Source organism: Bacillus sp. FSL W7-1034 (assembly GCF_038593365.1).
GTDB classification, from domain to species: Bacteria; Bacillota; Bacilli; order Bacillales; family Bacillaceae; genus Bacillus; species Bacillus altitudinis.
Map to the genome: position 1 here is coordinate 3,167,752 of NZ_CP151989.1, position 57,671 is coordinate 3,225,422.

Sequence of the window (57,671 nt, forward strand, 5' to 3'; positions counted from 1 at the left end):
CACCATTCTTAAAATATAAATTTGTCCCTTTGACATCAAATGCAAGATATGGATCTGCTTCAAGTGCAGGGAATACTTGTCGAATTGGTTTTCCATCTATCATTAATTTTATGCTTTTTTTCTGATCTGCTGTTGCTTTTAAGTGAAATACGCCAGAAACCGTATCTCCTTCTTCTACATTCAATCGAAGGCCGTGAGCTTTGCTTACTTGTTCCACATCAATTGTTTTTTTCATTGTCATTGCTTGATTTTCGCCGTCAGACGCTTCAATCTGATATTCCAATCGATCTTTACCGATGAGCTCAGGTGAATAAATAATATAGTGAAACAGCCGATCATTATGATCCTTTTGAAGCAGCACCTCTTTAAAATCTTCATGACGATTGGTCCGATATCGCAATTTGACCGTTTTGACGGACTGATCATCCTGCACATCTGCCTTCATTTCAATGCCTTCAGTTGGTTTTATCGGTTGATTGTCTGTCATATCTTCGATCACAGGTTTATGAACATCTTGTGATATTTCTTTTTTTTCAGTTGGAATTTGTGCTTTTAACACTTTTCCGGGTGTTGGCTCTTCCTCCACTTTCGAGATCAGCTTCATTTGTGTCGTACCATCCATTGGATACTTGAACAGTAACGATCTGTGCTCGCTAAACAATGAAGGCTTTAAACGATAGGATGCCGACGATACCTCTTCTCCTATATTTGTTGTGATAGAAACAAGGCGGGATTTAGAATTGGACAATCCTTTACTCTCAATGAACGATAGATGCTTGCCCTCTTTTAAATGACTTTTGTACATCGCATTAAAGTCCGCTACCGTTAAATGCTCCTGCCCTTTTTTTCTAAGCCAAAATACGTATGGTTTTCCAGGAGAAATGGTGATAGGACTTGTGTGAAATGAATATATATCATCCATCTCTACGCCTTGCGCTGGATTGCGATAGCGAAGCTGGTAATGTCGAAGTGAAATGGGTGCATGAGTTGTGTTATACACCTCGATGAATTCAAAAGCATCCTTGCCTTTGCGGTTTTTTGAATTCACGACGATTTCTGTCATCAATAGCTCAGGAATTTGTGAGAGATCCTCTTCAAATCCGTTTAAGTGAACTGCTTGTTCGGTTGTTTTGATGACAGACTTCTGCGTCAGGAATTCTGTATAGTAATGAACTGTTGGATTCCACAATTGATCTGTCGGGATTTTCGCTGTGAATTCTGGTTTCATCCCCGGCAATCGTTCCATTGGGATCAATCGATATCCTAGTTCATCACTCTGTTTATAGTACAAGTTTGCAGACAAAATTTGCTCTGACTGACTAATAGATGCCCGAAATTGAAGATCACGTTTTTTTCCTTGAACCGGACGGACATCTACTTGAAATTGATCAAAGATAAAAGGTGAAAAGGGCTTTCGTATGTTCACTTGTGTTTGTGTCAAAGATCCTGCTGAAGCAGGCTGACTGAAACAAAAAAGAATGCTCAAAAAAAGGAAAAGAATGATTTGTCTGCTCACATTCACCATCGTGCACCGCCTCCCTTCGGATATTGTGTCTCCTGAAGACGGTTTTTATGACAGATGGAACGGGGAAACGATATAAATTCACACAAAAAAAAACCGTTAGCTTTTTTTCGCTAACGGTTCCACGATTCCTTTCTGTATGAGCAGATGGAAAATGGATAAAATGACAGCCATCCAAATGGCCGTTCCAAACCCATCAATGTTAAAACTATCTCCCATAAAGCTTGAGGTCATCATCAGTGTGATGGCATTAATGACAAAGAGGAACAATCCTAGTGAAAGTACTGTCACTGGCAGCGTTAAAATGATCAAAAACGGCTTCACTAAAATATTGAGCAAGGACAAAATAATACTTGCTACAATCGCTGCGCCAAAGCCTTCAATATACACACTACCAAGGCCTGGCAGAATGCCTGAATCAAAATATCCAGCAATGACGATTAAAAGTAATGCATTGACGAAAATACTAACGATCCATCTAAGCATTTAGTTAGTGCCTTCTTCCGGAACAACAAAATACCAGATGAAGTAGATCAAGAAGATCGGCATAAATGCTGTCATAAATCCGATGATCACCGTTAAAATACGAAGCAGGGATGCATCGACACTTAAGTATTCAGCAAGTCCACCGACAACACCCGCTATTTTTTTATCTGTCGCTGAACGATAAAGCTTCTTCATGTAGAATCACTCCTTGTCTGATTGGTGCTTTACTTGGATTGAGCCTGTTTTTGTTTCTGCAAAAATGGATATATTGTGCTCCGCCTGTTGATTGGCTTTGATCATTTTCTCTTTTTGCAACGTTTCATTTTTCTCTTTAATCATATTTGCATCAAGCAGCTCATGAGAGATCGATCCGAGATTGCTTTTCAGCTCCGCAGTCACTGCACAAGCACGCGGAATCTGAACGTCCACACTGCCTGTTGTCGTTTTTGCATAGATCGAACGGCATTTCTCATCTGACAGCTGAACAGCAATGTTCCCATTGAAGCTCTGTGCATCAATTGATTCACTTTTCCCACGCAGGTCAATGAGCCCATTAATGGTTTCTACTTCAATCATACCACACTCGTGATCAGCCAGTTTGATTTGTCCATTTGCTGTTTCAATTCCGACTTTTTCTGCTTGTAAAGAGGCAAAAGAGACGACGCCATTTGTTGTTTTTGCAGCCAGTTCTTTTGTCTTTAGCTTTTCCCCGCGAATCGGTCCATTAAACAGTTTGACTTTGATCTTATCGTATTGGATACGTGGTACATACAGAGTGACATTGACCTTCATGGTCTTCTTTTCAGTTCGGATAAAAAATTTGTCCCCTTCAAGTCCGCAATCCAGATGTTGAAGAAATTGATGTCTTGCCTGCTCTCCATCCTCTGCACGGTAAATTTTCGCATGACACTCTGCTCGAACATCCCCATCATCCCAAGGCATCAAATTGAGACTGCCGTTTGCCAATTGAATATCTAAATGGGACAGTGCCGCGTCTTTGAATTGAAAAATGTGTTCAACGTCGACGGACTGTCCAAAGTTCAAATCAAGATCTACATCTTTGACCTTTTTCACCGCCGAATCTAACCATCCAAACAGCTTTGCACCGAGGTTTTCAGTACCAGTTTCTTTATTCTCTGTGCCAGCTTTTTCTTCATGAAAGGTATGATCAGCCGTTGATTTTTCTAGTGAAATGGACTGATTTTCTTCTAGTTTTTCAATTAGCGTAATCGCTTCTTTTGCAGATAATGTCCCGTCTTCTACTAATTTTAAAATGCGCTCTTTTTCATTCATACAAAGCCCTCCTACGATTTGATGGATTGAAGCACTTTAATACCTTGAATGATATTCCAAATGACAGAGATCAAAAAGCCAATGGCGACTAAAAAGGACAAGATAAGTACGGTGAACACTGGAACGAGTGAGTCGCTTGCCTGTGTCGTCAATAAAAAGGGGATAGCTCCAAAAACCAGCAGCACACACGCTGCGACTGGCAAAACATGTGACCACAATGCACGCAGCGAATGCCGTTTCGTTTCCTTTTGATCCACTACAAAATATGCCACGATCGGTACAATAAACGGCATGAAAAATACACTGAAATAACAAATAGATGCAATGATCGACTGATCTCTGTTCATATATATTCGCTCCTTCATGATGAAAATTCCTTTCTAACTCATACGTTTATGGCGTATAAAAAGTTTCAAACTCATTCGATTTACATATGACCTTAGACACAAATTCTTTCTTTTTGCACCTAAGTGTAGATTCTTCATGGATTACCCTTTAAAATATGTTGAAAAGATGGTGATTATCATTATAGGGGGTAATTATTTTGACAGATCATCATAATGCTAACCACACGGCACAAACGCTTTTAGACCTTATACAGAAACAGAAAAGCATGAACAGCGATATGATCAAGGAGCTAGAGGCCATTCATCCGTCTCATCCGAAGTATGGTGATATCCGTTATTTAAAAGTACTGCTCGATAGTAGCAGCACTCATATTTTAAAGGATTTAACGCACCTCAGTAACTTAATGCCAAAGGAAGATGTGCAATAAAAGGAAAACCCCTCTTTCGGAGGGGTTTTTCTTTATGAGGATGTCACACTTTCTGTTTCTTTGACTAACTGTTTCATTCGCTCACGATCACGCTCTAAAATCGGTTTTAAGTATCGACCGGTGTAAGAAGCTTCTTCTTTAGCAATGTGTTCAGGTGTTCCTGAAGCAATAATCGTTCCTCCACCAGCACCGCCTTCTGGTCCTAGATCAACAAGGTAATCGGCTGCCTTAATAATATCAAGGTTGTGCTCAATGACCAATACCGTATCCCCGTTTTCGACCAAGCGCTGGAGCACTTTTAACAACCTAGCAATATCATCCACATGAAGACCCGTTGTCGGTTCGTCTAAAATATACAAGGATCTTCCGTTTGAACGGCGGTGAAGCTCGGATGCCAATTTCACGCGCTGCGCCTCTCCACCAGACAATGTCGTGGCAGGCTGCCCAAGTGTAATGTATCCTAATCCAACATCAAAGATCGTTTGCAGCTTCCGCTTAATTTTCGGGATATTCTCGAAAAATTGAAGTGCGTCCTCTACCGTCATTTCAAGCACATCGGAAATATTTTTCCCTTTATACGTGACCTCTAACGTCTCGCGGTTATAACGTTTCCCGTGACACACTTCACAAGGCACATATACATCAGGTAAAAAGTGCATTTCAATTTTAATAATGCCATCTCCACGACACGCTTCGCAGCGTCCACCTTTCACGTTAAAGCTGAATCGCCCTTTTTTATAGCCTCGTACCTTCGCTTCATTGGTTTGCGCAAAGACATCCCGCACGTCATCAAATACACCTGTATACGTAGCAGGATTGGATCTTGGTGTACGGCCAATTGGAGATTGATCAATATCAATGACTTTGTCTAAGTGATCCATTCCTTTGATTTCTTTGTGCTGTCCTGGCTTCGCTTTTGCTCTGTGCAGTTTTTGGGCAAGGGATTTCAATAAAATTTCATTCACAAGTGTACTTTTCCCTGATCCTGACACACCTGTCACAGCGGTAAAGACACCTAAAGGAAACTTCGCAGTCACGTTTTTAAGGTTGTTTTCTTTTGCCCCTTTAATTTCAATGAATCGGCCGTCAGGCTTTCGTCTCTCAATCGGAAGCGGGATGAATTTCTCACCAGATAAATATTGTCCAGTCAACGATTTTGGGTCTTTCATGACTTCTTCTGGTGTTCCAGCTGAAATCACTTCTCCTCCATGAACCCCTGCACCTGGTCCAATATCAATGAGATAATCAGCGGCAAGCATCGTATCTTCATCATGTTCTACGACAATCAGTGTGTTTCCGATATCACGCATGTTTTTCAATGTTCCAATCAATCGGTCATTATCCCGTTGATGCAGACCAATCGATGGTTCATCTAAAATATAAAGAACGCCTGTCAGTCTTGATCCAATTTGTGTCGCCAAACGAATCCGCTGCGCCTCCCCGCCTGATAATGTGCCAGCAGACCGGCTTAATGTCAAATAATCTAATCCGACATTATTTAAGAAGGATAAGCGCTCTTTGATTTCACGTAAAATGAGCTGGGCAATCTGCAAATCTTTCTCAGATAACTCAATTTTCTCATAGAAATCAAGGGCATCAGATACAGACAAATCGGTCATTTCTCCGATATGTTTGCCATTGATGAGAACCGCAAGTGTTTCTTTTTTCAGGCGATATCCTTTACAGGTCGGACATGGCTGATTGGCCATATATTTTTCCATCTGCTCCCGAATATAATCGGAGCTCGTTTCCTTGTAGCGCCGTTCAATGTTACGAAGCACACCTTCAAACTCGATTTCATTTTCACGGACCTGGCCAAAATCATTTTCATATTTAAAATAAATCAGCTCAGAGCCGCTGCCATATAAAATTTTATCAAATAAATGCGCCGGAATATCTTTTACTGGAATATCCATGTCAATTCCATAGTGTGTACATACCGCCTCAAGAAGCTGCGGGTAATATTGTGAGCTTTGAGGCTCCCATGGGGCAATGGCATGCTGACGTAAAGTCAAATCCTTATTCGGAATCACAAGCTCTGGATCTACTTCTAGTTTAGAACCAAGCCCATCACAGCTTGAGCAGGCACCGAAAGGGCTATTAAACGAGAACATTCTCGGCTCAAGTTCCCCAATAGAGAATCCGCAGTGCGGACAAGCATGATGCTCACTAAATAACAGCTCCTCTTGTCCAATCACATCGATCATCACACGACCTTCACCAAGTCGGAGTGCCGTTTCAAGAGAATCAGACAACCGTGCAGCCACGCCTTCTTTCACGACAATTCGATCAATCACCACTTCAATGGAATGCTTTTTATTCTTTTCAAGCTCGATCTCTTCTGACAGGTCCTCCATCTCGCCATCAACTCTGACTCGAACGTAGCCCTGCTTCCGAATTTGATCAAGTACTTTCACGTGTGTTCCCTTACGTCCAGATACGATCGGCGCAAGCACTTGTAGTTTCGTTCGTTCTGGATACTCTAAAATACGGTCTGTCATTTGCTCAATCGTCTGTGATGTAATTTCGATCCCATGAATAGGACAAATCGGTTTTCCGACTCGAGCATATAATAGACGCAAGTAATCATAAATTTCTGTAACAGTCCCAACGGTTGATCGAGGGTTTCTGCTTGTCGTTTTCTGGTCAATACTAATCGCTGGAGAAAGCCCTTCAATCGCATCTACATCTGGTTTGTCCATTTGACCGAGAAATTGACGTGCATAGGCTGACAGTGATTCAACATACCTGCGCTGACCTTCTGCATAAATGGTATCGAAGGCAAGCGACGATTTTCCCGAACCAGATAAACCCGTAATGACCACTAGCTGATCGCGCGGGATATTGACATCAATATTTTTAAGGTTGTGGGCTCTTGCCCCTTTCACCTCTATTCGTTCCATAGCCATCTGGCATTCATCCTTCCGCTTTTAGCTCTAGCAATAGATCTCTTAATTCTGCTGCTTTTTCAAAATCAAGCGCTTTTGCTGCATCTTTCATTTCCATCTCGACGTTTTCGATCACTTTTTCTCGTTCTTTTTTGCTCATTTTTGACAACTTTGGTGCTGCTTTTGTTTCGTATTCTTCCGAATCCTCATGTACTTTTGTTGCCTTGATCACATCTCGAATCTTCTTATGGATCGTTTGCGGAGTGATACCAAATTTCTCATTATACGCTTCTTGCTGCTCACGTCTCCGCTTTGTTTCTTGTATGGCAATATCCATTGATTTCGTCATATTGTCTGCATACATAATAACCCGGCCTTCTGCATTTCTTGCAGCACGGCCAATCGTCTGGATGAGGGATCTTTCTGAACGTAAAAAGCCTTCTTTATCCGCATCTAAAATCGCCACGAGCGACACCTCTGGAATATCCAAACCTTCTCGAAGAAGGTTGATCCCAACAAGCACATCATATTTTCCGAGACGTAAATCACGAATAATCTCAATCCGCTCTAGTGTCTTAATTTCTGAGTGCAGATAATTGACCTTGATTCCGATTTCTTTCAGATAATCTGTCAGATCCTCAGACATTTTCTTCGTTAAAGTCGTCACAAGCACACGCTCATTTTTCTCAACCCTTGCATGAATTTCCCCAATTAAGTCATCGATTTGTCCTTCAATCGGACGGACTTCAATGATTGGATCAAGCAAACCGGTTGGTCGAATAATTTGTTCCACAACCTCTGGCGTTTTCTCAAGCTCGTATGGGCCAGGTGTTGCGGATACATGCACAATATGGTTAATGTGTTTTTCAAACTCAGCAAATGTGAGTGGTCTATTATCAAGTGCTGACGGCAGACGGAATCCGTGATCAACAAGCACTTGTTTTCTTGCCTGGTCCCCATTGTACATGGCGCGAATTTGCGGGATGGTCACGTGTGACTCATCGACAACAATCATAAAATCATCCGGAAAATAATCAAGCAATGTGTAAGGTGTTGAACCGGGCGGACGTAAGGTGAGATGTCTTGAGTAGTTCTCAATCCCTGAACAAAAGCCCATCTCTCTCATCATCTCAAGGTCATACCTTGTCCGCTGCTCAAGACGCTGTGCTTCAAGTAGTTTTCCGTTTTCACGAAGCTTTTCCAACTGTTCCTCAAGCTCTTTTTCAATATTAATAATCGCTTTTTCCATCTTTTCTTCTCTTGTGACGAAGTGAGATGCTGGGAAAATAGCAACGTGGTCACGATCACCGAGAATTTCTCCAGTGAGAGCATCTACTTCACGAATACGTTCAATTTCATCACCGAAAAACTCCACTCTGATACAATGCTCATCTCGTGAAGCAGGAAAAATTTCAACGACGTCTCCTCGAACTCTGAAGGTTCCGCGCTGAAAATCTATATCATTACGAGAATACTGAATATCCACAAGCTTACGCAGCAGTTGATTGCGTTCAATTTCCATTTCAGTTCGTAAAGACAGCACAAGCTCTCTGTATTCTTCAGGAGAACCTAAGCCATAAATACAGGACACACTGGCAATGATGATGACATCTCTTCGCTCAAATAATGAGGATGTGGCGGAGTGTCTTAGCTTATCGATCTCATCATTAATACTGGCATCCTTTTCAATAAATGTATCAGTTTGAGGCACGTACGCCTCAGGCTGGTAATAATCATAATAACTCACAAAATATTCAACAGCATTATTCGGAAAGAATTCCTTAAACTCGCTGTATAATTGTCCGGCAAGTGTCTTATTATGCGCAATGACAAGTGTTGGTTTGTTCACTTCTTTGATCAGGTTAGATACAGTAAAGGTCTTTCCCGTACCTGTAGCACCTAACAGCGTTTGATGCTGTTTCCCCTGATGGATGCCCTCCACAAGCTTTTCAATGGCTTTTGGCTGATCTCCTTGGGGCTGATAGTTAGAAACTAATTCAAAGCGGTCACTCACATCAAAGCCTCCGTTTCGTTACGAAATCTATCTAATGAATATATTATCATAAAAGAACACAAAAATACGAACTAAAGTTCGTGTCTGACTTGATTTTTATTTCCAATACAACCATACCCTCTCTGCCGTGGCTCATAACCCTCTAAAGAAACCTTCCTTTCAGTATGGAACATTTTGGAGCGAGATATTCGATCAGCAGAAAAACCACAAAAAAGAAAGCTGCACTCACTAGAATCGTAAGCACAGCTCCTGCAATCAAAAATATTTTCTTTTCATCAAGAGGGATCACATCAATGATGTTTTTCAGCCTTCTCTCTTTTTTCGACTTCTTTCTTGGCCATAAACAATGCCCCGGCCACTAAAGAAATAATATCTAATCCTACGATAAAGTAGGTTTCTGTATAGCCTTTCATATACGAAGCAAATAAAAGCGCTGCTGTTAATGCAATGCCAACGTAATGATTATAAGTAACCTTTGAAAATAAAATAACGAGCAAGAAAGGAAAAACAAGTGCAAATATGGCTTTTGTAATCACAAAAACCCTCCCTCTACATGGTCTACTCCCTTGATTATAGTAAAGATTGGCATAATGAACAATTCACAGTTTTCAATTTCAGCTTTTTTCTTCTCGGTTGAAGACTTTTGATATAGATGAGGAGGAAAATTAGTGAAAACGTCCCCTTTCTAAAGATAGGTCTTTACGTCTTTGACAGTTACATCCAATAAATTCTATGATGAAAATGATAGTGCGCACTATCATTTTAAAAAACAAAAAGAGACAAATGAAACCATTGGCTATTTGGATAAGGGGGCATTCCCATGTATTCAGTATTATTTCATGCGGCTGAAGAATCCGCATCACTCGCAGGGGCAAAAGGCGTGAATTTAATTAAATTAAACAATCACGGACTGCCAGTTCCAGATGGATTTATTATTAAAACGAACAGCTTTGCAAGCTTTCTTTCATATCACAATTTCCATCCAACTGATCAAAATCTTGCCCGAAAAATCACAGAAGCTTCGTTTCCTTCACAAATGGAGACAGAATTACTTTCATCCTTTCAATCATTGTTGAAAACATATCCGTCCGTTGCAGTGCGATCCTCTTCTGTTGCGGAAGATCTCGAAGGCGCCTCCTTTGCAGGTCAATACGAGACCTATTTAAATATCAAAACAAATGAAGAATTCTTGCAAGCCGTCAAAGAATGTTGGTCGTCTTACTTCGCAGCAAGAGTCACAGAATATAAGGAAGAAATGATTGAGAACGAGGAAGAGATGCCGCTCATGGCTGTTGTTGTACAAGGCTTGATCCATTCTGACATCTCTGGTGTCATCTTTAGTGAGAATCCTGTATCAGGAAAAACAAACGAAGTCATGATGACTGCAAGCTATGGACTAGGAGAAGCCATCGTCTCCGGCCTTGTGACGCCAGATACATTTATTGTAAACAAAGAAACGTACTCTATTGAAAAATCACTAGGAACAAAAGAAGTGCAAATTGTCCCCTGTCAAGAGGGCGTCGTTGAACAACCCGTAGGTGAGGAGATGGCTGGCCAATTTTGTCTTCGAGATGATCAATTGATCCAAATCACGAAAATGACAAAACAAGTAGAAGAACTTTATGGACATGGAGTAGATATCGAATTCGGCATGTCAGATGGTACTTTTTATTTACTTCAAGCAAGACCGATTACTGCTTCTTTTTCCAATACAGCAAATGGCTCCTCAGGTGCAGCCTTTCAAATGAAACCTGAAGAGCTGCAAGACTTCTGGATCTCAATGGACGATCATATGCCTGGACCCACAAGTCCTCTTTTTTCAAGTTTGATCATACCTGCTTTAAAAAACGGGATGAAGAAAAACGGAGAGAAGTATCAAGTACCAGACCTTAATATTAAAGATATCAAGCTTTATAGAGGTCATTTGTATTCTTCACCGTCTATGCCAGAAGCGTCAGAGGAACCAGTTTTTGACGAGAGCCTATTCGAAATGTTTCCTCGTTTAAGCGAAAGAATGTATCGCATTTTAAAGCAAAACTTGTTCCCATTATACGAAAAACTTGATCAGCAAATCACTCAACCGCTAACAATTGAGGAAGCCATTAATGGCTTTCAAGAATTAAAGGAGATTTATCTAAGAGCGTATGACGACCATTTTGATATTGTCATACCTCAAGTCATTCTATCAGCGATCATTGAAGACATGCTTGTCACATATACTGGGGATCAAACACAAGTCGTTCTGCTGCATGAAATGATGATAGGTGTGATGAACAAGTCTCTTGAAACAGATCAAAAGCTATCTCACTTGGCAAAAGACGTTCTTCAAGATTCCGAGCTTCTTCAGGCATTTAAAGATCATTCAACGAATGCTGAACTATTATTTGCCCTCAATCACACAGATAAAGGAAAAAACTTCATTTCCGACGTAGAAGCTTTTCTCCAAGTCTATGGTTGGCGGTCTGTTAAAAGCCATGATTTCACAGAGGAAACATGGGTGGAAAATCCTGAATTTGTCTTGGACATCATTAGAAACAACATTCGGTATCAATCTGATTTTGATGAAGAATTTGCACAAGCCGTGATCAAAAGGCAAGAAACGTATGAACAGTTTATCAGTCAAGTGACAGATGAAGCGTTTAAAACAAAATTTGAGGAACTTTATCATTTTGCACTCCATGCAGCCAATATTCGAGATGATCATCACTTTTACATTGATGCCATGTTAGATGCAAAAGCGAGACTCTATCTCTTAAAAATTGGTGAACTTCTTGTTCAAAAAGGAGCGATCCCTCATCAAGAAGACCTTTGGCATCTTTACGATGATGAAGTACTCAATGCGCTCACAACTTCGACCACATACGATTCGATCATTCAGCAAAGAAAAATTGAAATGAAGGAAAATGAATCCATCCAACCACCAGCTTATACAGGAACGCCTTCTGAAGCTGAATTGCAGCAAGTAGAAAGAATGCTCGGTTCGCTAAGGGAAAATGAAAACAACACAGACGATGCAATCTATGGAATTGGTGCATCTAGCGGCATTACTTCCGGAAGAGTCAGAGTCATTACATCTGCTGATGAATTTTCACAATTTGAGAAAGATGACATTTTAGTTTGTAAAACAACGACACCTTTATGGACCAGCTTATTTAGAGACGCAAAAGCAGTCATCACCGATTCTGGCGGCATTTTGTCCCATTCCGCTATTATCGCTAGAGAATATATGATACCTGCTGTCTTAGGTACACGGATCGCAACTGAAAAACTAAAATCTGGTGACCTCGTGACAGTAGATGGAGCCAATGGGCGTATCCAGTTATTAAATCAGCATTCACGGGCATAGTCGTCACTGTTTGGATCATATTGGCGGTCACAGATTTTATCGGTATACTTACTTTGTTGCAAACACATTCATAACCTGAGGTGAGTATGCTTGTTAAAATCAACAAATCAGCGGATCATTCGCGCAACAATGGAATTATTGTCTGAAAAGGGCTATCAAAAAACAACGACAAAAGAAATTGCGACAAAAGCGAATGTAAGTGAAGCGACAATTTTTCGTAACTTTAAAAACAAACGCGGCGTGATTGCTGCCATTATGAAAATGAAATCAACACCGACCAAAACCCTTGAAGCTGAATTTAAAGACGATTTATACACCGATTTAAAATTTCTCGGTAGCTATTTCCTTGAAGATTTGACTTCAAAAAAAGAATTTATCTATATCAGCATAAGAGAACCCGCTATGTTTAAAGATTTAACAGACCATGAAAAAATTTATCCTCAAGAATTGAGAGACATGCTGATTCATTATTTCAAAAAAATGAGTGCTCAGCATCGTGTATTAGAAGGAAAAGAAGACATCTATGCTGATATATTTATTAGCACGTATTTTGGCTTTTTCATTCAACAGCTAGAGCAAGACATTCAGCTTGTTTTAACACAAAAAGAAGACTTTATTGAGACATGCACACACATTTTCATGAGAGGAATTTCCCCCACTTAATTGGGTGAAATTCTTCTTTTTTACAAAGGTGGTAAACACATTGAATCTTAAAAAAGAGAACTTGATCATTTATTCTTTGCTGCTTGGAGCTATTTTAGTTCCAGTCAATTCAACCATGATCGCAGTCGCTCTATCATCCATATCAACTTATTACGATCAATCCATATCAAACATTACTTGGGTGGTCACGATTTATCTAATTGTCATGGCAGTCACTCAACCTATTGCGGGTAAGCTGGGAGATATATACGGCCACCGCAGCATGTATTTAGCTGGTGTGATACTCTTTTTGATTGGCTCCATTGGATGTGCTTTCGCACCTAATCTTGCTTTTCTTATTAGCTTCCGATCAATTCAAGCGGCAGGCGGAGCTATATTAACACCGAACAGCATTGCTTTAATTCGAGCAACAGTATCACATGAAAAGCTTTCTAAAACTATGGGTTTTTTCGGTTTTGGAGCGGGAATTGGTGCCGCACTCGGACCTTTTATCGGCTCTATTCTCATTCAGAGCTTTGACTGGCATTCCATTTTCCTAGTGAATATACCATTTTTAATTCTCACACTTGTGACAGGCGTTTTTATGATTCCGAAGATGAAACATGCGCGTTTACAAGCCAATGTAGATATCATCGGTTCGTTATACTTAACAATCGGGATCGCCACACTCATTTTGTTTACTAAAAGCCAATTATTAAACGAATACATGATCTATGGCGTTCTAGCGGTCATTTCCATTCCTTTATTTTTCAAACACGTACGTAAAGTTACAAATCCCATCATTGATTTGACATTATTTAAAAACAGTACCTTTACGAACGCTAACCTTTCTATCATGCTTAGTAATTTTGTGATGTACGCGATTCTTCTCATTATGCCGCTGTTTATGGAGCAAAAACTCGCGCTTTCTCATACACAAAGCGGGATTTTCCTTTCGATCTTTTCACTCTGTATGTCGATTAGTGGATTACTCGGGGCAAAGCTCCATCCAATAAAAGGCGCCAAAAAAATGATTCGATTTTCATTTCTCTGTCTTACTTTATCAGGTGTTATGCTGATCACACTAAGCAGCTACCCAAATTTACCACTCCTTATCATCACATTAGTCGCTGGGGGGATCTCATCAGGTATTGGCATGACTAGCATGCAGATGGCTTCTTTAACATCTGTTGATCAGAGTTTATCCGGCTCTGCATCTGGAATTTTTTCTACCTTTAGATATTTCGGAAGTATCATTTCATCTACTTTAATTGGTATATTAAGTGGTTTTCAATCTTTATTTATCATATTAATGGGCGCAGGTATTCTTGGTTTCCTCCTCTCTCATCGTCTAAAAACGAAACCCACTTCTCATTCATCTGAACACTCTGCTTAATGACTCCCTTCGCTCTATTTAGGGCGGGGGAGCTATGATTATTTGTTACTGTAACCGATTATGGATACAATGATCAAACTGTGAAAATGATCTTTTACTCATGAAAAAATGTCATATGAATAAACGAAAAAGAAATTTCAGCTTTCATTTACCTCTACTTCCCCACCTAAAAACTTCTTTTCATATCTTCCAGCATTCATAACTTCGATTTTTTTTCACAATTTTTGTGTTATGCTTTTTGAAAATAGAGCACCAAAGGAGCAGAAGGATGAAACGAGTGAAATATTTTTTAATATGCTTGTCAGCTCTACTATTTTTCCTAGCAGGCTGCGGAAAAGACCAGCAATTTACGCCCCCTGGCAGCTCTCAATCAATTGCTGTCATTTCTCAACTAAAAAAAGCCTCCTTTTCAATCGTTGATTTACAAAAAAATAAAATTGTCTCTTCCGTTGATTTAAAACATCCTCTCACTGATCTTGTTCACATCAACAAAGACGTGATCATTGCATCAAGTAAGGAAGGACAATCTCTTATAGAAATCAATTTAAAAAAAGGAACAGCAGCGGACTATATGGATGTGAATAAAGGTCTGACTTCACTTGTGTATGATGCGGATACCAACACTTTACTTGTGACCGATTCAGAGAAAAATGTCGTTTATTTTATCGATACAGTGCACAAGAAAATAAAAGCAACTGTGAAGACCGGGACATTCCCCTCTTCTATGGCGTTGTCTTCTTCTGGAACGTTGTTTGTTTTAAATGCAAAAAGTCATTCTGTTTCAGTCATTGATATTGAAAAGAAAAAAAAGATACGAACGATTTCCGTCCTAGAACGGCCATCTGGCATTCATTTTGATGGGCATTCTATTTGGGTTGGAGGACACGGTAAACCGGGCACATTAAATAAGAGCATTTTTGCTTACGACCCTAAAACAGGTAAGAAACAGCGAGAAATCAAACTAGGTGTTATGCCAGTCGCGTTTTTTTCAGAAAAAAACTCTTCAACTTTATATGTATTATGTCATGGAGACCATACACTATATAAAGTAAATACCAAGAAAAACAAACTGCTTTCCTCTGTTGAGACCGGTCAAAATCCGAATTATATCACTGCTGATTCCTCATCTATATATGTCAGTAACTTAGATGACAATTCAGTATCCGTCATCGACAAACATACATTTATGTTGAAGAACCGACTGAACATCCCAGCAGGACCTTATGCTATCATGTTGGAGGAAAAGAAATGAAAGAACAGATGAATATTTTAATAGTAGATGATGAATTAGATATGCTTGAGTTAATCGGATCCTTTTTGCAAAGACAAGGCTTTCACGTGATAACTGCAAATAATGGCACGGGCGCCTTACATCAGCTTGAAAAAGAGGCCATTGACCTTGTTGTATTGGATATTATGATGCCAGATATGGATGGATTCGAAGTCTGCCAGCGCATCAGGCAAACCTCTCAAATCCCTATTTTATTTTTAACAGCTAGAAGTTATGAAGAGGATCGCATTAAGGGGCTGGAAATTGGAGCAGACGACTACATCATGAAGCCTTTTAGTCTACGTGAGCTTGCAGCTAGAATTGAAACGACATTAAGACGAATTAGAGGTCTTTCTTTAAAGCGCAGTCGAATCATGATTGGTGACTTGGAGATCGATCAAGATGGCAGACAAGTCTATCTCAAGCAAGAGCCCATCAATTTAACAAGAAGAGAATTTGATTTACTTATGTTTCTTCTGCTCAATCAAGGCCAAGTCTTTTCCCGTGAACAGCTCTATCAAAAATTGTGGGAATCACACTCACCTAGTGGCTCTTTAAGAACAGTCGATACACATATTAAAACACTAAGACTGAAATTAAAGGAAGCGGAACGGTATATTAAGACCGTTTGGGGTGTCGGCTATAAGTTTGAGGAGGACAAATGAAGCCATTATCTATTAAAAGGAAAGTGCTTTTCTTAATCCTTTCCGTTATAGGCATCGTTGCTGCCTCAGCTCTTGCCCTGACTTATTACTTATACCAGCACTTATATATAGATAAACAGATTGACTCTTTAAGTTTACAAGGAAAGAAGCTGGCAGAAATCTATCACAAACACGGGAAAGACACATATTTTACTGACAGAATGAAGTGGGCAAATGACTCAAGCCAGGCAAGTGTTATTTTTACTGATGATCCTATGGAGCTTTCAAGCGGTATTCCTTTCGATACGAATACAAACGATAACCTCATTACGTTTAAAGAACGCCAAAAGCTTCTTCAGGGGAAAACAGTTGTGTTAATTAGAGAACACCCCCAGTTTCATCAAGATATTCTCGGGATTGCCATCCCTGTGTTCTCAAACAAAAATGATTTATCAGGAACCATTTTCCTCTCTATGCCTTTATCTGATGTGTATGAACCGTTTGTTCAAATTCGATTAACGCTTGGCATCTCTATTTTAATTATCCTGCTTTTGATTTTCTTTATTGGATATAAAAGTTCTAATAAAGTCGTAAGGACGATCAATCAAATGAAAGAAATTGCAATGGAAATGGAATCTGGTGATTTTTCAAAACGCATGGCTGTGACCAAAAAAGGGGATGAGTTAAATCAGCTGAGCCGTTCCTTTAATAAACTGTCCTCTACCTTAGAAAAAGTTGAACAGCATCGCAGAGAGTTCCTTGCCAATGTCTCCCACGAACTGAGAACGCCTTTAAGTTATATGAAAGGCTATGCTGAAGGAATTGAAGAAGGCATTATTGATCAAAAGAAAGGCATGCAGATTATTCAAGACGAATCCACAAGATTAAGCCGGCTCGTACATGACCTTCTTGATCTCGCACAGTTAGAGGGGGAATCTTACCCACTAACGATGGAGCCGATCGTCTTTGCGCAGCTTATTCATGATGTTCTTGATCAAATGACATTCATTGCTAGTCAAAAGAGAATCTCGTTCAACCGCGAACTCGAAGAGGATTGTATTATTTATGGTGATAGCGATCGACTTGAGCAAGTCGTTCGTAATTTATTGGACAATGCCATCCATTACACGCCTTCAGGAAAATCGATTTCGATTGAATTATTCGTTCACCAACAAACTGCTAAATTGAGAATTACAGATGAAGGCAGCGGAATTCCAAAAGGAGATCTCCCTCATGTTTCTGAGCGTTTTTATCGAGTGAATAAAGCCCGCACAAGAAAAGATGGCGGCTCTGGTCTTGGACTAGCCATTGTTTATCAAATTATAAAAAAACATCGTGGCACGTTCGTTCTTCAATCTGAACAAGGCCTAGGTACGACCGCTATTATACAATTACCAAGTGCAGAGAGCACTGAAACTCCGCCTGTCTCCTCATAAAATAAGATGACATCTTAAACAAAACAGCTCTTTTCTAGAGCTGTTTTTATTCAACAGAAAAATAAAGAATTGGCCTTTTTTTATTAACAATTTATTCATATTTGCTTGTTACACTTTTTTCAAGTTAAGAAAAAGGAGTGACAAGCTTTTGATTAGACGCTTTCAGAAATTTGATCTTTATTTATTTTTCATATTGATTTTATCTGCCATTTTAAACATTTATAACATTTGGAACGACGATACGGTGAACGCTTATTATACAGCGGCGGTCACAAGTATGATGCAAAGCTGGCATAATTTCTTCTTTGCTTCGTTCGATCCCTCAGGTTATGTCACGGTTGATAAACCACCGCTCGCCTTCTGGCTGCAAACGATCAGTGCCAAAATTTTCGGCCTGCATGGCTGGAGTGTGATCTTACCCCAAGCTTTAGCTGGCATTGGATCTGTTTATTTAATCTACCGCCTAGTCAAACCTACATTTGGCCAGGCTGCTGCAAGACTGTCAGCGCTTATTATGGCGTGTACACCAATCGCAGTTGCTGTATCTCGTACAAATAACATTGACAGCTTACTCGTCTTTATTCTTTTACTCGCAACAGCCATGATGTTCAAGGCTGTGAAACAGCAGAAAGTGCTTTGGGCGATTGCTTCTTTTGCAATGATCGGTGTCGGTTTTAATACAAAAATGCTACAAGCGTATATGATTGTACCGGCTCTCGTCCTGTTTTACATCATTGCCTATCGAACGACATGGAAGAAAAAGTTGTTATCGCTGATGATTTCGATGATTGTTCTTTTAGGTGTATCTGCTTCATGGTCTATAGCGGTTGATCTCACTTCCAAAGACAATCGTCCTTATATGGGATCAAGTCAATCGAACTCAGCACTAGAATTAGCCTTTGGTTACAATGGTCTTCAGCGGTTGACTGGTCAACAGTCTGGCGGAGGAGGCGGCACAAATCAGGGTGAGGGACAGCCACCTTCACAGCAGGGTGATCAGCAAAATGACAATAATTCTTCCACCATGCCTCAGCCGCCATCAAATGGGACTCAAAACAACTCAGACAATTCAAACCAATCATCCAGTCAGGAACAGCCTTCCATGCAAGGACCACCAAGCAGTGCAAACGGCACAACACCACCTGATATGCCTTCAGGCGGTAATGGTGATGGACCGCCAAATGGTGGGGGCGGAAAAATGGGAAGTGGTTCTGGCATGTTTGGAACAGGAACAAAAGGGCCATTACGTCTGTTCCAATCTGAACTGTCCGATCAAATCAGCTGGCTGCTTCCATTTGCGCTCTTTGGTGCGATTGGTCTCTTCTTCTCGACAGCCTTTGAAAGAAGACGTCTCAATACAAAACAAAAAGAAACACTATTTTGGTTAGCTTGGCTTATACCTGTTGCTGCATTTTTCAGTGTAGCAGGATTTTTCCATCACTATTATTTAATCATGCTGGCACCGCCAATTGCTGTATTAGCAGGAGCCGGATGGGTGTCTATGACTCAATTGTTTCAAACGGGAACTGGCTTTAAAAAATGGCTGCTTCCAATTGCGATATTCGTCACAACCGCATTTGAAATCTTTATCCTATCCACATTTACAAGCACAATCGGTCTTGGATTAAGCATTGCAGTCGGTATCATTGGTATTGGAACGATCCTTTCTCTACTTTTGATAAAAGGGAAAGAAAAACTAAAACAATTCATGTCTCTCATTGCCATCCTTGGGATGCTGATCGCACCCCTATACTGGGCAAGCACACCTCTTCTTTACGGAGGAAACAGTATGCTGCCAGAGGCTGGCCCTCAGCTTGCAACTTCAAGTGGCAGCATGAGTTCACAAGTCAATGAAAAGCTGATCAGCTATCTTGAGAAAAACAATACGGGAGAAGAATTCCTATTCGGGACAACAGATGCAACCACTGCTTCGCCTTACATTATTAAAACAGGAAAAGCTGTTATGGCATTAGGTGGATTTAGTGGATCTGATAACATTCTCACGCTTAATGAATTCAAACAGCTCGTTAAAGACGGCAAAATCAAATACTTCTATCTTTCTGGTATGAGAGGCGGCAGCTCTGACATTCTCACTTGGATTCAAAAAAATGGCAAAGAAGTATCTGCTTCTAAATGGCAGAACAGCTCTACATCCAAAACGAATCAGCAAACAGACAGCCAACAATCAGAACAAAATGATCAGTCAAATGGACGAATGGGCGGAATGGAGAGCGGTACTCTTTATGAACTATCCGTTGATTAATTCATCTATTAAAAGGGAGGAACGATGACTGATGGAAAAGAACATACAATACTCTGTTGTAGTCCCAGTGTATAATGAAGAACTTGTGATCCATGAATCGTATCAGCGCCTCAAGACCGTCATGGATTCGACGGGAGAAGCATATGAGCTTCTCTTCGTCAATGACGGCAGTATAGATCGAACAGCTGAACTGATTAAAGGGTACTGCCAGACCGATCCGCATGTGAGACTTATTGATTTTTCTCGTAACTTTGGGCATCAAATTGCCATTACAGCGGGAATGGATTATGCAAAGGGAGAAGCTGTCGTAGTGATTGATGCGGATTTACAAGATCCACCTGAATTGATTTTAGACATGATTGAAAAATGGAAGGAAGGCTATGAGGTCGTATACGCGGTCCGCACGCAACGAAAAGGCGAAACAGCTTTCAAAAAGTACACGGCTTCCCTTTTCTACCGAGTGCTACGTCAAATCACCGAAGTAGATATTCCTATTGACACCGGCGACTTTAGATTGATGGATCGTAAAGTGTGTCATGAAATGAGAAAAATACGCGAGAAAAACCCATTTGTCCGCGGATTAGTGAGCTGGGTTGGCTTCAAACAGATTGCGGTAGAATATGTTCGAGATGAGCGGTTGGCAGGAGAAACAAAGTACCCTCTCAAAAAGATGCTCAAGCTCTCGATGGATGGGATCACATCTTTTTCTTACAAACCTTTAAAGCTAGCCAGCGTGGCAGGTATTTCCCTCTCAGCTATTGGCTTCATTTCGATGTTTCTAGTTTTATATTTAAAGCTATTTACAAACAGCACCATCACCGGCTGGAGTTCATTAATTGTCATTCAGCTATTCTTTAGCGGGATCATCCTCTTTATGTTAGGCATGATTGGGGAGTATATCGGCCGAATCTACGATGAAGCCAAGGACCGGCCGCTTTATATCGTCAGGGATAGCTATGGCCTTCAGGCAAAGCCACATCCCGTTCAATCCCCTGTCCACTTCAAGCAATATAAACAGCATTAAAAAAAGCGTGCGAGACCCTTCAGAAGGTCCTGCACGCTTTTTAATAAATTAGACGGCTGTTTCAAACCGTTTTCTGTTAATAAAGAAAGAAAGTGTAATGATTAAATAAATGCCCATTGTGACCAGCGTTTGAACAATTGGTGTATTGAATACAACGCCGACAAAAATGGCCATGATCGCAATAACGGAAAACCACGTTGTGAAAGGATACAGCTTCACGCGATATCCGCCTGGCTGTGCGACGCTTCGAGATTTCAAATGACCGACGGCAATGATAAACCAGATGAATAGAACTGTGTAACTTAAAGAGCCCATTAAGTAATTAAACGTTTGACTTCCTACAAAAAGAGAAATCAATACAGCTGCATACAAGGTAGATGTACATACAAGGATGGCTCGAACAGGCACCTGCTGTTTTGACAGCTTGGAGAATCCTTTCCATACACGGCCATCCATTGCCTGTGTATAAAGCACCCGTGATGAAGCATACAAGCCAGAGTTCATAGAAGACAAAATCGCTAGTAAGATAATACCATTCATGATGTCACTGGCATACGGTACTCCGATCGTTGCAAACACTGTCACAAATGGACTTACTTGCTCATTGTTTACTTGATTCCAAGGGATTAAGCTGACAATGATAAAGAACGGTAGTACATAAAAACCGATGATGCGTACAAACGTACTTTGAATGGCCTTTGGGATGACTTTTTCAGGGTTTTTTGTTTCTGCTAACGTGACCCCAATCATCTCCGTCCCACCATATGAATACACGACAACCAGCATTGCTGCAATTAATCCGCCAGTACCATTTGGGAAAAATCCACCGTGATCCATTAAGTTAGACAATCCAGGTGCTGCATGCTGTCCGAATGAGACAAATAGCATGGTAAATCCAATGATAATAAATAAGATGATGACAGCAATTTTAATAGAAGCCAACCAATACTCTGTTTCAGCAAACATTTTGACTGAGCAAACATTAATGATTGTGACTACAAGTGAAATGATTAACACAAGCATCCAGATTGGCACTTGTGGGAACCAGTACTGAATAAAGATGGCCGACACAATCGCTTCTGCTGCAATGTTCAGCACCCACATCTTCCAATAGATCCAGTCTAAGAAATAGGCCGGATACTTTCCTAACACAGGTTCAATCAAGTCACGAAATGTTCTTGCTCCAGGTCGTGCAACGGTCATTTCGGCAAGTCCTTGCATAATAAATAATAAAATAAGACCACCAATCATGTATGCCAAAATGACAGCAGGACCCGCAATATCAATGGCAGAACTGCTTCCTTTAAACAGACCAGCACCGATGGCACCGCCAAGCGCAAGCATCATAATATGCCTTGATGTCATTGTTCGTTTTAACTGCACATGTTCCTTTTCCATTTTCTATAGCTCCTTTAAATTTGAATCTTCAGACAAATATGAGATAAAAGCATATAAAAAGGCCAGCCATCTCCTGGAAGAGACGACTGACCTTGCAACCGCGTTACCACTCTTATTGATTCAGCCATGGCTGAATCCAACTTAAAACCCGATAACGGAGGTCACACGTAAAGACTTACTATTCATTCAGTCTTACCGCTCTTTGAGCGAGTTCAATGATTCGTTTTACTGCGTTGCACCGACCCGCAGCTCTCTTAAAAAACGGATGTTCATTTACTATTCTCAAGTCAAAGCGTTTATAGTCAAATTTGTATATTCGTCAAAGATTTTATTTTTTAAATATACTGACTAACCACGCAATTGTCAACAGCCTTTTTCAGACAAACAGCGATTAACGAATCCAAACAGCTACTTCATCCATCGGGCGACGTGTTTTGCCGCGTTTTGGCTCAGTGACACGATAACCAAAGGCTGCCATGACAGAGATGTCGTATTGACCATCCTCCAGTAACCCTTCTTCTTCTAAGATACGATGGATGTGATCGTAGCTAAATCCTTCAACTGGGCATGAATCAATGCCGATCTGTGCCGCAGCTGTCATCATGTTACCTAAGGCAATATACGTTTGTTTTGAAGCCCAATCAAATAATGTACGGTCATTTTCTAGTAGATGAAGATCGTTCTCTTGGAATTCTCTGTAGCGCCCCTTGACCATTTCAAACGTTTCGTCTGTCATTCCTTTGATTTGCTTGTTGATGTATTCTGCATATGCTGAATCATAGCGGGCATCTGTTCTTGCCAAGATGATCACAAAATGGCTGGCAGTTGGAAGCTGCTTTTGCGCCCCCCATGTATACTCTTTTAATTTTTCTCTGAATGCTTCATTTTGAATAACGAGGAACTTCCAAGGCTCAAACCCTACAGAGCTTGGAGAAAGTCTTCCTGTTTCTAAAATAAATGCAAAATCATCCTCTGGAATCTTTTTCGCTGGGTCAAACTCTTTTGTCGCATGACGGAATTCATACGCCTCAATGATTTCTTTTTTTAATAGCTCTTTGTCTCGCATATTATTCATCCTTTCTAATGAACAGGTGTGTTCCCACAATCCAATTTCTTTCCATTCCCTAATAGAAATTGTTATGATAGGAAAACAAACAACCCGAATGTGTGATGTCTATCTCTATGGTAAAAGAAAAGCTTCCATTGATTCAAGTACGCACATTTTTGTTCGTTAGGTACAAACATGTTCGTTTATGACCATTTTCGTTTAAGAAAGGAATGTTGAGATGAGTGCACCATCCAATCCAGTCAGTATTGTGAATCATGGCTGTCCCGTGTCTATCACTACAAATGTCATCGGAGGGAAATGGAAAGGCGTCATCCTTTATCATTTGACTTGCGGTCCAAAGCGTTACAACGAAATACGCCGGCTTCTGCCAAGAATTTCGCAGCGTGTCTTGACGTTGCAATTACGAGAACTTGAACAAGACGGGATTGTTCACCGTGAAGTCTATGAGGAAGTTCCTCCTCGTGTCGAGTATTCACTGACTTCTCTTGGAAATACGTTAAAGCCCATTATCTTTGCCATGCGTGAATGGGGCGAATCCTATGGAAGAGAAACGCGCCCAAAAGAAAAAAGCTGCCATCTCTAGCAGCTTTTTTTAAGATGAAATCGCCGTGGGCTCTTGCTGAGGATCGTCCTTCACAAACAGGATACCAAGCTGGTGATGCTCCCCTTCGTAAGAGGCGCGTTTCTCAAACCTTGTCTGACCATTGAGACCAATGATCTCAAGCTTTGTCAGAGCACGATTGGTTTGTAGTGCTTCATAAAATTCTGAAACGGTTTTGATCTCGATTCCATTGACCTTTGTAATAATTTCTCCGATCTCAAGCTTTAAATCAGCCGCAGGGGTATTCGGAATGATACCAAGCACCATAAGCCCTTGATTCCGCTTAGAGAAAAAGAATGGTGCAGCGTTGTCATTCGCCCTCTGCTTCCATGATAAAAAGGCTCTTCCTGCAATCGCTAGAACAACAGCTCCCCACGCAATCGGCTCAAACCAAATACTTGCCGCACCTACTACAGCAACAACTAGACCGAGCATCATTATTCGGCGTGACGTAATTTGAATACTCACAATTGGCAGCGATCCTTGAATACGCTGGCCAAAGCCGATGATGTACGGGATCACAATAAATGAAAAGCTTTGATCGTGCACTTGAAGCACAGGCCACCATGGCAGAGAAGAAGTCCATTCACCTGCCGGCATCAGCAAAACAAGTGGTAGAAGCCACAGACGGTTTGCTCGCTGCTGGCCGATCAAAAGTCCTCTCGCACTCATCACCATTGCAGGCGATGTACGTAAATGCGCCGTTCGATAGGCTAAGATGCCTTCGGTCATTAACAGTAGCCCTAACAGGATCACAACGGCTGATGCATTCATCATTGAAAGCTGCGGCAGCCAAGAATGGCTCACTTGAACAGACATCAGTCCAAATGCCGCAATAAAACTGAAACCGAGTGTGTATGCAGACGAAAGCGCACTCGCCTTAAAGAATAAAGAGAAAACGATGGTCATCGCTGCAATCAGCACGATGAATCCAGGCGGAAGGGAAATCCCTAAGCCTACAGATATGATCGATAGACAAATTCCTGGAACCCATCCTTTTGAATATGTAAATTTCAGTTCATCGTAAACATCTTCTATTCTTGTTTGAAACGCTTTTCTCTCCCGCTTTACGCGGATGTAGCCATATAATAGGCTGATTAATATCATAAAATAAAAAAGAGGATGGATTAAAAACAGACCGACCGCTTTTAATCCGGCTCCCATCCACTCCGAGCTCATTATCGTTCACCGCCCAAGTCAAGCATTTTCTCTTATTCTATCAAATAAATCGATGCTTGACATCAGGTTTATTTCTCCTGATTCATCCAAAGTGTGACATTCGACAGTGAAAAATCTTTTAAATAGTGATTTACATCTACATCTAGTATGCCGCCGAGAAGCTGCATGGACCTCTTGATGTCGGTTAAGTTTATACCAAGTCTCTTATGATTATCCATTAAATAATTGAAGTATATCTCAGCACAGTCTTCATCGATCTCGTCGACTGATTCTACCGTTGTGTAATTGACCAAGTACCTGCTTAACAGCATGAGTAGACTTAATGCCTTTGTAGCCGAAAACGTCACATCTTTCGTACGACTCTTAAGCTCCTCTACCAACTCGTAATATTTTTTCTCTCTCACAATACTTGCCCTTTTCAATTGTGTACCCCCATTTACTAGTTCTTTTAAGAAAAGCGCAAACCTCGGTACAGCTCAATGCTTAAGCTGAATATCCGCAAAAAATAAAATATTTAAAATGAGTGCTACTTTTTATTGTAAGAATTATTTATGTAACATACAACTTTCAAAAGTTTCATTTTCATGACATGTTTAAATCAACAGAAAGTCTCTTATATAAATATGTTATCGGGTAAATTCGAAGGAATGTTATGTTTTTTGTAAAATAAATGAATATATTTCTCGATATAATATATTTTTAAGAATAAATTATTACATGTTCGTAACACTTATGAACCAAAAAAAAGAGGCATTTATTCGCCTCTTTATTTTTTGAGATATAGTGCTTTTAGTGCAGTTTGTAGCTGAAGATCATTCTTTTCATAAGATTTCACTTCATCTACCATCTTGTTCATCATTTTCGCTGTCTTTAAATCAATCACACCTGATTTTTCGAGATTGTATGTGCTTTGAAATGCGAGTACAGCCTTTTTCGTTTCTTCGTCAAAATATCCATCTACTCTGCCTGGGTCAAATGATAACCCTTTTAACAATGTCTGTGCTTGTCTGACTTCTTCATTGTTCATATCAAGCTGAAGCGGTTCTTTCAGCTGGAGCGGGCCAACGGTGAAGTAATCTGGTTGATGAATCGCAATGGTCGGCACAACACCTTTTTTGTGAATCCAATTCCCTTTCGGTGTCAGCCACTTATACAGCGTTAATTTAATGTTACTCCCATCTCCCATTGGTACCGCCTGCTGCACAGTCCCTTTACCAAAGGAAACGTCACCTACCACTTCATACTTCCCTGCTTCTTTCATGGCACCAGCCAGAATTTCAGAAGCGGATGCACTTCCTTTATCAATTAAGACATTGACCGGGTATGGTTTTTGTTCTTTTCGTTTTGAAAAATATCGTTTTCGATCGCCATTCCGTTCTGCAATTTGAATATATGGCTGATCCTTTGTGATAAAATGTTTCAAAATGTCTTCCACACTTTGTAGATAGCCGCCAGGATTTCCTCTCACGTCCAGCACAAGGCCTTCCATGCCCTTTTTCTCGAGCTTATTCAAGCTTGCCGTGAAATCCTTCGCCGTATCTTCAGAGAAGCTAGAGATCGCAATATAGCCTGTTTTATGACCATTGACCTCTTTCATTGAAGCCGTTACGGTTTCAAGCGGGATTTCTTCTCGTTTGATATGGAATGTTAGCTCTTTTTCAATTCCATTTCGTCTGATTTTCAAGGCGACAGACGTTCCTTTTTTTCCTCTTATTTTCAGTACAGCATCGTTTAGGCTTTTTTCTTTCATCGTCTCACCGTCAATGCTGATGATTTCATCTTTCGGTTTCAGACCCGCCTTTGCCGCAGGGGATTTTTTAAAGGCAGAGACAATGATAATCTTTCCTTCATCCATTCCAACTTCTGCCCCAATTCCTTCAAATGAGGAATCAAGTGAATCCGAAAATTGCTTTGCGGTTTGCTTGTCCATGTATACTGAATACGGATCATTTAAGGTTGAAAGCATTCCTTGTATGGCACCTTCAAGCAGCTTTTGACGATCCACTTCCTCTACATATTCATTCGAAATGAGGTCATAGGCTTTCTCAATTTTCTCCATTCCGTTTTCCTTCGCTCGATCACTTGATTGAGCTTGTCCAGCCACTGCAGCCGCTTTCGGTGACTCCGCTTGAGTCGCCTCTTTATGCGTCATAACCCCTGCACTGATGATGAGAATGACACTTGCCATGATGGATGCGATTTGTTTTTTCATATTTGGCCTCCTTCTTCAACTCTTCCTGATGACCTGAGTTATTATATGCCAGAAGAAGGGATTTCATGTAAAGACATTCTCCTAAGGAGGCTTGACTAATCATTTCAATAGGTGTAATTTTTATTTTGTTACGATCGAGAAGGAGTCTTCGCTATGTATATTATATTGACGATGCTTTTATTAGGAATTTTACTAGGGTTTGTAGGAGCTGGCGGGGCTGGTTTTGTCATCGCATTGCTGACGTTAATCTTTGATGTACCAATCCATACTGCACTTGGGACATCTTTAGCTGCTATGGCATTTACGACTTTATCTGGTGCATACAGCCACTACCGGGAAGGAAATATCCAGCTCAAATCAGGTTTGATTGTCGGTGCACTAGCTTGTATTGCTTCATTTGCCGGAGCAAAAGTGGCTCCTTTTATTCCAGAGGATAGCCTGCACTATTTAACAGCTGGTATGCTCTTTTTATCTGCTGTTTTTATGATGATCAAATTGTTTGTCCTAAAAGAAGATGCTGAGCAGCAGCCGCTTTCTTCACGCCAATTGCTGATCAGGGGCATTATATTAGGCCTTGTATCAGGGATGCTTTCAGGGATGTTCGGTATCGGATCAGCACCATTTATTCAAGTGGGGCTTTTGATTTTGCTGAAGCTGTCTATTAGACAAGCTGTTGGCACAACGATGCTAGTGATTATTCCAATCTCTATTGGCGGTGGAATTGGTTATATTTCAGAAGGCTATGTTGACTTTATCCTGCTCGTTCAGATCTTAATCGGTACCGTATTAGGAGCTTTTATTGGGGCAAAATTTACACGCCTTGCGCCGAAACCTCTCTTAAAATCCGCTGTGCTTTTAACACCTATTATTGCCGGATTACTGCTGTTATTTTAACTTCATCTACTTGAAAAAAGCCGATAACATGCTGTTATCGGCTTTTTGTCAGCGGATATATTGCGCTGGATTGACTGCATTTGATTTCGCGCCATTCCATAATCCTTTATGAATTTCAAAATGAAGATGCTGGCCATAAGACTGACCTGTGTTGCCCATATATCCAAGGAATTGACCTTGCTCGACTCTTTGACCTGTTGACACACTTCTTGTTGAAAGATGAGCGTATACCGTTTGATACGTTTGGCCATTGATGTTATGTGTAATGAACACCACGTTGCCATAACTCGACGAGTAGCTTGAGTTCGTGACTGTTCCAGATGCGGCTGCAACGACAGATACAGTGCCCTTTGCAGCGATATCTAATCCGTAGTGCTGTCCGCCAGAACGTCCGCCAAAGCCTGATGAGAAACGGCCTGCAGCTGGTTTAATGAAACCTGAGCTACTTGCTGGTGTATCTGACACTTGATCAGATCCTCCACTTGGTGCAGGTGCACTTTTTTCAGCAGCTGCTTGTTCTGCTTTCTTCGCTTCTTCTTTTTGACGGCGTGCTTCTTCAGACTTTACCGCCGCTTTTTGATTCGCTAGAATTTCTTGTTCATTTTCAAGCTTTCCTAGTTCATCATGTGCATGTTCTTTTTCTTTCGTTACATGACCAAGGACTTTTCCTTTTTCTTTTTGCTGTTTAGATAGGTCCTTTTTCAACGTTTCAAGCTCTTTCAAAGATGTTTCAAGTCCACTTAGCTGTTTATTTAGCTCTGCTTCTTTTTGCTCTACTAGCTCCAAATCATTTTCGTGTTCTGTAATCATGTCTTTATCTGCTTCGACAATGGTTGTAACAGCTCCCACACGACTGACAAAATCACTAAAGCTACGAGCACCTAGCAGCACATCTAAATAGTTGATTGTACCGCCACTTTTTTGCATAGAACGAATTCGATCTTTGAAAATCGCTTTTCTCTTTTCAATTCGCTCATTGATGACTTCAATCTCTTTTTTTAGTTTTTTGATCTCTTGTTTCGTCTGTTTGACCTCTTTTTCTTTTTCAGCGACTTTTTCAGTTGCTGCACTTACTTTTTGGTCAATTTTTTCAATTTCTTGCTTTAGCTTTGATTCTTTCTTTTCAAGCTTTGCCAGTTCTGATTTCTTTTTCTTCAAGGTTGATTCAGTCTTCGATGTTTTCTCTTCAATTTGTTGACGTTTTTGATCTAGGTCTTCGTATGCGAATGCACGATTTTCGTTCCCTGGAATGTATAGCCACGTTGTTCCAATAAACGCTGCCATTCCAGCCATCATCAGCTTTCTTTTCAAAACGATATTCCCCTCCCATGACAACTGCCTGCATGAAGAGTCGACCGGATGAATTGGATCAGCCGGTCACATCTTCTATAGAATCTTCGAGTGCTGCCATCAATATAAATAGATTTATACTTTCAAGAATTTACGGATGGACGTTAAACTTCCCCACACACCGATAATGGCACCGATTAATAGTAGAATCAGTGATACTTGATAGACAAACGGATTGTATGGAAGCATTGAAATAAATGAACCTTGTACCCTTGGCGCCACCCAGCCGACAGCATAATGATATGTGCCAAGCAATACAGCGATTGGTATAATCGAGCCAAATACACCAAGTAGTAATCCTTCGATGAAGAACGGCCAGCGGATAAACCAGTTCGTTGCACCTACTAGTTTCATAATCTCAATTTCTTTACGTCTAGCAAAAATCGTAATTTTGATCGTATTGGAAATCAAGAACATCGCTGTAAATAAAAGCCCAATAATAAGTGCGATGCCGACATTACGCGCCACTCCGACAACATTAAAGAGTCGGCTGACCTCTTCTTTTCCATAAGTGACTTTATACGTCCCTTTTAGGTTTTCTAATTTCTTCGCTACTTTTGGTGTATCGTGGGGATCTGTTGTTTTCACAATAAACGCATCATTCAATGGATTTTCTTGATCAACCAGTCCCATAGATTGTCCATTTTCACCAAAGCTTTTAATCAGTGCTTTTAGTTCATCATCCTTGGATGAATATTTCACATCACTGATTTCAGGAATCTTCTCAATTTCTGCTTTTAATTCATCCTGCTGCTTTTGATTCGCAGTTAAATCGATGAGAACTTTTACTTCTACTTCTTTCTCAGCGTTCGATGCCATGTTATTCAAGTTGAGCATAATGACAAGAAAAACCCCAACTAAAATCAATGTGACAGTGACCGCACTAATTGATGCAAATGTCATCCACGTGTTTCTTCCAAGTGAACGGAAGCTCTCACGTAAATGCCGCGAGAGAGTTTTAATCATAAATTCCGTACTCCCCTCTTGCTTCGTCACGCACAATCATTCCATCTTCGATTGCGATGACGCGTTTCTTCATGCTGTTTACAATCTCTTTGTTGTGTGTCGCCATGACGACTGTTGTTCCGCGGTTATTAATCTCTTCGAGTGTCTTCATGATTTCCCATGAAGTATCTGGATCAAGGTTTCCTGTCGGTTCGTCTGCAATGACAACCTCAGGATGATTGACGATCGAACGAGCGATCGATACACGCTGCTGTTCACCGCCGGAAAGCTGATCTGGAAATTGACGAGCTTTGTGCTTTAATTGCACCAAATCAAGTACTTCAAGCACTTTTTTCTTAATAATACTTGGCTGTTCACCAATAACTTCAAGAGCAAATGCCACGTTCTCAAAGACCGTAAGACTTGGAAGCAGTTTGAAATCTTGGAATACTACGCCAATTTCTCTTCTCACATAAGGAATTTCTTTTTCCTTCATCGAGCCTAAATCTTTGTTATTAATTAAGATTTTCCCTTTTGTTGGCTTCTCTTCACGATACATCATTTTAATGAACGTGGATTTACCAGCACCACTGGGACCAACAACATACACAAACTCTCCTGGATGGATAGAGACATTGATTCCATTGATCGCCTTTACACCATTAGGATAGATCTTATAGACTTCCTTCATTTCAATCATGTAATCACCTAATCTTTTCTTATTCGCTGTCAAACAGCTTATCATGATGTTCTGACACTTCTCGTCAAAAAACGTTATGTATGGTCACGCACATACCCTTCGATACGCACAAGCAATTTATGTCCTTTTCATCCAAAAAGATGAAAAAATTGAATCGTCTAAATTTCAACAACTCCAATTATACGTCATGAATCGACGCAATGGTATTACATTTATATTTCAAAACTTATAAATAAAAGGTAAATAGAGCAACCAAAACCAAAAAACGTGTCTTTTTACCCTTATTTTTTAAATAAAATTTAATATAATACGTTTTCATACTATCCAAAAGTCTTTTTCTACAAATAGAAAATAAAAAAACCTTGTCGATTAGACAAAGGTTTTATTTTTTCTCTGCAAGCCATTTGGCGACTTCTTTTGCTTGTTTTTCATCTACCATTCCGCTTGGCATAGATCCTTTACCGTTCTGGGCAATATCTGCAATTTGGCTTTCATTATATTTCTTCCCGACTTCTTTCAGGCTTGGGCCGCCTCCGCCAGATAAGTCTTTTCCATGACAGCCAATACAGTTTTGCTGATAAATCTCTTCACCACTGCTCACACTTGAAGCACTTTTACTGCCTTCTTTGTCACTGCTGCTTGAATTTCCTCCACAGGCCGCAAGTACAAAAAGCATAGCGACAAAAAGAAGCGTTAATCCGCTCTTTTTCATGTATTTCCCTCCCTTACAATCATTTGGTCAACGTTATTATATCCTTGTTTACGCCCTTTTAAAACCCTCACCAAGCACCTCTTTTGCATCCATGACGATGACAAACGCTGATGCATCGATCGCTTTTACCACTTGTTTCAACTTTGTGAATTGTGACTGCCCTACCACACACATTAAAATAGGCCGGTCATGGTCGGTGTACCCACCTACTGCTGAAATCTTCGTTACACCACGATCAATTTGATCAAACACCGCCTGTCTGACCTCATCCTCATGGCCCGTAATAATCATGGCCATCTTCGAGTGACTAAAGCCAGCCTGTACCACATCAATCGTCTTACTAGAAATGAACACTCCGATCACAGCGTACAGTCCTTCTTCAATCCCAAAAACAGTCATGGCCGCCAAAACAATCAAACCGTCCATCATCGCTAAACAAGTACCTAACGTCAGCCCTGTATATTTATTGATGATTTTGGCCGCAAGTGCCGTTCCTCCCGTTGAACCATTGCCGAGGAAAACGAGCCCAATCCCGAGCCCAATCACTACACCGCCAAATATTGCGGCGAGCAGTGCTTCATGGGTGACAGGAGCAATGTGTCTTGTTAAGAACACCATTAAAGGTAAAAAGACAGAACCAACGAGCGTTTTTACCCCAAATGTTCCACCTAATAAATAAAAGCCTGCGATAAAGAGCGGAATATTGAGACCCCATTGTACATATGCAGCTTCAAAACCGAATGACTGCATAATGGTACTGATTCCACTCACACCGCCAGCAGCAATCTGATTTGGTAATAATAACGTATTAAAGCCAACCGCCACGATGGCTGATCCTATTAAAATGAGTACATAATTTTTCACTTCAATCCAAAGTTGAGAATGTTCCTGCTTCATTTCTTTCTTCCTCCGTTACTTCTGAATGCACACCTATTTTAAGCCCTCTCATTCAGATTGTAAATAACAGCCAAATGCAGTGCTAATGGATTAATACTTTATCACACAGCCGGATCAGCGTACTTGCCGTTTGGCAGAAGAGTAAATGATGGTATATTTAATATGTACATGAGAAAGAAGGGACATACGATGAAGAAAATACTGAAGATCACCGGTATTACATTACTTGCACTCATCATCTTAGCTTTTGGTGCTTTCTATACATGGAGCCGCTTTACATATGGACCATCGGAAGCGTTAAAAAAGCAGATGAAGATTGAGCAGGTCGATCATAAAAATGGGATATATTCATTTGAAGCATCAAAAAGCGATACTGGCATCATTCTATATCCTGGGGCAAAAGTTGAACCTCTTGCGTATGCCTATCTAGGGAATGCGCTGATGAAGAAAGGCTATTCGGTCTTTATCCCAGACATGCCATTTTCCTTCGCGATTTTTAATACGAAGAAGGCAGAGGATATCCTCAAAAGTCATCCAGCCATCAAGCATTGGTACATTGGCGGGCATTCGCTAGGCGGGACAGCTGCCGCTATGTATGCAGAGAAAAATCAAAGCAAGCTGGACGGCCTCTTTTTCCTTGCCTCCTATCCTGCATCAGATGATTTGAAACAGGCTTCCTTGCAAGTATTATCTATTTCAGGAGAAAAAGATGGGCTAGCGACACAAGAAAAAATCAAAAAATCGAAAAAGCAGCTACCTTCTCAAACGGTGTACCATGAGATAAAAGGCGGTAATCATGCTCAATTTGGCATGTATGGCAAACAAAAAGGGGATCAGCCTGCAGACATTCCAGTCCTCACGCAACAAAAAGACATCGTTCAGACGATGCTGGAATGGTTAAAACCAGCAAAAAAGCTCCCGTAATGGGAGCTTTTCATTTTTTATGCCTTCGTCGCTTCTAAAAACTCTTCAGCATCTGCCACAGCCAGTGAAATGGCCTCTTCCCAAAATGCTTTTTGAGTCAGGTCGACACCTAGGTGCTTATATGCCAAATCTTCTACAGTCATTGACGCTGTATCTTTTAATAGCGCAATATATTTCTCTTCAAATGATGCCCCGGCTTGCAATGCTTTCGCGTAAATACCTAGCGAGAACATGTACCCGAAGGTGTAAGGGAAGTTATAAAACGGGACCCCTGTAATATGGAAATGCAGTTTAGACGCCCAGAAATGCGGATGGTATTCATCTAAAGAGTCGCCAAAGGCTTCCTTCTGTGCTTCTACCATCAACTCATTCAAGCGGTCAGCTGGCACTTCTCCTTGTTTGCGCTCTTCATAAAAACGTTGTTCAAATAAAAAGCGTGATTGAATATTCATAAAGAATGCCACACTGCGCTGCAGCTTATCCTCTAGCAAACTGAGACGCTCTTCTTCATTGGCCGCCTCTTTTAATGAAGCATCTGCCACAATCATTTCTGCGAATGTCGACGCAGTTTCAGCTACATTCATCGCATATTTACGATTCAACATCCGAACATCCTGCATGACTTCCTGATGGAACGAATGACCAAGCTCATGTGCTAGTGTCGCTACATTGGATGGAGTCCCTGAGAAGGTCATAAAAATACGTGATTCTCCGCTATCAGGGAAATTCGTACAGAAACCGCCCACTCGTTTGTTTGGGCGATTCTCAGCTTCTACCCAGCGTTCATTAAAAGCTTTTTCAGTAAAAGCAGCAAGCTCTTTTCCAAACCCTGCGAAATGCTTGATAATAAAAGCGGCTGCATCTTGATAAGAATAGGTTTTTGTCTCACTTCCAATAGGCGCTCCCACATCAAACCAGCTTAGTTTATCAACCCCAAGCATGTCAGCTTTACGTTGTAAATAATCAATGAATGGCTGTTTATGTTCATCAATGACAGACCACATTGTATCGAGCGTCTCTTGTTTCATCCGGCAAATATCAAGGGGCTCTTTTAATATATGATCCCATCCTCTTGCCTCATATACTTGCAGACGAAAACCAGCGAGATGATTGAGTGTGCTTGCAAACAAATGTTCATCCTGTGTCCATGCATGTTCTAAATTATGATACACGGCTTTTCTCACTTCACGGTCTGAATCATCCATCGCATTTTCTGCTTGGCCTACAGAAATCATTTGTGTTTCACCATTTTGCTCAAATGGAATGGTAATTTTGTTCACCAAGCTAGAATAAAGTTCATCCCACGCATGATACCCATCTACTGCTAGTTTTTGAATGAGTGTTTCCTGTTCAACAGGCAGTTGATCTTTCACATGTTCTCTTCGTTCATTTAATATGTAACGAACATCTGAAAAAGCGGCTGAATCCATTAATTCTTCCCACTGGCTAGTAGGAATCTCAGCAAGTGATTGATTAAACCCTGCTAGAATGGTTCCTAATTCAGCTTCCAGCTTGGCAATGGACCCCCGGAGACTGCCCGCCTTCATATCCTTTGTATTTTGAGATTGTAGACAGGATACAAATGAACCTGCTTGCGCTAGTTTTTTATATGTGATTTCATACGTTTCAAGGACAGCTGTTAACTTTTTTTCAATTTGTGTATCTTCTTTTGAAAAGGCATCTACCTTTTGTCGTAACTCATCTAATAGCTGCTGTATATGCTCTAAGTATGTGATAAATTCTGATGAAGAACTGCCTCCTTTAAAAAAGGCATCTAAATCCCACGTCTCTTGTAATGGTTTTAATCCCAAATTATTTCCCCCTTTAATTGCTAATTTCATCATACAAAGGATATAGAGTCAGTATGGCATATGTATTCCTTTATATTCATTATATTTTCTCACAATTAAAAAAACCCGGCAAGAAGCCGAGTTTTTATGATAATTTTGAACGTAAATACGCATCGATAAAGGAATCTAAATCTCCATCCATCACCGCTTGAACATTTCCCATCTCCGTGTTGGTACGATGGTCTTTCACAAGAGAATATGGGTGGAAAACATACGAGCGAATTTGGCTTCCCCAGCCAATTTCTTTCTGTTCTCCTCTAATTTCATCCAATTCCGCCTGCTGTTCTTCGATCCGTTTTTGATAAAGCTTAGATTTCAGCATTTTCATTGCACGTTCTCTGTTTTTGATTTGGGATCTTTCCGTTTGGCACGTCACGACGACATTTGTTGGGATGTGTGTGATACGAACCGCAGAGTCCGTCGTATTGACGTGCTGACCCCCTGCACCACTTGCACGATACGTATCCACCTTAATATCCTCTGTACGAATATCGATATCAATTTCTTCATTAAATTCTGGCATGACATCACAGGAAACGAAAGAGGTGTGTCTACGGCCAGATGAATCAAATGGAGAAATACGGACTAAACGATGGACACCTTTTTCTGCTTTTAAGTAACCGTAAGCGTTATGTCCTTTAATCAGTAATGTCACAGACTTAATTCCCGCTTCATCACCAGGAAGGTAATCAAGTGTTTCGACCTTAAAGCCTCTGCGCTCTGCCCAGCGGGTATACATTCTGAGGAGCATCGATCCCCAGTCCTGTGATTCCGTTCCACCTGCACCCGGGTGAAGCTCAAGAATGGCATTGTTTTTGTCATAAGGTTCGCTTAAAAGAAGCTGTAGCTCAAATTCATTAAACTGCTTCGTTAAGTTCTTCAGCTCTTTTTCAAGCTCTGCATGAAGCTCCTCGTCATAATCTTCCTTTAATAAGTCATGTGTCATTTGTAGTTCTTCATGCGATTCACTGAGTTCATGATAGGAGTTCACAGAATCCTTTAGTGCATTGGCTTCATTGATTACCCCTTGAGCCTTTTGCTGATCGTTCCAAAAATCAGCCTCTGACATCGTCGCTTCAAGCTCTGCGATTTTGACTTCTTTTGTTTCTAGGTCAAAGAGACCCCCTAAAATCAGCTAGCCTGCTAGCCATATTTTCAAGCTCTTGTCTAATTTCTACTAATTCCATATCCTTCACCTCATAGATGTATGGGGGCTGACATGAATAGAAAGAGGTTTTCACCTCTTTCCATTACTTATTCTGTCTTCCCATGACAATTTTTATATTTCTTGCCGCTTCCGCAGTGACATGGCGAGTTTCTTCCGATATCCACCACTTTACGCACCGGCTTTTTCTTCACTGTTTTCTCCTCATCGCCTTCTTGAGGCTGATGAGCAGTTGTTTGTCCTTGAACGACTTCTTCACGTTCTAGGTTGTTTTGGATTTCTGATTTTAGCACATATTTAGCTACGTCATCTTCAATTGAAGCGACCATATGCTCAAACATCGCAAATCCTTCCATTTGATACTCACGAAGTGGATTGGTTTGTGCATATGCACGTAAATGGATTCCTTGACGCAGCTGATCCATTGCATCGATATGATCCATCCACTTCGAATCTACTGCACGAAGAACGATGACTTTTTCAAATTCACGCATTTGTTCATCGCCAAATGTCTCTTCTTTTGCATCGTATTTCTCTTTAATCCGCTCCATGATGAATTCGGTGATCTCATCTGCTTCTTTACCGAAGATATCTTTGACCGTAATGGCACCTTCATCTAAATAGTTCGTATTGATTAATTCAACAAGACCATCTAGTTTCCATTCTTCTGGAAGCTCATCTTTCGGCGTATAAGAGCCAACAGCCCGCTCAATAGACGATTGAATCATATTGATCACAATCGATTTCAAGTTATCAGAATCGATGACTTCAAAACGCTGTTTGTAAATGACTTCACGCTGTTGACGAAGAACATCATCATATTGCAGAAGCTGCTTACGCGAATCAAAGTTATTCCCCTCAACACGTTTTTGAGAAGATTCAACAGCTTTTGAGACCATTTTACTTTGAATTGGAGTAGAGTCATCCATACCGAAGCGATCAAGCATCGCCATTGTCCGCTCTGCACCAAATCGGCGCATCAATTCATCTTCCATTGAGAGATAGAATTGAGTAATCCCTGGGTCTCCTTGACGACCAGATCGACCACGGAGCTGGTTATCGATACGGCGTGATTCATGACGCTCTGTCCCAATAACAGCAAGACCGCCTAGTTCTTTCACACCTTCGCCAAGCTTGATGTCTGTTCCACGTCCCGCCATGTTTGTCGCAATTGTGACGGCACCTTTTTGTCCAGCTTCCTCAATAATTTGTGCTTCACGCTCATGGTTTTTCGCATTTAACACTTGATGAGGGATGCCTTTATTTTTAAGCAGTTTTGAAATCAATTCAGATGTCTCAACCGCAACAGTTCCGACAAGGACCGGCTGTCCTGTCATATAACGCTGTGCGACGTCTTCAGCTACTGCTTTAAATTTGCCATCCATTGTACGGTAGATTAAATCAGGTCTGTCATCACGCACAACCGGTTTATTGGTTGGGATTGTGACAACCTGCATATTGTAAATGTTACGGAATTCCTCTTCTTCCGTTTTCGCTGTACCTGTCATACCAGATAGCTTTTCATACATACGGAAGTAGTTCTGGAACGTAATGGTTGCAAGTGTCATGCTTTCATTCTGCACTTCAAGACCTTCTTTTGCTTCAATGGCTTGGTGCAGACCTTCACTATAGCGACGTCCTTTCATTAAACGTCCTGTGAAGGAGTCAACGATGACGACTTGACCATCTTCCACAACATAATCAACGTCTTTTTGCATCGCAACATGCGCCTTAAGAGCCTGCGCGATATGGTGGTTAAGAGCGACATGTTTGACATCAAACAAGTTCTCGATGCCAAATGCTTTTTCCGCCTTCGTCATTCCGCTTTCAGTCAGCTGTACACTTTTTGTTTTAATATCATAAGTGAAATCGTCTTCTATTTTTAACGTACGAACAAAGGCATTTGCTTGTACGTAAAGTTTCGTCGATTTTGCAGCTTGTCCAGAAATAATAAGAGGTGTTCTCGCTTCATCAATTAAGATGGAGTCAACTTCATCGATGACGGCATAATGAAGTGGTCTTTGAACCATTTGCTCTTTATACAGCACCATGTTATCTCGTAAATAATCAAAGCCAAGCTCATTGTTTGTTGAATACGTGATATCAGCAGCGTACGCTTCTCTTTTTTCATCTTTGTCTAAACTGTTTAAGTTCAAGCCAACCGTTAATCCAAGAAATTCAAAAATCTTGCCCATTTCCTCTGCATCACGGCTTGCCAAATATTCGTTGACTGTTACAATGTGGACGCCTTTTCCAGAAAGAGCATTCAAATAAACAGGCATCGTTGATGTCAACGTTTTACCTTCACCTGTTTTCATCTCAGAGATATTCCCTTCATGTAGGGCAATCCCCCCCATGAGCTGCACCTTAAATGGGAACATTCCTGTCACGCGGCGGGAAGCCTCACGAACCGTTGCAAATGCTTCAACCAAAAGGTCGTCTACAGATTGTCCTTTTTCAAGTTTTTCTTTAAATTCGATCGTTTTATTTCGTAAAGCCTCGTCAGATAATTTCTCAAAATCTTGAGCGAGAGCTTCGATTTCATTTGCCTTTTTTTCATATCGGCTGATCGTACGTTTCGTAGGATCAAACACTTTGTTTAAGATTCCAAGCATATAATAACGCTCCTCTATTTCATGCAATTTTTCGGCATGTCCAAAAGTTTGACAGGTCCATATTTACCTGCATTTATCATACCATACCTTCCTTGATTTCCAAAGAATTTGCAATGATTTAGCACAAAAAACCCGCCCCTAATGAAGGGAGCGGGTTTACTTTTTTTAGGTCATTTTCGGATCAAAAGGAACGAATGATTAAGCGTTCGGCTCAATGAGTCCATATTTACCGTCATTTCGGCGGTATACCACATTGGTCAAATTTGTCTCAGCATTTGTGAAGACAAAGAAACTGTGACCTAACATGTTCATTTGGAGAATGGCCTCTTCGCTATCCATTGGTTTTAAATTGAAGCGTTTTTGTCTGACGATTTCTGTTTCATCAATCTCTTCGTCATCTTGAACTGCTACTTCGGACGCACCGTTTCCTCCAGCAAATAAATGCTTTTTCACACCTTGCTCACGGAATTTACGGTTCACTTTCGTTTTATGTTTTCTAATTTGACGTTCTAATTTACTGGTTGCTAGGTCTACTGCATTGTACATATCCTCATTATGCACCTCTGCTCGAAGTGCTAGATCAGTCATTGGAATGGTAACCTCAACTTTAGATTCTTGATCGTTGTAAAATTTCAAGTTCACGTTGACTGAAGCATCAACATCTGACTCAAAATAACGCTCCAGCTTTCCAATTTTTTTCTCGGCATGATCTCTTAGTGCAGGTGTTACTTCGATGTTTTCTCCTCGGACATTGTAATTCATGTAAAGAACGCCTCCTTTAAAATTAAGGATATGTAAACTTATTTCTACTTTTCCCTCCTTTTCTCCTGCTCAAACGTAAAAAAAATGTGAATTTTTATTGAAATTTGTCGAATCCTGCGGTGCTTCAGCTTTTACTTGATAGGTGATGAATATATATTCGCTTGATTCTTGAAAAAGACCATCGCACTGTTAAATCTTGAAAGATGAAATAGATGTTTTCAGTGATTGAGACAAAGATTTTAAATCTTCCGCAGCTGCTTTCATTTCCTCATTCGCCGCTAGTGATTCTTCAACAGCCGCCGACATGTACTCTGTCTCCTCAGAATTTCGCTTGGCTCCTTCTTCTATCACACCAACTGTTTGAGAAATTTCTTCTGTACTAGCTGAGATTTGCTCTGTCGTGGCAGAAAGCTCCTCTGCTTTCATCGAGATATCACGGATGGATTCCAGAATTTCTTGGAAGCTCTGTTCAGACAATTGCGATACTTTCACACCTTCTGCTACATCTCGTTCCACTTTCGTCATAGATTGAGACGATCTTTCAGTATCTTTGTTCACGTTGGCGAGTAGCTGACTAATTTGATCAGTCAGCTGACTTGATTCTTCCGCCAGCTTTCTGACTTCATCTGCAACAACCGCAAAACCTCGTCCATGTTCCCCAGCCCTTGCTGCTTCAATGGCTGCGTTTAAAGCAAGTAAATTTGTCTGATCTGCAATGGCATGAATATTCCCCAGCAGGTCTTGAATGCCGGTAAACTGTACTTGTACATTGGCCATTGTAGAATGATGTTCATTCACAGATTCCTTAATAGAACTCATTTGTTTCACAAATTGTTGAATGAGGGATGCGCCCTCTTCAGCCTTTTCAGTCACTGAAATTGAGTGACCCGAAACATCAGACGTATGTTCAGCCGCATTATGCATACCAGTCGAGACTTCTTGAATCGCCGAAGCTACTTTTCCTACTGCATCCGATTGTTCACGTGAAGCTTCACTGACCTGTTCAATCGAGCTAGACGTCTGTTCACTAGCCGAAATGGTTTGACTGATGGTTTCTTCAAATTGAGCAGCAGAATCAGCTAATTGCCTTGACCCGTTTTGCACCTGTAAGATGAGCTGACGCAAATGAGCTGTCATTTGGTTAAAAGCCGTACCGAGCTGGCCAATTTCATTTTTAGAGGTTACTTCAATTTCTTCAAGTGTGAGGTCACCATCTGCCATTCTTCTTGCTGCATGTGTGACAGAGACAATCGGTTTTGTCATACGATGAACAAACCTTGTGCCAATGACTAAAAAGCCGACTATAATCGCTGCGCTAACGAGAATAAGCGTCAGCAATAATTGGTTACTTTCTTCATTGAGCTGACTGATTTTTTGATCCCGCTGTTTCAATTGTGTTTGAGCAAATTCTTTTGTAAAGGTATGTATTTCTTGTTCGATAGGTTGTAATTCTTGACTGAGGCGGGTGTTGAATTCTTTTTGATTTTGCATATTCAATGAATTAAATAATCGATTTGTTGAGGTGTAGTAAAGATAATTTTTTTCGGAAATTTGATCTAACAGATTTTTTGCTTGTTTAACGGTGCTCATTTTTGATGCTTCAGCTGTTTTCTTATTGATTTCTTCATATGTTTGCTCAATCTTCTGTAAATTTTCAGCATCTTGAACAACCACATACGTTTTAATTTGTGCTTCTTGCTTTTGTAGCAGTGCCTCTAATTCCAGCGAGGTCTGGTACAGCTTTACTTCTTTGGTGAGAAGTGCTTTATACGATTGATCTGTTTTGTAATAAATAAAACTAGAAAACCCCAAAATACTGACAAACAATACACATATGACAATAAGCCCAAATAAAAATTGATTTTTTAGTCTCATAAATTCCTCCGAATGGTCTGAATTGAACAAAAATTAATGAATGACATACGGCCTCATACAGGCATGTATTTCATCCATCCACTTTCTATATTCAGGTATAAAATATGATGTAAGGAATGACTGGAAGTGATTTGAAGGGAATGTATAGAAAGCTAGTATATCGAAACTTAAAAAAATTTGGTCAAACGATCGAATCGTCTTGGCAAAGTGCTCATTTTCAATAATCGAAAGCAGAAGCGGATGTGTTGTCTCTAAATGAAAGAAGGCATGGATCAGATCATTAAAGATCCGATCCCCTTCTGTTTTAGCGAAATCCTTCTCAATTTCATCTAAATATTTTAGACTCTCTTCTATCGTATATAGAAGGTCATAATATGTGGTTAATAAAATATAGTCATCTGAACGATACGCCACAGGTCTCACCTATTTATTTCCGTTTATCGTAGTATACGCCGTCACTTGTCATGGGCTGATACGGATTTTGATAATTCAGCTGTTTTGTTTTCTTACGTTGAATGGCTTGAATATCTGCCTTGATCCCATTTTGAATCTCCGTTAATTGCTTGGCCATCAGTTGATCTGTTTGAATGATTTCTTTGATTTTCTCTTTTTCTTGAACGGAAAGCTCATGTTGAATGTCTCTCATTAGTTCGTCTCTCTCAACTAAAAAAGCATCAAAGTCTTCAACGAGTGTTTCGCTTTGCGGGTTGGCCTCTATTTCCGCTGCCATTTTTAACGTTTGGTCGTGCAGTTGATCCACAATACTCATAGAGATCCCCCAATAGAGTGGTGACGCCCTTTTCGATCGGTTTGAATGACTTCCTTCCAAGCATCTCGGAAATCAGTCACATATTGCTCTACTTCATTCAGGATCTCTTCGTCATTTTGCAGATTGGCTTCAATCAGTCTTCGATAGATGTAGTCATACATACTTGCCATGCTCTTTGATACATCATACGTACGATTTAAGGTGACATTTAATTCTTGGATGATGTTTTGAGCCTTTTTCAGGTTCAAGTTTCTCATTTCAGCATCTTCTTTTTGAATGCCATGCTTTGCTAGTCTAATAAACTTTAAGCATCCTTCATAAAGCATAAGCGTTAACTCGGCCGGTGTTGCGGTCTCAATAGAATTTTTCTGATAGGCGGCATAAGGGTTCTGAATTGCCATATGTTATAAACCTCCAATTATTGTCCAAGCAGTTGAGAAAGATAGCCAGATTGGTTGTTTAGCTTTTGAATCGCACTATCCATGGCGTTAAACTTTTTGTAGTAACGAGCTTCCACCATTTTTAAACGGTCTTGGAATGTGCTCATTCGTTGAGTCAAAGAATCAAGGTCCTTACCAAGTCCGTATTCCTTTGATGCCATCGTTGTGCTACCAGCCTTTGTTTGAATGCTCTTTGAGAAGGCTGATAAGGAATTTTTGATACGATGAATGATTCCTTGTTCTTTATATTGCTGCTGCGCTTTATCTTTATCTTTTGAATCTACATTTAGCGAACCTGACATAAATATTTGACTAATCTTCTGTGGGTCTTCTTGAATGGCTTTTCTTAGTTTCGGTTCATCAATGACAAGCTTTCCGCCATCTTTATATTTATCTGAAGTGGCAATTCCGATTTGTGTCATGTGAATTTTATTCCCATCACTTGTCGTAATATCAACATAAAAATCACTTCTTATTTTAGATGCACCAGATCGTAAAATTGAATCACTTCTCAGCAAGCCTGACTTCGCAGTCGTTTCCCATAGCTCGACTTCTTTGTCAGACATGGCTTTTTTCTCTTCTGCTGTTAATGGATAGTAGTCTCTATTTCTTTTTTCATTGACTTTACCATTGATCTCTTCAACAAGTTCATTGTATTTATCAACGAATTGTTTGATTTTATCAAAGATGGCATCGACATCTGTTGAAACGTTCAAACTGACAGGCTTATCTGTTGTTCCTTTAAGTTCATATGTGATACCAGCCTGCGTGAAAGTATTATTGTTATTTTCCATTTTGAGACCATTAATTTCGTATTGCGCTTTCTGCCCTTGAGTAGTCGCAACTAATTTATTATCTCCATCCACTTGGAAGCCTAATTGCGTTAAAAATGAAGCAGAATTACCATCCACTGCCTTAATACTGACACCTTCTCCAGTCGTACGGGAAGTCAGAGCGATTGTATCCACGTAGTTGGTCCCATCAAAGATTTGACCTTTATAAGCCGTGACACCTAGTTGAGTGTTGTTCAATTTTGACACGATTGAATCAAGGGTATCTTTATCAGTCGTATTAATGGTCACTGTTTTGGGTGTCGTAGAATCTGGTGTCGTCACCTCAAACGTGAACGTACCGTTTGCAGCAGTAAATCCAGATGTGCCAGAAGATTTGAATACGGAAGCTGTCGCTAGTTGAGTCACATTAATAGAGCCAGAGGTAGCATTTGTTGATCCAGTTGCTGTGACAGCAGATTCATTGGAGCTTGTGACCTTTTTTGCGCCATAAGTACTCGGATATGTTAAATTTAGTTTGGCAATGAGATCATCTAATTCTTTGACCTTTGAATTGACCTCGCGGTAGCTGTCTCTTTGCCATTCAAGTGTTTGTTTCTGACGTGTCATTTTATCAAGTGGTGCTTGCTCAGTTTTCATTAGCTTTGAGACGATTTCGTCAATATCAAATACATTTGAAAATCCAGTAATTCGATTAACCATTGTTTATGTTCTCCCTTCAATTACATTCTTTTATCGACAAATAAACCGACAATCTCTGTCATTGCCGCATAGAAATCAAGCCATTCTTTGGAAGGAATCTCTCTAATGACTTCTTCGGTTTGGTTATCTACGACTTTGACATAATATTCATTGAGTTTTTCATGTAATTCAAATTGAAGATGAAATTGAGTAGGTTCAATCAGCTTATTTGCTCCTTGAAGCGTTTTCTCAATTTCTTCTTTTGAAACGACTTTTCCATTTGCTTGTAAATCAGTGTTTACATTGTCGTTCTGATGATTCGTAACACGGGTTTGAAATGCATCAATCAGCGGCTCTATCGAAGTCAACTTACCAACAGACATAGTTATTCAGCTCCTGTGCTTTAATCTATCTTTTATATCGGCTTTGAATTATTAAATTAAATATAGATGGACTGATTTGTTAAAGTTTCATATAGATGGTGTACTTCTACGGTTTCACACGGAGGAGGATAGACAAATAGGATAAAAAAATCCTCACTTTTTTTGTGAGGATAATTGAGAAAGTAGATCAAAGGACAAGCTAGCAGCACGGCTGTTTTCTTCTTGAATAGACAGGTATACTTCCTTCCTGTGAATATCAATATGCTTAGGAGCCTCAATTCCGACTTTTACTTGGTCGCCTTCAATCGCAATAATTTTAACTTCAATATCGTCGCCTATTTGAATCGATTGATTTAATTTACGAGATAGAACTAACATGAGGAAGCCACCTCTAGCAAATGTTTTGTATGATAGGCTGAATCATGCAAAATGACCTGCTTGGCTTTCATGTTTTTCCGATTCACAATAATAGGCGCTCTTAAATTGGCTGTCGTTTTTTCAATAGAAGATCCCATTGTTAAAATAACCATGACTTCCGCATCATTGGCATCTTCTACCCCAAGAATGTCTACAACCGATTCTTCTAAGTCAAATTCATATTGATTGAAGAACAAAAATGGGCTGCTGACAATAAAGCCTAGTTCTGCATTTTTCAAAGATTGAAGAACTAAAAATGGGGATTCTTCTGATAAAGGTAAAATGACAAATTGTTTTTGATCCAGAAATCCTGGTATCCCATTAGAGAAGTGAATGATTTGCTCCTCTTTAATCGTCACTTCGCCATGGTATTTTGTTTGAATGATCATAATTCACGACCTTTTTCATTTTTCTTAACTATACCTTATCACCATTTTGACCTGTTTCGTCAACTTCTATTTTTAATTCTGGGTATTGTAACATATCAATATGAACTTTACCTGGCTGGTAGTTAACAATTGGTTTATGAGGTGTTGCCTCTATAATAGCTTTTTGCGGCTCCACATCAATTTTAAGTTCAGATGGCTGATAGTGAATTTTTACACTAAAAAATGAAGGAATCACACCGATGTTGAATTGTTTTGCTGGAGGACTGCCGTTGATTTTCGCAAACTCAGCAATCGCATTCCCACCATTCTCGATCTTGATGAGTTCACTTCCTTCTTCCGCTCTACGTCCCATTCCTTCTCCAATCGCACGTTTCCCCTCAGCAGCCCATTCCTCTGAACGCCTAAAAATCGACTTAATATCCATATCGGCAAATGCCTCGGTTTGATCTATGGTTAATTTCGACGGTGTCCTTGTGATATTCATGACAGCTCTTGGCTGCTGAATGTCAAGCTCAGCTCTTGGCTGCTCTACTTCTTGCTTGGAAGGAGTTGTCGACATTTGCAGCTTTGCATAAGTTTGCTCCATTAACAATCTAGGGATTTGCATAGGTTCACCTCCATGATGCAAAAAAGCACCCAACGGATGCTTTTTCTTATCTTAAGAAATCGACAAGGGATGGCTGAATCACTTTAGCTGTCGTCGCTAAAGCAGCTCTATTCACAGTCTCTTGTTGAAGAAGATCAAGAATGGCTTTTTCACTTTCTACATCTTCGGCATCTGATTTAGCCTTTTTCAGCACTTCAAATTGCGAAGTCAAACGGCTCCCGACTAAGTCGATACGATTGGATCTAGCCCCAAGATCTGAACGCTCAGCACTCATCACTTCTTTAAACTGATCGATATTTCCTAATGCATCATCTGAATTTGTAAACGTTCCATTTTTTAATGAGTTTTCTAAATCAGTCAGCATTTCAATGACATTTTGACCACTGGCAGATTGTCCACCAAAAGCTGAAAGAGGATTTGAATTCACATTTAATGTGATTCCATCAGAAATGTTCGACTGAACCACGTTTGCATCTGTATAGTTTTCAAAGTTAAATGTAAACGTACCATCTGCATTCTCTACAACTGGTTTAACATTTGTATTCGTCCCATTAAAAACAAACTTACCTAACATCTGCGTGTTCATTGCATCGATGATTTGATTCTTCATCTGACCAATTTCCACTCCGATAGCAGCTAAATCTTCTGGCTGTTTTGTTCCATTGGCCGCATCGAGTACTTTATCTCGTATATTTGACATGATATCAATTATTTCAGTGACACTTGTTTCAGATGTATCAATCCAGTTTCGTGCCTCATTTAAATTAGTTTGGTATTGCTCATTTCGAAACATGGCTGTACTATATTGAAGACTTTTCACTGCTGCAACAGGATCATCAGACGTTTTTGTGAAACGTTTTCCAGACTGTGCCTGCTCATTAATTTTAGAGAGTTTTTCATAACTTTTACTAATATTTCGAAGTGAATTTTGAGAAATCATACTTTGCGTGACTCGCATCCGTTAGCCTACCTTCCTACGACTCCCATGCCGTTTATTATTTTATCTAATACTTCGTCTTGCATCGTCATAATTCTTGCTGCTGCATTATACGCATGCTGAAATTGGATCATGTTCGTCATTTCTTCATCTATAGATACAGCACTAGTTGACATCCTGCGTTCATTGGCTGAATTCACAAGAGCTGCTGAACTGCTTTCAAGGGTCATGTTCTTTTTAGCTTGTATCCCCATTTCGGCAATGACATTCTGATAGTAATCCTGAATTGTTGTGGTATTTCCGCCGATTGGTAGCTTTAAGTTTTGAATATTAGCTAATTTCGTAGCATTCGAACCATCACCTTGCGTTTGATTAAGAGATGCAGCAATGTTATCTGTCGATGCTAAAATCACGTCACTCACTTTGATACGGGCTGCCAAGCCTTTATTCAAATCATTGTTATTCTCAATATCGAAAAAGTCTTGTCCACTTGTGCCATTTAACGTGTATCCTTGCTTATGGACGTCGTTAAAAGCATCCATAAATACTTTTGCTACTTCATCCAGCTCAGCAAGCATATCCGGGTACATGCCTTTTTCAGCTCCATTAGACATGTAGCCATACGCCTCAACAAGTGCTTTTACTTTACCATTCACTTGTAATTGATCAGCTGCGATGGTTGTCGTTCCAAATTGGAGTGAGTTAACAAGTCCCGTCGTATTATCATAGGAAAGTTGCAATTCAGATTTTTCATTGGTAATGCCATTTAAAATTGTTCCAGCAGATTGTCCATTTGCACCGATAATATCGATGTTAACGGTTCCTTCAGCAATTTCCAGAGCATTTCCTCCAGAAGGGTTGTAGCTCACTTTAATATCAACAAGTGAGGAAAGCTGATCTATAAGAGCGTCTCGCGTATCATAAAGATCATTGGGAAGATAACCATTTGGCTCAACTGTTGCAATCTGTTTATTCACTTCATCAATTTGAGTTAATAGGGTGTTCACATTTTTTGCCGTTGAATCGAGTTCAGTTTTTAAATTCTTTTGTATCGTTGTTAAAGAAGAATTTAGCAGGCGGAATTGATCTACTAAAGCCTGAGCACTTGTCTTAACAACTGTACGGGCTGAAGCAGTATCAGCATTTTTCGATTCCGATAAGACTTGTAATGATTTCCAGAGATTATCAAAGGCTCTATTCAAGCCTTCATCTGTCAAATCATTCATCACTCCTTCCATTTGTGAAAGAGCATCAGACTTCGTCGCATAATAAGATAAGTTATTGTTATGATCTCTATACTGAAGATCTAAAAAGCTGTCTCGAATTCTTTCAACAGTTCCAACTTGGACACCTGTCCCCATTTGGCCGTATGTCTTGCCATCATAAACAGAAATCACTGGGTAAGGATTCTCTGCTTTAAAGGTAACTCTCTGTCTTGAGTAGCCATCAGTATTTGCATTGGATACGTTGTTTGATGTGACATAAAGCCCTGCACGCTGGGCTGTGATTCCTCTTTTTGCCGTTTCTAGTCCCATGAATGTAGAACCCATAGATATCCTCCTTGTTTACGCCTTTGAATCAAACAAAGCCCTATGCTGTTTAGGCTTTGAACTCTCAAGACCATTTTGTCCGTAATTCATATTTTCTTTGTTAGGATTCACAAGATCGAATGTCAGTGAAATAAATTGAAGTGACTGCTGAATAAGCTGTTTGTTCAGTTCGTTTACATCTTTCAGTTCCACCATGATGTCATTCAGCTTCTCATATAACGAAATAAGCTCTTCTTGATCCGTTCCTGTAGCTTTTTCGATGCATGCGGTGATTGTCGGCGATTGATCACTTTGTAAAAATTGAACTGCTGCTTCAATCCGCTTTTCTTCTAATTGTGAAATGGCCTGAATATATTTTTGCTCAAGGTTCAGAACCTCTGAAAGAGCATCGATCTCATTATTTTTCAGCATTTCTGTTTTATTCTTAGACAGCTTTAGAAGCTGTTCATGTAATCCGTAGAGACGGTGCAGTTCTTCAATCATTATTTTTACTGACATTCACGCTACTCCCTTTTGTTATTGTTGTTTATAAAAATTCAACATTTTATCTGCAATGCCTTTTGTATCTACTTGATATGTTCCGGCTTCAATGCTTTTTTTAATTTGGTCTATTTTATCTTGACGTTCTTTCATGATATTCGGCACCTTTTGCATTTCGATTGCCTTTTTAGAAATTTCGACTTTGTCAGTTGATTTTGCTTGATTCGATTGCAACGTTTGTTTCTCATATGTTTTCTTGTAAGGATTTACTGGTTGTGTTCCATATCGATTAATTTTCACGGGATTCCTCTCGCTTTCCGTTACAGTCTGTCTTGATTCTATCCATTTTATCGACCAAACTGCAACTTAGTTTAGGGAATCAGTCGTTTTTAGGATTAATGGCATAATAGGTGTCTTTTTTCCTAGATTCAATCTCCCTTTTACGCTCTTCTTCTTGGTCCATTTGGCTGATTTGTGTCTTTATATCCTTTTCACAATGGCTACACAGCTTGTTTTTCCTGATCGGTTGGCCGCATCTTTCACAAGGATAGTTGATATTCGGGAATTGACTAATTTGAAGTCTTTTCAAACGGATAAATTTCAGGATTAATTCTTCATCAACTTCTGTTGCGTCCACTATTTCAGCAATGGTTGATTGTCTATTACTTTGCTTACGCAAGAATTTATAAACGATATCAAAAGAACGTTCTTCTTCTTCAAAGCATTTGTTACAAACCGTTTGGATGGTGGTTTTTAAAAATAACTGATTACATTGTGGACAGTTTGCCAATTGATTCATAACCAAAACCCCTTACGTTATTTTCTTTTCTTAATATCGGTTGATTGTCATGATTTTTAACTACGAATCAACGTAAAAGAGGAAACACTTTTGGCGCCTGCGTCTTTTAAAATTTTTGCTGCATGATAGACTGTCGCCCCAGTTGTATAAATATCATCGATTAATATGACATCCTTTAGAACGATCGGGTTTGACTGCCTTAATTGGAACAAATTCTGTTGTTGTAAACGTTCATTTTTTCTTTTCTTAGACTGCTTACTTTGATGTACTTTTATAAGTGGTTCCAATATAGGTCCGCCAATCATGGAAGCAAGCATCATTGACTGATTGAATCCTCTTTCCTTTAATCTCTCTTTACTCAAAGGAATTGGGACAAGCACCGGTTCTTTGATTGAAAAAGAACGTTTAAACGCTGACTGTACATCTTTTTTAAATAGATCAGCTAAAGCCGTATCACCTCGAAATTTAAATCGAGCTAGAATATCTTTCATAAAGTCGTTGTAAGCATAAACAGACCGATTCATTACAAGAATCTCAGCAAAATCCCGTCGTTTATCCCACCTTGAACAATCCTGACACAATTGATCATTTGATTGCGCTCTTCCGCATTTGGGACAAGTAGGACCTTGAATCTTCATCAGGTGGTTCTTACATGCTACACATAAACGATCTTCATTTAATAGTAGGAATGATTTCCATGTAAAAGCAGCCACAAAATGGCTCTCACAAATTGGACAAATCAACGCTTTTCTTTGTTCAACGGCAAATGATTTTCGCACCTTGGATATGTAGTGACCGTTGAAGCAGCTTCTGTCAGAATGACGAGCATCGCCGTATTTTTCTGTTTATCCACCATCTCGGATTTACTGTAGGATATTTTATCGATATCTGTTATATATTGCGGTTTCACTTGATTTAGAGAAATGGCTAATACATCTTCTATACATTTTTCACAATGACAAATCATGTTTAATTGGTTGAGATATTGATAGAGAATTTCTTTAAGTAGTATTTCTTTTGCGTTGAGTAGCATATTTTGTCTCTCCTGCCATTTGTGTTTTGTGAATATAATGTACCATGATTTAGTTGAACCCACACTATTTTTCAGAAAACTCTTTTTCAGCTGTATTATTCATTTTTACGATATGTTTCTTTGCTTGTTTCATACTTCTCGTTAAACCAAAATGAAAAAAATACACGTCTCCGTTAAAAAAATCTGGATGTCTCCCTGCTCTACCAGAAATTTGGACAAGTGCACTTTCTGAAAAAATAGGAGATTCCGCACCTAATACGCCCACCTGAACATCTTGAATGGTAACGCCTCTTTCTAGAATAGTTGTTGTAACCAATACATCGTATCTATGATCTCTGAAATGCTGGACTTTTTGCTTCCTTTCTTGATCATCCGCAGAAACACCCTGTACATTTACATCTTGAACTTGAAGAATATGAGTTACCTTCTTCATAGTAGAAATAGAAGGAACAAAGAGTAACACTCTTTTTTTCTTTGTGATATGTTCATGCAGCCAGTTCATTGTAGATGCTGGAAGCCGATTTCTTTTTAATTTCTTTTTCCAATCTCCAACCCATTGAAATGTTGGGACAGGCAATGGTTTTTGGTGGAAGCGCAGAGGAATTTTGATCGCTTCTAATTGTCTATGAGCAACATCCTTTTGCATTTTTTTAGATGGTGTGGCACTTAAGTAAATTCTAACTCCTGTTTTTTTCATTGATTTTAAAACAGCAAACTGAAGCCGTTCATCAATTGAATAAGGAAATGCATCGACTTCGTCAACAATGAGGACATCAAAGGCGTTTTTATATCTCATTAGCTGATGGGTTGTAGCGATCATAAGCGGCGCCATTTGAAATCTTTGAGAACTCCCGCCATAAAGTACAGCTATATTCAGTCCTTGAAATGCCTTTCTCATTCGAGGTTCAAGCTCAAGTACAACATCGGTTCTAGGCGTCGCAATACAAACACTCATTCCGTTATTTAGCGCATATTTTATTCCATGAAAAAGCACCTCCGTTTTCCCAGCACCACAAACAGCCCAAACGAGCAGATCAAATTTGTTTTGGATTGCTTCTACTAGCCTATCGGACGCTCTCTTTTGCCCTTTAGAAAGCTCTCCCTGCCATGTTAATTCAACTTGTCTTGTTTCTTTCTTTTGTGGACCCGTCCATTCGTAGAGAAAGCCACATTCGCTTAATTTTCCCAGCATGATGCAGGATCTACAGTATACACAGTCTTTTTTACATGTTTCACACGGAGAGAGGGCAAAGTAGCGCTTGTTTGATACACCGCACCGGCAGCAGATCAAACCACTCGACACCCTATCGACAGCAGGTGTTCTATGGATAAATCCTTGATTCTCCAGCCACTCCAATTCGGACTGTGTACATTGACATTCAATAGGAAGGAGGTGCCTTGATTGTAGCTTGTGACTGAGTTCCATTGCTTTTTCCAGATTCAATTTCACGCACTACCTTTCCATTCATGTTGACCCATTATGTACAAAGAGAAGGCCTTTCGTCTAATTGTAAAAATAGAAAAACAAATCCCCTTTTCCATGAGAAAAGGGGACTTTGATATCTACCTGATGATCCAGCCAAGTGCTAAAGAGCCTTCGCCTAGATGAGTGCCAATCACGGCACCAAAGTAGCTTTTATAAAATTCAACATGAGGATACTTTTCTAATAAGTGCGCAATTAATTCATCTGCTTCTTCTTCTCTATTACCATGTATCAGAGTTGCTCTCATTGGAACACCACGTGATGCATCTTCATCAAATAATTCGAAAATACGTGAAATGGCTTTTTTGCGTGTACGAATCTTCTCAAAAGGGACAATTAGCTTGTTGTCAAAATGCAAGATAGGCTTTACCTTTAAGAGGCTTCCAATAAAAGCCTGAGCACCATTTAATCTGCCGCCACGTTGTAAATGAGTTAAATCGTCTACCATAAAATAAGCTCTTTGATTTTCTTTTAGATAATTGAGATGGGAAATCACTTCTTCTGGAGAAGCACCACCTTGGATTTTTTCAGCAGCTTCTAACACATAAAAACCTTGCGCCATACAGCTAGTCTCTGTATCAAACGGATAAATGTCGATTCCGTCAACTAGTTCATTCGCTGAGGCCGCACTATTGTATGTTCCACTAATTCCGCTTGACAGATGTATACTAATCACAGCATCATATGTTTCACTAAGTTTTTCATATAATTCTATAAGTTCACCGAAAGCAGGCTGAGAGGTTGTTGGAAGATCTTTATGTTTCTTGACTTCTTCATAATATGTCTTCCAATCCATTTCTACTTCTTCACGGTATGATTCAGTACCAAAGATGACATTCAGAGGGATCATATGAATATGATGTTTATCACGTAGTTCTTGTGGTATATAAGCAGTACTGTCTGTTACAACGGCTATTTTCATTCTTAAATACCTTCCTTATCCGTTAAGTTGCTTTTTGATCATTCTTTTTCACTAGATTTATAATACTAATCAAAAAAGCTTGCCTAATCAATAGGCAAGCCCGCTATATCCGAAAAAGACTCCTTACCTGCCTATCATTGCTCTCTAACTTGAATGTGAGAGAACTAAAAACAGGCGAAAAAGGAGTACTTGTCCGGAACATTATCTCATTTCTACCCAGCCGTTTTTAATTGCTACAACAACAGCTTGAGTACGGTCATTTACATTCATTTTTTGCAAGATGTTACTCACGTGGTTTTTGACTGTTTTCTCACTAATAAAGAGCGACTCACCAATACCTCTGTTGCTCTTTCCGTCAGCTAACATTTGAAGAACTTCACATTCACGTCTTGTTAAAATATGAAGTGGTCTGCGAATTTCAGGATATACCTCGTGCTGTGGATGTGCTGAAACGCCGCTTGTTGCTAAGCGTCGGAATTCATTTACTAAGTTATGAGTGACTTTCGGATGTAAATAAGAGCCTCCGTCAGCTACTACTTTTACTGCTTCAATGAGGGTATCTGCATCCATTTCTTTTAACAAGTAGCCTCTTGCTCCTGTTTTTAATGCATGTGTCACATAGTTTTCATCGTCATGAATAGATAGGATAATGACTTTTGATTCGGGATAAAGCTCTACTAGCTGTTTTGTAGCCTCCACACCATTTACATTCGGCATATTAATGTCCATAATGACAACATCCGGATGATAGTGTTCTACGATACGTGCAGCTTCGTCACCGTCGTCTCCTTCTGCAACTACTTCAAAAGTAGGTTCAAAATCTAAAATCCGTTTGACACCTTCACGGAATAATTGGTGGTCATCGATAATTACAATATTTACTTTAGTCACAAGCTACGCCTCCCCATGTTTATTGTTCTACACCTGAACTTTATGGTCAATATGTCTTTTGTCTCTATTTTACAATTTTATTTTGTAATGTTAACGGTACTCTAATCATGATGAATGTCCCTAGACCTATTTTTGAGTCTATGGTCATTTTACCTTCTAGCAAGTCTACGCGCTCTTTCATACCAAGTAACCCAAAGGATTTGTTTTTATTTGTTTTCACATCTTTCATATCAAAGCCTTTTCCATCGTCTTTGATAATTAAGGTGACAAAGTCTTTCGTCACTTCAACCTTCACAGAGATTTCTTCAGCTTCAGAATGCTTTAAAGAATTTGTGACAGCTTCTTGGGCTAGTCTAAACAGTGCCACTTCGAATTGAGAAGCAATTCTTTCATTTTCTGTATCCCCTAGGCATTGGAACGTAATTTTGGTTTTTCCATCATATTCTTCAATTGTGTTTAAGTATTTTCGCAGTGTCGGAATGAGACCCAAATCATCTAAAGCCATCGGTCTTAAATCATAAATGATTCTTCTCACTTCGTACAGTGCATTTCGCACATTCTGTCTTAGACTTCTAATTTCTTTAAAGCCTTCTTCTGTTCCACGGTCTCTAAAAATTCGTTCAATTAGTTCTGAACGCATCATCACGTTTGCCAGCATCTGAGCAGGTCCATCATGGATTTCTCGTGATACCCTTTTGCGCTCTTCTTCCTGGGCTTCAATAATTCTTAGTCCAAAATCTTGTTTTGCCTGAGCATCTTCAAGTAACACGCCAACTTGGCGTAAGTCCTGATTGAGATAGTTGAGAACCACTGTGATCTGGCTCACAAGCGTTTCAGAGCGTTCAATGACGTCTTGCAGGCTTAACAATCGTCTTTCGAGATCATCTCTTCTTTCCCTCAGCTGTTTTTCGCGCTGCTGGATCATGGTCAATTCTACTTGCAGGTTATGTGCTTTTTCATAGGCTTCTCGTATTTCTTCTTCGCTGAATTTGTTGAAGTTTCTGCTGACCTCAGATAATCGATTTCTAGCATGTCTCGTATGTACTTCTAGTTTATCCCCAAAATCAATTACTTCGTTGACTTGCTGTTTAATTTGCTTGAGCTCTTCTACTAGGCTTTCATATTGTTGACGGGACTGTTCGCCGATTCTAAATACTTCGTCCTTACTGCCATCAACTGTACTTAGCATTTTCATGATGATTGAATCCAATAACTTCGGATCCATTTTAGGTGTTGTCATGGCTTTTCCCTCCCGTAACAGTGATGTCATCTTTTTTTATTATAAATGTCATTGATCTGCATTTTATGTCGAATTATAATGAAAGAATGCGTATAAATCATGAAATTTTTATGACGACCCTTTTTCCGCTCCTATCATCATAACAAAATACGCTGTAAAATTCTAAAACCAATGCAAATTTTCTCTAGCCTTACAATTTGCTTGTCAGGAGGGTATGTCTTTTGCTGAACCGCTATCTCACAGTAAAAAGCCGTGGCGAGCATGAGATCGTCATTGAAAAATCACGTTTTATTTGTCATATACAACGTGCTGTCTCAGAAGAAGAAGCACAAGCCTTTATACAATCCATAAAAAAACAACATTGGAACGCCACTCATAATTGTTCCGCCTATTTGATCGGTGAACATGATCTGATTCAAAAAGCAAATGATGATGGTGAACCAAGCGGTACGGCAGGTGTACCCATGCTTGAAGTGCTAAAAAAACGCAAGCTGAAAGATACAGTAGTTGTCGTCACTCGTTATTTCGGCGGTATTAAGCTAGGTGCCGGTGGATTAATTCGCGCGTACGGAAAATCTGTGTCTGAAGCAATCAATCATGTTGGTATGGTAGAACGCTGTTTAATGCGTACGATGCACACAACAATAGATTATACATGGCTTGGAAAGGTAGAGAATGAGCTTAGAGCCTCATCTTTTCAGCTAAAAGACATCCATTATGCAGAAGATGTGATTTTTGAAACGTATGTAGAAGAAACACAAACAGAGCAGTTCATTGAATGGATGACTGAGTTAACTAATGGAAAGAGTGTTACTAAAGAAGGCGAATTGATTTATTTAGAAAAGGACGTTGGTCCGATAAAGGAGACAGATGAATGGCACAACGAGTAAAAGTGCGTGTACGAAAGAAAAAGAGTAAGAAGAAAAAGATTTTCAAACGGATTCTGGTCTTATTTTTGCTTCTCTTCATCTGCATGGGCGGATTTGCAGTTTATAAGATTGTGAATACACTCCAGGCTGCTGACAAAACTTATGATGAATTAGAGCGCGGGGAGAAATCGAAACTCCGTGATGCTGTCATTGATATAAAGAAAAAACCTTTCTCTGTCCTATTTGTTGGTATAGAGGATTACGCCACAAATGGTGATCACGGCCGTTCAGATTCACTCATCGTCGCAACGATTAATCCTCAGGATAAAACAATGAAAATGGTCAGTATCCCCCGTGACACACGAGTACAGCTTGCTAGTGACACAACGGGAAATAAAGTAAAGATCAATGCGGCATTTGCTAAAGGCGGTAAAGACGAAACGATTGAAACTGTCGAACAATTCTTGCATATCCCAATTGACAAATATGCAACAGTGGACTTTGACGGTTTTAAGGATGTCATTGATGAAGTTGGGGGAATCGATATAGACGTCCCATTTGACTTCAATGAAAAAAGTGACGTCAAAAAATCGAAAAAGATTTACTTTAAAAAAGGGAATATGCATTTAAACGGGGAAGAGGCACTTGCTTATGCGCGAATGAGAAAACAAGATCCACGTGGTGATTTCGGGCGTAACGATCGTCAGAAACAAATCTTACGTGCCATGATTGATCAAATGGCGAAACCTCATAACATTGCAAACGTGGATAATATTGCAAAAGAAGTAAGTGATCATATAACAACCAACTTCCGCATCACAGAAGGACTTGCTCTACAGCAA

56 protein-coding genes and 1 other annotated feature (2 of these 57 only partly in view) are annotated in these 57,671 nt (G+C 39.9%); of the genes, 14 read left to right on the forward strand and 42 right to left on the reverse strand.

What is annotated here, in order from left to right:
• The 5 genes from NST73_RS16415 to NST73_RS16435 form a co-directional block, all read right to left on the reverse strand.
• Nucleotides 1-1,525, reverse strand: partial view of a metallophosphoesterase gene (locus NST73_RS16415; RefSeq protein WP_342499220.1) — the 5' end (the start) only. The gene continues 2,327 nt to the left of window position 1, outside the view; 1,525 of the gene's 3,852 nt are visible here — the first part of the coding sequence; the start codon lies at nucleotides 1,523-1,525; its stop codon lies off the left edge, out of view.
• A gap of 96 nt (nucleotides 1,526-1,621) precedes the next feature.
• Nucleotides 1,622-2,008: a phage holin family protein gene (locus NST73_RS16420; protein ID WP_007500042.1), complete on the reverse strand. Its 387-nt coding sequence runs from the start codon at nucleotides 2,006-2,008 to the stop codon at nucleotides 1,622-1,624.
• Nucleotides 2,009-2,203 carry a PspC domain-containing protein gene (locus NST73_RS16425; RefSeq protein WP_008348183.1) on the reverse strand — a complete coding sequence of 65 codons (195 nt, stop codon included), beginning with the start codon at nucleotides 2,201-2,203 and terminating at the stop codon, nucleotides 2,009-2,011.
• 6 nt (nucleotides 2,204-2,209) lie between these two features.
• Complete coding sequence (locus NST73_RS16430) at nucleotides 2,210-3,301, reverse strand: DUF4097 domain-containing protein (RefSeq protein ID WP_342499221.1); 1,092 nt, start codon at nucleotides 3,299-3,301, stop codon at nucleotides 2,210-2,212.
• Nucleotides 3,302-3,312: 11 nt separating this feature from the next.
• Nucleotides 3,313-3,648: a hypothetical protein gene (locus NST73_RS16435; RefSeq protein WP_008348186.1), complete on the reverse strand. Its 336-nt coding sequence runs from the start codon at nucleotides 3,646-3,648 to the stop codon at nucleotides 3,313-3,315.
• A gap of 197 nt (nucleotides 3,649-3,845) precedes the next feature.
• On the opposite strand from NST73_RS16435, the gene NST73_RS16440 reads away from it, so the two are divergent.
• On the forward strand, nucleotides 3,846-4,076 hold the full coding sequence (locus NST73_RS16440) for a hypothetical protein (protein ID WP_008348188.1): 231 nt from the start codon (nucleotides 3,846-3,848) through the stop codon (nucleotides 4,074-4,076).
• Between the two features lie 32 nt (nucleotides 4,077-4,108).
• Here the strand turns inward: NST73_RS16440 and uvrA are convergent, their stop codons facing one another.
• From uvrA to NST73_RS16455, 3 genes are all read right to left on the reverse strand, one after another.
• The gene (uvrA, locus tag NST73_RS16445) at nucleotides 4,109-6,985 is read right to left on the reverse strand and encodes an excinuclease ABC subunit UvrA (RefSeq protein ID WP_203143709.1); all 2,877 of its coding nucleotides are present in this window, start codon (nucleotides 6,983-6,985) and stop codon (nucleotides 4,109-4,111) included.
• A 7-nt stretch (nucleotides 6,986-6,992) separates the two neighbouring features.
• Nucleotides 6,993-8,978, reverse strand: coding sequence for an excinuclease ABC subunit UvrB (uvrB, locus tag NST73_RS16450; protein WP_073412837.1), 1,986 nt, complete (start codon nucleotides 8,976-8,978; stop codon nucleotides 6,993-6,995).
• A 290-nt stretch (nucleotides 8,979-9,268) separates the two neighbouring features.
• Nucleotides 9,269-9,514 carry a CsbA family protein gene (locus NST73_RS16455; protein ID WP_008348197.1) on the reverse strand — a complete coding sequence of 82 codons (246 nt, stop codon included), beginning with the start codon at nucleotides 9,512-9,514 and terminating at the stop codon, nucleotides 9,269-9,271.
• 284 nt (nucleotides 9,515-9,798) lie between these two features.
• On the opposite strand from NST73_RS16455, the gene NST73_RS16460 reads away from it, so the two are divergent.
• The 8 genes from NST73_RS16460 (at nucleotide 9,799) to NST73_RS16495 (ending at nucleotide 20,999) form a co-directional block, all read left to right on the forward strand.
• A complete protein-coding gene (locus tag NST73_RS16460; RefSeq protein ID WP_342499222.1) occupies nucleotides 9,799-12,324 on the forward strand; it encodes a PEP/pyruvate-binding domain-containing protein in 2,526 nt (841 codons plus the stop codon).
• 90 nt (nucleotides 12,325-12,414) lie between these two features.
• Nucleotides 12,415-12,987: a TetR/AcrR family transcriptional regulator gene (locus tag NST73_RS16465; protein WP_342499223.1), complete on the forward strand. Its 573-nt coding sequence runs from the start codon at nucleotides 12,415-12,417 to the stop codon at nucleotides 12,985-12,987.
• Between the two features lie 40 nt (nucleotides 12,988-13,027).
• Nucleotides 13,028-14,362, forward strand: a complete 1,335-nt coding sequence (locus NST73_RS16470; RefSeq protein WP_342499224.1) for an MFS transporter — start codon at nucleotides 13,028-13,030, stop codon at nucleotides 14,360-14,362.
• A 268-nt stretch (nucleotides 14,363-14,630) separates the two neighbouring features.
• Nucleotides 14,631-15,614, forward strand: coding sequence for a YncE family protein (locus NST73_RS16475; protein WP_342499225.1), 984 nt, complete (start codon nucleotides 14,631-14,633; stop codon nucleotides 15,612-15,614).
• Entirely contained in the window at nucleotides 15,611-16,297 is a 687-nt protein-coding gene (locus NST73_RS16480) for a response regulator transcription factor (RefSeq protein ID WP_025208049.1), read from the forward strand. Before NST73_RS16475 ends, NST73_RS16480 begins: the two co-directional genes overlap by 4 nt.
• Nucleotides 16,294-17,712 carry an ATP-binding protein gene (locus NST73_RS16485; RefSeq protein WP_212359817.1) on the forward strand — a complete coding sequence of 473 codons (1,419 nt, stop codon included), beginning with the start codon at nucleotides 16,294-16,296 and terminating at the stop codon, nucleotides 17,710-17,712. Before NST73_RS16480 ends, NST73_RS16485 begins: the two co-directional genes overlap by 4 nt.
• A 148-nt stretch (nucleotides 17,713-17,860) precedes the next feature.
• On the forward strand, nucleotides 17,861-19,975 hold the full coding sequence (locus NST73_RS16490) for a glycosyltransferase family 39 protein (RefSeq protein ID WP_326377342.1): 2,115 nt from the start codon (nucleotides 17,861-17,863) through the stop codon (nucleotides 19,973-19,975).
• Between the two features lie 31 nt (nucleotides 19,976-20,006).
• Nucleotides 20,007-20,999, forward strand: coding sequence for a glycosyltransferase family 2 protein (locus NST73_RS16495; RefSeq protein WP_282745845.1), 993 nt, complete (start codon nucleotides 20,007-20,009; stop codon nucleotides 20,997-20,999).
• Nucleotides 21,000-21,047: 48 nt separating this feature from the next.
• Here the strand turns inward: NST73_RS16495 and NST73_RS16500 are convergent, their stop codons facing one another.
• Together NST73_RS16500 and NST73_RS16505 are read right to left on the reverse strand one after the other, a co-directional pair.
• Nucleotides 21,048-22,397, reverse strand: coding sequence for an amino acid permease (locus NST73_RS16500; protein ID WP_342499226.1), 1,350 nt, complete (start codon nucleotides 22,395-22,397; stop codon nucleotides 21,048-21,050).
• A 75-nt stretch (nucleotides 22,398-22,472) separates the two neighbouring features.
• Nucleotides 22,473-22,697: a binding site (T-box leader), on the reverse strand.
• A 91-nt stretch (nucleotides 22,698-22,788) separates the two neighbouring features.
• On the reverse strand, nucleotides 22,789-23,463 hold the full coding sequence (locus NST73_RS16505; protein ID WP_035701558.1) for an NAD(P)H-dependent oxidoreductase: 675 nt from the start codon (nucleotides 23,461-23,463) through the stop codon (nucleotides 22,789-22,791).
• 220 nt (nucleotides 23,464-23,683) lie between these two features.
• On the opposite strand from NST73_RS16505, the gene NST73_RS16510 reads away from it, so the two are divergent.
• Nucleotides 23,684-24,049, forward strand: a complete 366-nt coding sequence (locus tag NST73_RS16510) for a winged helix-turn-helix transcriptional regulator (protein ID WP_017357877.1) — start codon at nucleotides 23,684-23,686, stop codon at nucleotides 24,047-24,049.
• 9 nt (nucleotides 24,050-24,058) lie between these two features.
• Here the strand turns inward: NST73_RS16510 and NST73_RS16515 are convergent, their stop codons facing one another.
• The 3 genes from NST73_RS16515 to NST73_RS16525 all read right to left on the reverse strand — a co-directional run bounded on the left by NST73_RS16515 (nucleotide 24,059) and on the right by NST73_RS16525 (nucleotide 27,458).
• The gene (locus NST73_RS16515; protein ID WP_080673861.1) at nucleotides 24,059-25,231 is read right to left on the reverse strand and encodes a PDZ domain-containing protein; all 1,173 of its coding nucleotides are present in this window, start codon (nucleotides 25,229-25,231) and stop codon (nucleotides 24,059-24,061) included.
• 83 nt (nucleotides 25,232-25,314) lie between these two features.
• Complete coding sequence (locus tag NST73_RS16520; RefSeq protein ID WP_007500014.1) at nucleotides 25,315-25,668, reverse strand: swarming motility protein SwrAA; 354 nt, start codon at nucleotides 25,666-25,668, stop codon at nucleotides 25,315-25,317.
• 344 nt (nucleotides 25,669-26,012) lie between these two features.
• Nucleotides 26,013-27,458, reverse strand: a complete 1,446-nt coding sequence (locus NST73_RS16525; RefSeq protein ID WP_047945633.1) for a S41 family peptidase — start codon at nucleotides 27,456-27,458, stop codon at nucleotides 26,013-26,015.
• 153 nt (nucleotides 27,459-27,611) lie between these two features.
• Between NST73_RS16525 and NST73_RS16530 the strand changes: the two genes are divergently transcribed.
• Nucleotides 27,612-28,352, forward strand: coding sequence for a sulfite exporter TauE/SafE family protein (locus NST73_RS16530; RefSeq protein ID WP_017368130.1), 741 nt, complete (start codon nucleotides 27,612-27,614; stop codon nucleotides 28,350-28,352).
• Between the two features lie 48 nt (nucleotides 28,353-28,400).
• Here NST73_RS16530 and NST73_RS16535 read toward each other — a convergent pair whose 3' ends face one another.
• From NST73_RS16535 to NST73_RS16555, 5 genes are all read right to left on the reverse strand, one after another.
• A complete protein-coding gene (locus NST73_RS16535) occupies nucleotides 28,401-29,663 on the reverse strand; it encodes a M23 family metallopeptidase (protein WP_268417761.1) in 1,263 nt (420 codons plus the stop codon).
• A gap of 114 nt (nucleotides 29,664-29,777) precedes the next feature.
• Nucleotides 29,778-30,668: a permease-like cell division protein FtsX gene (ftsX, locus tag NST73_RS16540; RefSeq protein WP_025208057.1), complete on the reverse strand. Its 891-nt coding sequence runs from the start codon at nucleotides 30,666-30,668 to the stop codon at nucleotides 29,778-29,780.
• Nucleotides 30,661-31,347: a cell division ATP-binding protein FtsE gene (ftsE, locus tag NST73_RS16545; protein WP_008348229.1), complete on the reverse strand. Its 687-nt coding sequence runs from the start codon at nucleotides 31,345-31,347 to the stop codon at nucleotides 30,661-30,663. The genes ftsX and ftsE overlap by 8 nt, the downstream gene beginning before the upstream one ends.
• A gap of 382 nt (nucleotides 31,348-31,729) precedes the next feature.
• On the reverse strand, nucleotides 31,730-32,059 hold the full coding sequence (gene cccB / locus NST73_RS16550) for a cytochrome c551 (protein ID WP_008348231.1): 330 nt from the start codon (nucleotides 32,057-32,059) through the stop codon (nucleotides 31,730-31,732).
• 48 nt (nucleotides 32,060-32,107) lie between these two features.
• Nucleotides 32,108-32,956: a YitT family protein gene (locus tag NST73_RS16555; protein WP_342499227.1), complete on the reverse strand. Its 849-nt coding sequence runs from the start codon at nucleotides 32,954-32,956 to the stop codon at nucleotides 32,108-32,110.
• A gap of 189 nt (nucleotides 32,957-33,145) precedes the next feature.
• On the opposite strand from NST73_RS16555, the gene NST73_RS16560 reads away from it, so the two are divergent.
• A complete protein-coding gene (locus NST73_RS16560) occupies nucleotides 33,146-33,880 on the forward strand; it encodes an alpha/beta family hydrolase (RefSeq protein ID WP_144679140.1) in 735 nt (244 codons plus the stop codon).
• 17 nt (nucleotides 33,881-33,897) lie between these two features.
• Here NST73_RS16560 and NST73_RS16565 read toward each other — a convergent pair whose 3' ends face one another.
• The 24 genes from NST73_RS16565 to NST73_RS16680 form a co-directional block, all read right to left on the reverse strand.
• A complete protein-coding gene (locus NST73_RS16565; protein ID WP_342499228.1) occupies nucleotides 33,898-35,691 on the reverse strand; it encodes a M3 family oligoendopeptidase in 1,794 nt (597 codons plus the stop codon).
• Between the two features lie 124 nt (nucleotides 35,692-35,815).
• Nucleotides 35,816-36,917, reverse strand: a protein-coding gene (gene prfB, locus NST73_RS16570) for a peptide chain release factor 2 (protein WP_096881918.1) whose coding sequence is annotated in 2 segments (ribosomal slippage) — nucleotides 35,816-36,844 and nucleotides 36,846-36,917 — 1,101 coding nt in all. Because the reading frame shifts where the segments join, the coding sequence is not laid out codon by codon here.
• Between the two features lie 67 nt (nucleotides 36,918-36,984).
• The gene (gene secA / locus NST73_RS16575; RefSeq protein WP_039169779.1) at nucleotides 36,985-39,510 is read right to left on the reverse strand and encodes a preprotein translocase subunit SecA; all 2,526 of its coding nucleotides are present in this window, start codon (nucleotides 39,508-39,510) and stop codon (nucleotides 36,985-36,987) included.
• Between the two features lie 198 nt (nucleotides 39,511-39,708).
• Entirely contained in the window at nucleotides 39,709-40,272 is a 564-nt protein-coding gene (raiA, locus tag NST73_RS16580) for a ribosome-associated translation inhibitor RaiA (protein WP_342499229.1), read from the reverse strand.
• A gap of 189 nt (nucleotides 40,273-40,461) precedes the next feature.
• Nucleotides 40,462-42,147, reverse strand: a complete 1,686-nt coding sequence (locus tag NST73_RS16585; RefSeq protein ID WP_138279059.1) for a methyl-accepting chemotaxis protein — start codon at nucleotides 42,145-42,147, stop codon at nucleotides 40,462-40,464.
• Nucleotides 42,148-42,180: 33 nt separating this feature from the next.
• Nucleotides 42,181-42,561: a hypothetical protein gene (locus NST73_RS16590; protein ID WP_008348244.1), complete on the reverse strand. Its 381-nt coding sequence runs from the start codon at nucleotides 42,559-42,561 to the stop codon at nucleotides 42,181-42,183.
• 13 nt (nucleotides 42,562-42,574) lie between these two features.
• Nucleotides 42,575-42,916 carry a flagellar protein FliT gene (locus NST73_RS16595; protein WP_008348246.1) on the reverse strand — a complete coding sequence of 114 codons (342 nt, stop codon included), beginning with the start codon at nucleotides 42,914-42,916 and terminating at the stop codon, nucleotides 42,575-42,577.
• Nucleotides 42,913-43,317, reverse strand: a complete 405-nt coding sequence (gene fliS, locus NST73_RS16600; RefSeq protein ID WP_008348247.1) for a flagellar export chaperone FliS — start codon at nucleotides 43,315-43,317, stop codon at nucleotides 42,913-42,915. The genes NST73_RS16595 and fliS overlap by 4 nt, the downstream gene beginning before the upstream one ends.
• 17 nt (nucleotides 43,318-43,334) lie before the next feature.
• The gene (locus NST73_RS16605; protein WP_135009634.1) at nucleotides 43,335-44,849 is read right to left on the reverse strand and encodes a flagellar hook-associated protein 2; all 1,515 of its coding nucleotides are present in this window, start codon (nucleotides 44,847-44,849) and stop codon (nucleotides 43,335-43,337) included.
• Between the two features lie 20 nt (nucleotides 44,850-44,869).
• Nucleotides 44,870-45,211, reverse strand: a complete 342-nt coding sequence (gene flaG / locus NST73_RS16610) for a flagellar protein FlaG (RefSeq protein WP_061420326.1) — start codon at nucleotides 45,209-45,211, stop codon at nucleotides 44,870-44,872.
• Between the two features lie 153 nt (nucleotides 45,212-45,364).
• Entirely contained in the window at nucleotides 45,365-45,589 is a 225-nt protein-coding gene (gene csrA, locus NST73_RS16615; protein ID WP_008348252.1) for a carbon storage regulator CsrA, read from the reverse strand.
• Nucleotides 45,583-46,017, reverse strand: coding sequence for a flagellar assembly protein FliW (fliW, locus tag NST73_RS16620; RefSeq protein ID WP_041091474.1), 435 nt, complete (start codon nucleotides 46,015-46,017; stop codon nucleotides 45,583-45,585). Before fliW ends, csrA begins: the two co-directional genes overlap by 7 nt.
• 28 nt (nucleotides 46,018-46,045) lie before the next feature.
• Complete coding sequence (locus NST73_RS16625; RefSeq protein WP_100324725.1) at nucleotides 46,046-46,624, reverse strand: DUF6470 family protein; 579 nt, start codon at nucleotides 46,622-46,624, stop codon at nucleotides 46,046-46,048.
• 46 nt (nucleotides 46,625-46,670) lie between these two features.
• Entirely contained in the window at nucleotides 46,671-47,582 is a 912-nt protein-coding gene (gene flgL, locus NST73_RS16630) for a flagellar hook-associated protein FlgL (RefSeq protein WP_008348257.1), read from the reverse strand.
• Between the two features lie 8 nt (nucleotides 47,583-47,590).
• Nucleotides 47,591-49,111 carry a flagellar hook-associated protein FlgK gene (gene flgK, locus NST73_RS16635; RefSeq protein ID WP_024719239.1) on the reverse strand — a complete coding sequence of 507 codons (1,521 nt, stop codon included), beginning with the start codon at nucleotides 49,109-49,111 and terminating at the stop codon, nucleotides 47,591-47,593.
• A 15-nt stretch (nucleotides 49,112-49,126) separates the two neighbouring features.
• On the reverse strand, nucleotides 49,127-49,609 hold the full coding sequence (locus tag NST73_RS16640) for a flagellar protein FlgN (RefSeq protein ID WP_007499977.1): 483 nt from the start codon (nucleotides 49,607-49,609) through the stop codon (nucleotides 49,127-49,129).
• An 18-nt stretch (nucleotides 49,610-49,627) separates the two neighbouring features.
• Nucleotides 49,628-49,891 (reverse strand): flagellar biosynthesis anti-sigma factor FlgM, encoded by a 264-nt coding sequence (flgM, locus tag NST73_RS16645; RefSeq protein ID WP_003213252.1) that lies wholly within the window; start codon nucleotides 49,889-49,891, stop codon nucleotides 49,628-49,630.
• Nucleotides 49,892-49,970: 79 nt separating this feature from the next.
• Complete coding sequence (locus NST73_RS16650; RefSeq protein WP_017357864.1) at nucleotides 49,971-50,390, reverse strand: TIGR03826 family flagellar region protein; 420 nt, start codon at nucleotides 50,388-50,390, stop codon at nucleotides 49,971-49,973.
• Nucleotides 50,391-50,446: 56 nt separating this feature from the next.
• Complete coding sequence (locus NST73_RS16655; protein ID WP_272950036.1) at nucleotides 50,447-51,169, reverse strand: ComF family protein; 723 nt, start codon at nucleotides 51,167-51,169, stop codon at nucleotides 50,447-50,449.
• A complete protein-coding gene (locus NST73_RS16660; protein ID WP_008348267.1) occupies nucleotides 51,130-51,423 on the reverse strand; it encodes a competence protein ComFB in 294 nt (97 codons plus the stop codon). Before NST73_RS16660 ends, NST73_RS16655 begins: the two co-directional genes overlap by 40 nt.
• A 64-nt stretch (nucleotides 51,424-51,487) precedes the next feature.
• Nucleotides 51,488-52,615: a DEAD/DEAH box helicase gene (locus NST73_RS16665; RefSeq protein WP_235672188.1), complete on the reverse strand. Its 1,128-nt coding sequence runs from the start codon at nucleotides 52,613-52,615 to the stop codon at nucleotides 51,488-51,490.
• A 371-nt stretch (nucleotides 52,616-52,986) separates the two neighbouring features.
• Nucleotides 52,987-53,829 carry a DegV family protein gene (locus NST73_RS16670; protein ID WP_024719242.1) on the reverse strand — a complete coding sequence of 281 codons (843 nt, stop codon included), beginning with the start codon at nucleotides 53,827-53,829 and terminating at the stop codon, nucleotides 52,987-52,989.
• Nucleotides 53,830-54,030: 201 nt separating this feature from the next.
• Complete coding sequence (gene degU / locus NST73_RS16675; protein ID WP_008348273.1) at nucleotides 54,031-54,720, reverse strand: two-component system response regulator DegU; 690 nt, start codon at nucleotides 54,718-54,720, stop codon at nucleotides 54,031-54,033.
• Nucleotides 54,721-54,784: 64 nt separating this feature from the next.
• Complete coding sequence (locus NST73_RS16680) at nucleotides 54,785-55,960, reverse strand: sensor histidine kinase (RefSeq protein ID WP_024719243.1); 1,176 nt, start codon at nucleotides 55,958-55,960, stop codon at nucleotides 54,785-54,787.
• Between the two features lie 221 nt (nucleotides 55,961-56,181).
• Between NST73_RS16680 and NST73_RS16685 the strand changes: the two genes are divergently transcribed.
• Both NST73_RS16685 and NST73_RS16690 read left to right on the forward strand, forming a co-directional pair.
• On the forward strand, nucleotides 56,182-56,850 hold the full coding sequence (locus NST73_RS16685) for a YigZ family protein (protein WP_017357860.1): 669 nt from the start codon (nucleotides 56,182-56,184) through the stop codon (nucleotides 56,848-56,850).
• Nucleotides 56,835-57,671, forward strand: the 5' portion of a protein-coding gene (locus NST73_RS16690; RefSeq protein ID WP_024719244.1) for an LCP family protein. The gene runs 261 nt beyond the window's last position; the window shows 837 of its 1,098 coding nt (coding positions 1-837); the start codon lies at nucleotides 56,835-56,837; its stop codon lies off the right edge, out of view. The genes NST73_RS16685 and NST73_RS16690 overlap by 16 nt, the downstream gene beginning before the upstream one ends.

What these genes read in the sequence shown, in the direction of transcription:
- NST73_RS16420 (WP_007500042.1), bottom strand. Translation starts at nt 2,008, where the DNA reads ATGCTTAGATGGATCGTTAGTATTTTCGTCAATGCATTACTTTTAATC.
- NST73_RS16425 (WP_008348183.1), bottom strand. Translation starts at nt 2,203, where the DNA reads ATGAAGAAGCTTTATCGTTCAGCGACAGATAAAAAAATAGCGGGTGTT.
- NST73_RS16430 (WP_342499221.1), bottom strand. Translation starts at nt 3,301, where the DNA reads ATGAATGAAAAAGAGCGCATTTTAAAATTAGTAGAAGACGGGACATTA.
- NST73_RS16435 (WP_008348186.1), bottom strand. Translation starts at nt 3,648, where the DNA reads ATGAACAGAGATCAGTCGATCATTGCATCTATTTGTTATTTCAGTGTA.
- uvrA (WP_203143709.1), bottom strand. Translation starts at nt 6,985, where the DNA reads ATGGCTATGGAACGAATAGAGGTGAAAGGGGCAAGAGCCCACAACCTT.
- NST73_RS16460 (WP_342499222.1), top strand. Translation starts at nt 9,799, where the DNA reads ATGTATTCAGTATTATTTCATGCGGCTGAAGAATCCGCATCACTCGCA.
- NST73_RS16475 (WP_342499225.1), top strand. Translation starts at nt 14,631, where the DNA reads ATGAAACGAGTGAAATATTTTTTAATATGCTTGTCAGCTCTACTATTT.
- NST73_RS16480 (WP_025208049.1), top strand. Translation starts at nt 15,611, where the DNA reads ATGAAAGAACAGATGAATATTTTAATAGTAGATGATGAATTAGATATG.
- NST73_RS16485 (WP_212359817.1), top strand. Translation starts at nt 16,294, where the DNA reads ATGAAGCCATTATCTATTAAAAGGAAAGTGCTTTTCTTAATCCTTTCC.
- NST73_RS16495 (WP_282745845.1), top strand. Translation starts at nt 20,007, where the DNA reads ATGGAAAAGAACATACAATACTCTGTTGTAGTCCCAGTGTATAATGAA.
- NST73_RS16500 (WP_342499226.1), bottom strand. Translation starts at nt 22,397, where the DNA reads ATGGAAAAGGAACATGTGCAGTTAAAACGAACAATGACATCAAGGCAT.
- NST73_RS16505 (WP_035701558.1), bottom strand. Translation starts at nt 23,463, where the DNA reads ATGCGAGACAAAGAGCTATTAAAAAAAGAAATCATTGAGGCGTATGAA.
- NST73_RS16510 (WP_017357877.1), top strand. Translation starts at nt 23,684, where the DNA reads ATGAGTGCACCATCCAATCCAGTCAGTATTGTGAATCATGGCTGTCCC.
- NST73_RS16515 (WP_080673861.1), bottom strand. Translation starts at nt 25,231, where the DNA reads ATGGGAGCCGGATTAAAAGCGGTCGGTCTGTTTTTAATCCATCCTCTT.
- NST73_RS16525 (WP_047945633.1), bottom strand. Translation starts at nt 27,458, where the DNA reads ATGAAAAAACAAATCGCATCCATCATGGCAAGTGTCATTCTCATCATC.
- NST73_RS16530 (WP_017368130.1), top strand. Translation starts at nt 27,612, where the DNA reads ATGTATATTATATTGACGATGCTTTTATTAGGAATTTTACTAGGGTTT.
- ftsX (WP_025208057.1), bottom strand. Translation starts at nt 30,668, where the DNA reads ATGATTAAAACTCTCTCGCGGCATTTACGTGAGAGCTTCCGTTCACTT.
- ftsE (WP_008348229.1), bottom strand. Translation starts at nt 31,347, where the DNA reads ATGATTGAAATGAAGGAAGTCTATAAGATCTATCCTAATGGTGTAAAG.
- cccB (WP_008348231.1), bottom strand. Translation starts at nt 32,059, where the DNA reads ATGAAAAAGAGCGGATTAACGCTTCTTTTTGTCGCTATGCTTTTTGTA.
- NST73_RS16555 (WP_342499227.1), bottom strand. Translation starts at nt 32,956, where the DNA reads ATGAAGCAGGAACATTCTCAACTTTGGATTGAAGTGAAAAATTATGTA.
- NST73_RS16560 (WP_144679140.1), top strand. Translation starts at nt 33,146, where the DNA reads ATGAAGAAAATACTGAAGATCACCGGTATTACATTACTTGCACTCATC.
- secA (WP_039169779.1), bottom strand. Translation starts at nt 39,510, where the DNA reads ATGCTTGGAATCTTAAACAAAGTGTTTGATCCTACGAAACGTACGATC.
- raiA (WP_342499229.1), bottom strand. Translation starts at nt 40,272, where the DNA reads ATGAATTACAATGTCCGAGGAGAAAACATCGAAGTAACACCTGCACTA.
- NST73_RS16585 (WP_138279059.1), bottom strand. Translation starts at nt 42,147, where the DNA reads ATGAGACTAAAAAATCAATTTTTATTTGGGCTTATTGTCATATGTGTA.
- NST73_RS16595 (WP_008348246.1), bottom strand. Translation starts at nt 42,916, where the DNA reads ATGAGTATTGTGGATCAACTGCACGACCAAACGTTAAAAATGGCAGCG.
- fliS (WP_008348247.1), bottom strand. Translation starts at nt 43,317, where the DNA reads ATGGCAATTCAGAACCCTTATGCCGCCTATCAGAAAAATTCTATTGAG.
- NST73_RS16605 (WP_135009634.1), bottom strand. Translation starts at nt 44,849, where the DNA reads ATGGTTAATCGAATTACTGGATTTTCAAATGTATTTGATATTGACGAA.
- flaG (WP_061420326.1), bottom strand. Translation starts at nt 45,211, where the DNA reads ATGTCTGTTGGTAAGTTGACTTCGATAGAGCCGCTGATTGATGCATTT.
- csrA (WP_008348252.1), bottom strand. Translation starts at nt 45,589, where the DNA reads ATGTTAGTTCTATCTCGTAAATTAAATCAATCGATTCAAATAGGCGAC.
- fliW (WP_041091474.1), bottom strand. Translation starts at nt 46,017, where the DNA reads ATGATCATTCAAACAAAATACCATGGCGAAGTGACGATTAAAGAGGAG.
- NST73_RS16625 (WP_100324725.1), bottom strand. Translation starts at nt 46,624, where the DNA reads ATGCAAATCCCTAGATTGTTAATGGAGCAAACTTATGCAAAGCTGCAA.
- flgL (WP_008348257.1), bottom strand. Translation starts at nt 47,582, where the DNA reads ATGCGAGTCACGCAAAGTATGATTTCTCAAAATTCACTTCGAAATATT.
- flgK (WP_024719239.1), bottom strand. Translation starts at nt 49,111, where the DNA reads ATGGGTTCTACATTCATGGGACTAGAAACGGCAAAAAGAGGAATCACA.
- NST73_RS16640 (WP_007499977.1), bottom strand. Translation starts at nt 49,609, where the DNA reads ATGTCAGTAAAAATAATGATTGAAGAACTGCACCGTCTCTACGGATTA.
- NST73_RS16650 (WP_017357864.1), bottom strand. Translation starts at nt 50,390, where the DNA reads ATGAATCAATTGGCAAACTGTCCACAATGTAATCAGTTATTTTTAAAA.
- NST73_RS16660 (WP_008348267.1), bottom strand. Translation starts at nt 51,423, where the DNA reads ATGCTACTCAACGCAAAAGAAATACTACTTAAAGAAATTCTCTATCAA.
- NST73_RS16665 (WP_235672188.1), bottom strand. Translation starts at nt 52,615, where the DNA reads ATGCTGGGAAAATTAAGCGAATGTGGCTTTCTCTACGAATGGACGGGT.
- NST73_RS16670 (WP_024719242.1), bottom strand. Translation starts at nt 53,829, where the DNA reads ATGAAAATAGCCGTTGTAACAGACAGTACTGCTTATATACCACAAGAA.
- NST73_RS16680 (WP_024719243.1), bottom strand. Translation starts at nt 55,960, where the DNA reads ATGACAACACCTAAAATGGATCCGAAGTTATTGGATTCAATCATCATG.